This is a genomic window from Streptomyces sp. BBFR25 (assembly GCF_044590125.1).
Taxonomy (GTDB): Bacteria; Actinomycetota; Actinomycetes; order Streptomycetales; family Streptomycetaceae; genus Streptomyces; species Streptomyces canus_D.
This window is the reverse complement of sequence record NZ_CP172447.1, coordinates 5,500,351-5,557,267: the sequence shown is the minus strand read 5'-3', so window position 1 is coordinate 5,557,267 and position 56,917 is coordinate 5,500,351. Positions and strand designations below refer to the sequence as shown.

Genomic DNA, 56,917 nt, shown 5'->3' with positions numbered 1-56,917 from the left:
GACGGCTTCGCGACCGAATCCCGAAGACGCAGGAAGACGCAGGAAGACGCAGGAAGACAAAGAAGTACACGGCAAGACAGACGGGGGACCTGGCATGCATCCGATGGTGAAGCCCGCGCTCAGGCGCGGCTGGCGCGATCTGAACACCGTGCAGTTCGGCATGACACCGGCGCACGCGCTGACGCTGGCACCGGTGGACACGGCGACGGGCAGTTTCCTCGAACTGCTCAACGGCACCCGTGGTCCGGCGCTCCTGCGTGAGGCGGGGAAGGGCATGGACCTGCCGGACGGGCATGTCGACCGGGTCGTGGAGCGACTGGCGCGGGCCGGTCTCCTCGACGACTCCCGGGGCGGCGGGCCGGCCGCCGACGCCCTGCGGAAGAAGAAGGAGGTCCTCGACCGGCTCCGCCCCGACCTGGCCTCACTGTCCCTGACCACGTCGGAACCGGGCGACGCGATCAGACACCTGGCCGCCCGACGCGCCCAGCGGGTGGGTGTGCGGGGTGCGGGACGGGTGGGCGCGGTGCTGGCGGGGCTGCTGTCGGGCGCGGGCGTCGGGGAGATCGACGTGCGCGACGGCGGACGCGTCGAGCCGTGGGACGTCGCTCCGGGCGGCCTGCCCGCCGAGTCCGTCGGCGACCGCCGGGACGAGACGGCCCGCCGCGTGGTCCGCCGGGCCGCCCCCGACCGACCACCGCGCCGAGGCCCGACGACACCGCCCGAGGACGACGCCCCGGGGTTCTGCCTGGTGGTCGTCGCCCCGCGCGACGATGTCGCGGTGCACACACCCGACCCGGCCGCCGCGGAATCCCTGATGGCTTCCGGCACGCCCCACCTGTACGCCGGTGTCGTGGAGGGCACGGGCGTCGTCGGCCCCCTCGTCCTGCCCGGTGAGACGGGGTGCGCCGGATGTCTGCACGCCGACCGCACCGACCGGGACCCGGCCTGGCCGCGGCTCGTGGCGCAGTGGCGCTCGGGCCGGCAGCGCCGGGTACCGCCCTGCGACCTCACCCTCGCGACGACCGTCGCCGGGTTCGCGGCGGCTCACGCGCTCGCCTTCCTGGACGGCCGGACGCCGTCGAGCACCGGCGCGCGCTGGGAGGTCGCGCTGCCCGGTCTGCGGTGGCAGGTGCGGCCGGTCCGGCCACACCCCGGGTGCCCCTGCGGAGCGGCCGGGAAAGGTAAGCAGGAACACATCCCCGAGGACGGGGGGCGGCGCGCGACAATGGCTGGGCAAGGGCCGTCGGCGGACCTGCGCCACGAGGTGCAACCGACACGGCCGGCTGGGACTTGGAGGGCGCATGTCTGATCTTCCGCGCAAGGCGGTCACCCGGACCGCCAAGCTCGCCGCGCTTCCGCTCGGCTTCGCCGGGCGGGCCACCTGGGGGCTGGGCAAGCGAATCGTGGGCGAGTCCGCGGAGATCGTCGGCCAGCAACTGCAGCAGCGCACCGCGGACCAGCTGTTCAAGGTGCTGGGCGAGCTCAAGGGCGGGGCGATGAAGTTCGGGCAGGCCCTGTCCGTCTTCGAGTCGGCGCTGCCCGAGGAGGTCGCCGGTCCCTACCGGGCCGCGCTGACCAAGTTGCAGGAGGCGGCACCGCCGATGCCGACGCGCACCGTGCACTCCGTGCTCGCGGAGCGGCTCGGTGAGGACTGGCAGGACCTGTTCCTGGAGTTCGAGGACAAGCCCGCCGCGGCCGCCTCCATCGGCCAGGTGCACCGGGGGGTGTGGCACGACGGCCGGGAGGTGGCGGTCAAGGTGCAGTACCCGGGCGCCGGTGAGGCCCTGCTGTCCGACCTGAACCAGCTCAGCCGCTTCGCCCGCCTGCTCGGGCCGCTGGTCCCCGGCATGGACATCAAGCCGTTGATCACGGAGCTGAAGGACCGGGTCTCGGAGGAGCTGGACTACGGCCTGGAGGCGCAGGCCCAGCGGACGCACGCCGAGGTCTTCGAGGACGACCCGGACATCGTGGTACCGGACGTCGTCCACCAGTCCGAGCAGGTGCTGATCACCGAGTGGATCGACGGCATCCCGATGTCGGAGATCATCTCGAACGGTACGCAGGAGCAGCGCGACCGGGCCGGCCAGTTGCTGGCCCACTTCCTGTTCTCCGGTCCCGCGCGCACCGGGCTCCTGCACGCCGACCCGCACCCCGGCAATTTCCGGCTGCTGCCCGGCGGGCCTGAGGGCGAGGACGACTGGCGCCTGGGCGTCCTGGACTTCGGCACGGTCGACCGCCTGCCGGGCGGCCTGCCCGAGCCCATCGGCGAGGCCCTGCGCATGACGCTGGACGGCGAGGCGGAGGCCGTCTACGAGATGCTCTGCGCGGAGGGCTTCGTCAAGGAGTCGATAGAGCTGGACCCCGACGCCGTTCTCGACTACCTCCTGCCGATCATCGAGCCGGCCCGGGTCGACGCGTTCACGTTCACCCGCGGCTGGATGCGGAGCCAGGCCGCCCGCATCGGTGACCCCCGCTCCCCCGCGTACCAGTTGGCCAAGCAGCTCAACCTGCCGCCGGCGTACCTGCTGATCCACCGCGTGACCCTGAGCACCATCGGTGTGCTGTGCCAGCTGGGGGCCACCGTCCGCCTCCGCGACGAGCTGGAGGAGTGGCTGGTCGGTTTCCTCGCCGAGGACGAGGCAGAAGAAGCGGACGAGGACGTAGCCGAGGAGGGCGAGGACGTGTACGAGGTGGAGGAGACGGCCGCGGAGGCCTGATCCACCGGTTCCGCACACGCCCCGGGGGCCGGTCCGTTCGGACGGACCGGCCCCCGGGGGCGGAGCTTCATCTCCCGCTGGGAGACCACCGCTTCAGGTGTGTCGGTTACTGCATGACCGCCATGGCCAGCGCACGCCGGGCACGCAGCGAGGCGCGCTCCGCCCGGCGCTGCATCCGGCGAGCGGTCACCAGGCGCAGCGCCCGGCGTTCCTGCTCGGCCTCATGCAGGCGATCGTGCATATGCGCACGTGCCAGGGCTTCTGGGATGAGTTGCATTTCACGGGTCCTGTTCTGACGCGAGTCCTTCGCGTCACTGGTGGTGAAGTCTTCAGGCGCGGTGCCTGCGATGTCGTGGGTGGACGGCTTCATCGGGGCCTGCTTCTGGGGGTCGTACGTGAGGGGGCGGTCGATCGTTCCTGCGGTGTTCATGCCGAAACCGGGTTCTTGCGCGGGCGGCCACGGGGCCGCTTCCGGGCGACGACGACACCCTGGACGAACAGCTCTCCACCCCAGACACCCCAGGGCTCACGCCGCTCCTTGGCACCGGCGAGGCAGGCCTCGATCAGCGGGCAGGTGCGGCAGAGGGACTTGGCGTACTCCACGTCCGCCGGCGACTCGGCGAAGAAGACCTCCGGGTCGTAGGAGCGGCAGGGGACGGGCACGCCGAGGTTCTCGATGGCGTCGTCGAGCGCGGTGAGCGCGGTGAGCGGGGTCAAGGTGGAGTCCTCCGTGGAACAGGGCTTGGGGATCGTGTCGGAAGGCGGTACGGACGGGGCGTGCGCTTCGAGTTGCACGGGTGGTCTTCCTCGTCTGTTCGTTCCGGCCGGTTGACCGGGTGGCGGCTTGGTACCGGGTTCTTTTCTTGTCCCGAGGCTCCTTCGTGCTGTCGCCCCCGTTCGGGGACAAACAGAAGGGCCGCGGATCCCGGGTGGGGTTCCGCGGCCCTGAAGGCGCCGGCCTGATCGGCGATCAGGCTGGATCACTCCAGGGTTCTGGCCCACGGAAGGCCCACATCAGGTGGTGCTGCGTCGTCTGCTTCCGGAATCCGGCACCGGTCGCGGTAAAGGCATAGGCCTGCGCCTGTGCCGTTACTGCTGCTTCCAGTGCCTTGGTCGGTCGCTCATTGCGCTCGCGGACGGGGAGGCCCGCGGGGGCAGCGACGGCGGCCGGACGCACGGCAGGAATGCCGGACAGACCGGTGCCCGAGTGAGAAGCGCCGAGAGTGCACAGGGAGACGGCCGAGCGATCGGTCATTTTGGCGGTGAAGCTGACGACGAAGCTGCTGTTGATGCTGATCACTGGGCTCGCCTCCTCTCGGCGTCTCGGGGGACTGGGACGAACCAGTCCGCGGATATGCAAGTACAACACGGATTCAGGGCCTCCGGGAAGGCCGCTGCTCCCGTGACCAAGAACCTATGGGGATTCCCGGGGCATGCGCAAACTATTTTTTCGACGAGTTTGTATCAGTCGTCCTCGTCAAGCCCCACACCGTCCTGGCCTGCGCAGATGGCCAGGACGTCGGCCCCGTAGCGGTTGAGCTTGCGCGCCCCGACCCCTGGGATCCGGGCCAGCTCCCGCTCGTCCTCCGGGACGGACTCCGCGATCGCCATCAGCGTCTTGTCGGTGAAGACGCAGAACGCGGGCTGCCCGCTGCGTCCCGCCTGCAGCGCCCGCCACTCGCGCAGCCGCTCGTAGACGCCCTCGTCCATGTCGGACGGGCAGCCCTCGCAGCGCATCAGCTTCATCTCACCGGCGTCGGTGAGGGTGCGCCCGCAGACCCGGCAGCGGGCCGGCGTCCGCTGGGTCCGTCTCGGCGCGGGGGCGACGGTACCGCCACCGCCGCCCCGGAACCCGCGCTCCACGCCTCCCGGGCCCCCGGCGGCTGCTCGCCCGCCCGCCGTGCCCGAACCGGGGCGCAGTCCCTTCAGGAAGCGGCTGGGCCTGCGGCTCGGCCGGCCGCCGGGCGACCGGGCCAGTGACCAGGACAGGTGCAGGCGTTCACGCGCGCGGGTGACACCGACGTAGAGGAGGCGGCGTTCCTCCTCGATCTGCTCGTCGGTCTTTGCGTAGGTGATCGGCATCATGCCCTCGGCGACGCCGACCAGGAACACGACGTCCCACTCCAGGCCCTTGGCCGAATGCAGGGAGGCGAGGGTGACGCCCTGCACCGTCGGGGCGTGCTGGGCGCTCGCCCGCTCGTCGAGTTCCACGACCAGGTCGCTCAGGCTGGCCCCCGCTCTGGCGGCGGCGAAGTCCTGGGCCAGGCCGACCAGGGCGGCCAGCGACTCCCACCGCTCCCGCACGGCACCCGACCCGGCCGGGGGTTCGGTCGTCCAACCCTCCCCCGACAGCACCGCGCGCACCTGCGAGGGCAGGTCGACGACGTCGTCGAGGAGCGAGTCGTTGCCGCCGAAGCGCGCCGCGGCCCGCAGGGCACTGCCGGCCTTGCGCACCTCCGGCCGGTCGAAGAAGCGCTCCGCGCCCCGCAGCTGGTACGGCACCCCAGCGTCGGCGAGCGCCTGCTCGTAGGTCTCGGACTGGGAGTTGGTACGGAACAGGACGGCGATCTCGGCGGCCGGAACCCCCGCGTCGATGAGCTCGCGGATGCGGCGGGCCGCTCCCTCGGCCTCGGCCGGCTCGTCGGCGTACTCGGTGTAGACGGGCTCGGGGCCCGCGGGGCGCTGGGAGACGAGTTCCAGGCGGTGGTCGGCGGCTCGCCCCCGGGCCTGGGCGAGCAGGCCGTTGGCGAGGTGGACGACCTGCGGGGTGGACCGGTAGTCGCGGACCAGCTTGACGACGGTGGCTCCGGGGTGGCGGCCGCGGAAGTCGAGCAGATGGTCGGGGGTTGCTCCCGTGAACGAATAGATCGTCTGGCTGGCGTCGCCGACCACGCACAGGTCGTCGCGGTCCCCGAGCCACAGCTCCAGCAGCCGCTGCTGGAGGGGGCTGACGTCCTGGTACTCGTCGACCACGAAGTGCTGGTACTGGGCGCGGACCTGCTCGGCGACGTCGCGCCGGTCCTGGAGGACGGCCACCGTCAGCAGCAGCACGTCCTCGAAGTCGATGACGGAGCGGGCGCGCTTGAGGTCCTCGTAGGCGGCGTACAGCTGCGCGATCTCCGCCGGGTCGCGGGGTGCCTCACGGCCGGCCTTGGCCGCCGCCGGGGCGTAGTCGGCGGGGACGGTCTGGGTCACCTTGGACCACTCGATCTCCGCGGTGACGTCGCGCAGCTCGCCCCGGTCGAGGCGGATGCGGCAGGCGGCGGCCGCGTCGGCGACGAGCTGGATCTTGCGGTCGACGAGCCTGGGCAGGGAGCCGCCGATCGCTTTCGGCCAGAAGTACTGGAGCTGCCGCAGTGCCGCCGAGTGGAAGGTGCGGGCCTGCACCCCGGCGGCGCCGAGCTGGCGCAGCCGACCGCGCATCTCACCGGCCGCACGGTTGGTGAAGGTGACGGCGAGCACGCTGGAGGGCTGGAGGATCCCGGCCCGCACCCCGTAGGCGATGCGGTGGGTGATCGCCCGGGTCTTGCCCGTACCGGCTCCCGCCAGCACACACACCGGGCCGCGCAGGGCGGTCGCCACCTCGCGCTGCTCGGGGTCGAGCCCTTCGAGCACCGCGTCGGCCGAGTCCGGTACCTGCGGGAAGAGGGTGGAGTGCGTTGCTGCTGTCACACCGCCATGCTGCCAGGTCTCGCGAGACGGGTGAGTCGGTTGTCCACAGGCACGCACCGATAGTCGTACCGATGCGACAGGCATCACGCCACAGGCGTCCCGTGCGGGGAATGCGCGACGGGAATGGTCGCGCCGTCGCGGGCGTTCCCCTCCTGCGACCTCACCCCCGAGACGCCGCTTTCCCGAGTCGCCGAAGGAGCACGAGAGACATGCCGGGCACTGTGACGATGTACAGCACCACGTGGTGCGGCTACTGCCGTCGGCTGAAGAGCCAGATGGACCGCGAGGGCATCGCGTACACCGAGGTCAACATCGAGCAGGACCCGGAGTCCGCCGCGTTCGTGGAGAAGGCGAACGGCGGAAACCAGACGGTGCCGACCGTGCTCTTCCCCGACGGTTCGACGCTGACGAACCCGTCGCTGGCGCAGGTGAAGCAGAAGATCGGCGCGTAGTCGGCAGGCCAGGACGCGGTCAGTCGCAGAAGTCGACAAGGGCGGCCCACTCCCGTCGCGGGAGTGGGCCGCCCCTCTTGTGCCCTCGGGCTCAGAAAGCGCCGCGCGTCGGCAACGGCCTGCCGTACCAGAGCTCGATGAGGCGGGCGGCGATCGAGATGCCGTAGGGCGGCAGCACCTCGCCGGAGTCGAAGGCGGCGCCCAGTTCCTCGCGGGAGAACCAGCGGGCCTCGTGGATCTCGTCGCCGTCGACGTTGATCTCGGTCGACGTGGCGTGGGCCATGAAGCCGAGCATCAGGCTGGACGGGAAGGGCCACGGCTGGCTCGCGACGTACTCGACCGGGCCGACGGTGACGCCGACCTCCTCCTGGACCTCGCGGCGCACCGACTGCTCGATGGACTCCCCGGGCTCCACGAAACCGGCGAGGGTCGAGAAGCGGCCCTCGGGCCAGTGCACCTGGCGGCCGAGCAGGATGCGGTCCTCCTCGTCCGTGACCGCCATGATCACCGCCGGGTCGGTGCGCGGGTAGTGCTCGGCGCCACAGGCGGGGCAACGGCGGATGTGTCCTGCCGCGGCGATGACGGTGCGCTCGCCGCAGCGGGAGCAGAACCGGTGCAGACGCTGCCAGTTCTCCAGGGCGACCGCGTGGGCCATCAGCCCGGCGTCCCGGGGCGACAGGAGCAGGCCGGCCTCGCGCAGGCCCGCGGGGCGGGCGGACTGGTCCATGCGGCCGGGCAGCGAGTCCTTCTGGAGGGCGAAGTAGCTGGTCCCCTCCTCGTCGGTGCCCAGGAAGTAGCGGTGCGCCTCGGTGAGCGGGGCCTCGAAGGAGGGGGTCATGACGAGTTCGGTGGCCCCGTCGGGCGTCTCGTCGATCAGGACCTGGCCGCCGGAGACCACGAAGCAGCGCGTCGAGGGGTGGCTCCACGCCGCCGCGAGCCAGGCCTCGTCGAGGCGGTGGTGGGCGGCCCGGTCGATGCCGCTGGGAGCGGTGAGCGAGATGGGACGGTCGGCGGTGTGGTCGGTCCAGGTGGTCACGGGTGCTTCCAACTCCCCCGGTGAGCGGTTCGGTTCGGCAGGCGGGTTCAGCGGTTCGTACGGCGGGCGGTGACCGGGTCCGGGAGGGCTCGGCGGGGCGGGGCGGCCTTTCCAGTGTGCCGCGCGCGACGCCGGTCGGGTCCCGGACCGTGCGCGGCGATCAGGGCACGGGACGCCAGTGCTCCGCCAGGTCGCCCCAGAGGTGGGCGGAGGTTTCGACGCCCTTGAGGAGCAGGTCCAGTTCCACCTTCTCGTCGGGGGCGTGCCAGCCGTCGGACGGGACGGAGATGCCGAGGAAGAGCACCGGCGCTCCGAGGACCTCCTGCAGGTCGGCGGCCGGCCCTGAGCCCCCCTCACGCGTGAAGCGGACCGGTTTCCCGAAGGCCCGGCCCATCGCGCGGACCACGGACCGCAGCGCCGGGTGGTCCAGCGGCGTCAGGCACGGGCGGGTGGCGGAGCTGAAGGCGATCTCGCAGCGGATGCCCGGCGGGACCTGGTCGTCGGCCCAGGCGCGGACGGCCTTCTCCACGTGGCCCGGGTCCTGACCCGCGACGAGGCGGAAGGAGAGCTTCACCATGGCGGACGACGGGATGATCGTCTTGCTGCCCGGGCCCTGGTAGCCGCCGCCGATGCCGTTGACCTCGGCGGTGGGGCGGGCCCAGAGGCGCTCCAGGGTGGTGTGTCCGGCTTCGCCGTGGGCGGCGTACGACTTGGCCGTGCGCAGCCACTGCCGCTCGTCGAAGGGCAGCTCGGCGAAGAGCTCGCGTTCGCGGTCGGTGAGCTCCTCCACTCCGTCGTAGAAGCCGGGGATCGCCACGCGCGCGTGCTCGTCGTGCAGGGCGGCCACCAGGCGGGCGACGGCGGTGGCCGGGTTGGGGACCGCGCCGCCGAAGGAGCCCGAGTGGATGTCCTGGTCGGGTCCGTGCAGGTGGATCTCGCACTCGGCGAGGCCCCGCATGCCGGTGCAGACGGTGGGGGTGTCCTCGGACCACATGCCGGTGTCGGAGACGACCACCGCGTCGGCGGTGAGCCGCTCGGCGCGCTCCTCGACGAGGGCGCGGAAGTGCGGGGAGCCGGATTCCTCCTCGCCCTCGATCAACAGCTTGAGGTTGACCGCGGGGGCGGTGCGGCCGGTGGCGGCGAGATGGGCGCGGACACCGAGTGTGTGGAAGAACACCTGCCCCTTGTCGTCGGCCGCCCCGCGCGCGTAGAGACGGTTGTCACGGACGACGGGGTCGAAGGGGTCGCTGTGCCAGCCGTCCACGCGGGCGGCGGGCTGTACGTCGTGGTGGCCGTAGACGAGGACCGTCGGCGCCTGCGGGTCCCCGGAGGGCCACTCGGCGAAGACCGCGGGGGCGCCGGGGGTGGGCCAGACCTCGGCGGTCGGGAAGCCGGTCTCCTTCAGTTTGGCGGCGAGCCAGTCGGCGCTGCGGCGCACATCGGTCGCGTGGTCGGGCTGGGCCGACACGGACGGGATGAGCAGCCAGTCGACGAGGTCGTCGAGGAAGGCGGCGCGGTGCTGTTCGATGTACGTGCGGACAGCGCTGACAGCATTGTCAACGGGGTGGCTCATGCCTACGAGCCTATCGGCCCGCGCGGACACCCCGATCGTGCGGTTCGTCACCGACCGGCTCGGCCAGCAGCAGCTTCTCCAGCGCCGCCCGGTCCGGCAGACCCCGGGGCCGTACGACCTCGCCGGTGCGTACGTACAGGAAGGCGGCCGTCACCGAGGCGAGCGGCACGTGCTGTTGCTCGGCCCAGGCGATGCGGTAGAGCGCGAGCTGGAGCGGGTCGGCGGTGGCGGCGCGGTTCGTCTTCCAGTCGACGATCTCGTACGTCGCGGTGTCCGAGTCGCCCTCCTTGTACACGGCGTCTATACGGCCGCGTACGACCCGGCCGGCGAGCGAGAGCTGGAAGGGTGCCTCGACGCGGAAGGGTGTGCGGCGGGCGTACTCGGTGCGCTCGAAGGCGTCCTTCAGGAACTCCAGGTCCTGTTCGTCGGCGATCTCGGCGTCGCCGCCGGGCAGCTCCTCCGGCTCCATCAGGGGCAGCGTCAGGGGTTCGAACCGGGCCTCGACCCAGGCGTGGAACCGGGTGCCGCGGCGCGCGGCGGGCTGCGGCGGGCGGGGCATGGGCCGGGCCAACTCCTGGGCGAAGCCGTCCGGGTCGGCGGCCAGACTCAGCAGCTGGGAAGCGGTCAGCGACGCCGGAAGGTGCACTTCGGTGACGCTCTCGCGGGCGCGCAGGAGCTCGCCGGTGAGCGCGTCGAGGTCGCGGTCCCAGGAGGCGACGGTGCGGGCCTCCTCCGGCGTGAGGCGAGCGGGGACGGGCGCGGGTGCGGCGCCCGGTGGGGGTTCGTGGGGCGGCGGCGCCTGGTGCGGGACCGTGGGGCTCTCCCGCGGGGTGGTGGGGCGGTCCGCGGTCCAGGTGTCCCAGTCGTCGGGGTCTGCGGCCCCGTCGGGATCCGCTTCCTTCGGGAGTGGCTCGTCGTCCTCCGGGGGTGGCGGCCAGTCGGGGTCGTCGTAGGTGCCGGGGTCGTCGTACGTACCGGGGTCGGACGGGAGGCCGCCCTCCCCGGAGGCGAGGCCGTCCAGGTGGGCGAGGACCGTCTCGGCGGCGGCCCGGCGCCGGGCGAGTGCCTCCTCGTCCAGGGGCAGGGGCCAGACCTCGTCGACGGCCGCCCGGTGCAGTGCCGGGTTCTCCTCGCCCTCGGCCGGCTCGTCCGCCCAGGCCTCGATCTCGCCGTGTCCGGCGGCGCAGTGCTCGTACAGGGCGGTGAGGAAGTCGGACGGTCCGCGGGGCTTCTTCTGGCTGGGTCCCCACCAGTGTCCGGAGCCGAGGAGCAGGGAGCGGGGGCGGGTGAAGGTGACGTAGCCGAGGCGGAGCTCCTCGGTGTGCTGGTGGTCCTTCATGGCCTCGTGGAAGGCCTTCAGACCCCGGGAGTCCCAGGAGGCGACGTCCGGCAGGGTCTCGGCGTCGCCGCGCAGGCTGTGCGGCAGCACCTTGCCCTGGGCGGTCCACTTCTCGCGGCCCTGGCCGCTGGGGAAGGTGCCGGTCACGAGGCCGGGCACGGCGACGACGTCCCACTCCAGGCCCTTGGACTTGTGCGCGGTGAGCACCTTGACGGTGTTCTCGCCGCCCGGCAGCGCGTTGTCCAGGCCCTTCTCGTACTGCGCGGCCGTGCGCAGGAAGCCGAGGAAGGCGAGCAGGGTGGCCGCGCCGTCGCCCGCGGCGAAGGACGCGGCGACGTCGAGGAAGTTGGACAGGGTCTCGCGGCGGCGCGCCGCCAGGGCGTGCGGGGACGCCGACAGCTCGACCTCCAGGCCGGTGACGGCGAGGACGCGGTGCAGGACGTCCATGAGCGGGTCGGACAGGGCCCGGCGCAGCTCGCGCAGCTCGGTGGCCAGCCGGGCGAACCGCACGCGCGCGTCGGCCGAGAAGGGCAGCCCGTCGTCGTCCCCGGTGCCGTCCAGCGGCGTCTCCAGGAAGGTGTCCAGGGCGTCCGCCAGCGATATCACCTCGGACGGGTCGACTCCCTCGACGGCCTCGGCGAGCCTCCGGTCGGGGTCGTCGTCGCCCTCCACGCGCGCGTGGCTCACCAGCAGCCGGGCGCGACGGCCCAGGAGGGCCAGGTCGCGCGGGCCGATGCGCCAGCGCGGCCCGGAGAGCAAACGCACCAGGGAGGCGTTGGCGCCCGGGTCTTGGAGAACCTCGCAGACGGCGACCAGATCGGCCACCTCGGGAAGGTGCAGCAGTCCGGAGAGGCCGACGACCTCGACGGGGACGTCCCGGGCCACCAGCGCGCCCTGGATCTCGGCGAAGTCGGTCGCCGTGCGGCACAGGACGGCGATCTCACCGGGTGCCGTGCCGGTGCGCACGAGGTGGGCGACGGAGTCGGCGATCCAGGCGATCTCCTCGGCGTGGGTGCGCAGCAGAGCGCAGCGGACCATGCCGTCGCGTTCGGCGCCCGGGGCCGGTCGCAGGGCCTCCACGCCCGCGTGCATGGCGCGCAGGGGCTCGGCGAGGCCGTTGGCGAGGTCGAGGAGGCGGCCGCCGCTGCGGCGGTTCTCGCTGAGCGCCTGACGGGCCGCGGGCCGTCCGTCCGCGTGGGCGAAGTGCTCGGGGAAGTCGTCGAGGTTGGCGACGGAGGCGCCGCGCCAGCCGTAGATGGCCTGGCATGGGTCGCCCACGGCGGTCACGGGATGGCCGGTGCCGCCGCCGAACAGGCCCGCCAGGAGGATGCGCTGGGCCACGGAGGTGTCCTGGTACTCGTCGAGCAGCACGACCCGGTACTCGTCGCGCAGCACGCGGCCCACCTCGGGGAGTCCGGCGAGCCGCGCGGACAGGGCGATCTGGTCGCCGAAGTCGAGCAGGTCCCGCTCGCGTTTGGCGGCCCGGTAGCGGAGCACCAGGTCGGCCAGTTCGCGGCGGGCGGCGGCGGCCTCGGGGACCTTGCGCAGATCGGCGTTGCCGAGCCGGACGCCCTCCAGGGTGTCCAGGAGACCGGCGTCCCAGGTGCGCAGGTCTTCGGGGCGTACGAGGTGCTCGGCGAGTTCGGCGTCGAGGGCGAGGAGGTCGCTGACCAGGTCGGCGAAGGACCGGGTGAGCGCCGGATAGGGCCCGGGGGCCTCGCGCAGGACCCGCGCGGCGAGCTGGTAGCGGGTGGCGTCGGCGAGCAGGCGGGAGGTCGGTTCGAGACCGAGGCGCAGGCCGTGGTCGGTCAGGAGACGGCCCGCGAAGGCGTGGTACGTCGAGATCGCGGGCTCGCCCGGCGGGTGGTCCGGGTCGATCACGTCCGGGTCGGTCACGCCCGCCCGGATCAGGGCCTTGCGGACGCGTTCGGCGAGTTCACCGGCCGCCTTGTTGGTGAAGGTGAGGCCGAGGACCTGTTCCGGGGCGACCTGGCCGGTGCCGACCAGCCACACCACGCGGGCCGCCATCACCGTCGTCTTGCCCGACCCGGCTCCGGCCACGATCACCTGCGGTGCGGGCGGCGCGACGATGCAGGCCGTCTGCTCCGGGGTGAAGGGGATGCCGAGGAGCTCCTTGAGCTGCTCGGGATCGGTGATGTGGGCGGGCACGTCTCAGAGGCTAGCGGCGCCCACTGACAGTGAGTGCCGGATGTCCCTCCCCGGGCCGGGGAAGCGCAGGTCAGCCCGTGTGGTGCGACGTGTCACACCGGCCGCCCGGCCTCAGCGGCCCGGGCCTGGTCCCAGTCTCCGATCCCCGGTCCCCGTCGTCGCTCACTCCACTACGTGCCGGCCCTCGGGCCGTGCGCTGCAGGACGCGCGGAAGGCGCAGTGGGTGCAGTGCTGGCCCGTGGTCGGGGTGAACCGTTCGTCGAGGACCTTGCCCGCGGCCGTGGCCAGCAGGTCGCCGACCCACTCGCCCTCCGGCCCCTGCTGCGACTCCTGCGTCTGCACCTTGGGCAGGGTCTCGCCGCCGTCCCGCCGGGGCGCGCCCTGGCGCAGGTGGACGAGTTCGGCGCCGCCCGGTTCGGGGCGCACGCCGTCGAAGGCCTCGTCGACGGCGCCTTCGCGGACGGCGAGCTGGTAGACGGCGAGCTGGGGGTGGCGGGCCACCTCCGAGGACGTGGGCGCCTGTTTGCCGGTCTTGAAGTCGACGACGTAGGCGCGGCCGTCGCCGTCGGTCTCCACGCGGTCCATCTGGCCCCGGATGCGCACCTCGTAGTCGCCCGCCTCCAGGGTCACGTCGAAGTCGTGCTCGCTCGCCACCGGGGTGCGCCCGGCGCGGTCCATGACGTGCCACTTCAGGAAGCGTTCGAGCGCCACGCGCGCGTTGGCCTTCTCCTGGGCCGACTTCCAGGGCGCGTCGAAGGCGAGCGCGTTCCACACGGAGTCCAGGCGTTCCATGAGGACGGCGAGGTCGGCCGGGGTGTGTCCGGAGGCCACCTCGTCGGCGAGGACGTGCACCACGTTGCCGAAGCCCTGGGCGGTGGTCGCGGGCGCGTCGGCCTTCACCTCACGGCCCAGGAACCACTGCAGGGCGCAGGTGTTGGCCAACTGGTCCAGGGCGCTTCCGGAGAGGGTGACGGGCTGGTCGCGGTCGCGCAGGGGCACCTTGCTCTCGGTCGGGTCCCACATGCCCCACCAGCGGTAGGGATGGGCGGACGGCACCAGGGGGCGGCCGTCCTCGTCGGTCAGCGCGGCGAGGCGGGCCAGACGGCGTGCGGCGGCCTCCCTCAGGGGCGCGGAGACGCGGGGGTCGACGGTGGTGGCCCGCAGTTCGGCGACGAGCGCCGCGACGGCCAGGGGGCGGCGCGGGCGGCCGGTGACGTCGGCGGGTTCGACGCCCAGTTCGGTCAGGAACCGGGAGGGCTGGTCCCCGTCGTCGGCCGGTGCCTTCACCGCGGTGACGACGAGTCGTTCACGCGCGCGTGTGGCGGCCACGTAGAACAGGCGGCGCTCCTCGGCGAGCAGGGCTCCGGGGGTGAGCGGTTCGGCGAGCCCGTCGCGGCCGATCCGGTCGGCCTCCAGGAGGGAGCCGCGGCGGCGCAGGTCCGGCCACAGACCCTCCTGGACACCGGCGACGACGACCAGCCGCCACTCCAGCCCCTTGGAGCGGTGCGCGGTCATCAGGCGGACGGCGTCGGGGCGTACGGCACGCCGTGCGAGGGTGTCGGCCGCGATGTCCTCGGCGTCGATCTGCTCCAGGAAGTTCAGGGCGCCCCGGCCACCGGTGCGCTCCTCCGCGCGGGCGGCCGTCGCGAACAGCGCGCACACGGCGTCCAGGTCGCGGTCGGCGTTGCGCCCGGCCGCGCCGCCGCGCCGGGCGGAGCGCTCCAGGCGGGTGGGCCACGGGGTGCCGTCCCACAGGTCCCACAGCGCCTCCTCGGCGCTGCCGCCTCCCGCCAGGCGCTCACGTGCCTTGCGCAGCAGCGCGCCGAGCCGCTGGGCACCGCGCGCGTACGCGGGGTCGTGCACGGCGAGCCGCTCCGGCTCGGCCAGCGCCCGCGCGAGCAGTTCGTCCGAGGGCGGCGGCAGTGGGTTGCCGGCGGCGCGCTGCTCGTCGCGCAGGGCACGGCCGAGGCGGCGCAGGTCCGCGGCGTCCATACCGGCGAGGGGCGAGGTGAGGAGGGTGAGGGCGGTCTCGGTGGGCAGCCAGCACGGATCCTCCGCGCGGTGCGCGCGTTCACCGCGCGTGGGCCGCGCCTCGGCGTCGGCGTCGGCGTCGGCGGTTGTGTCGGCGGCGGTGCCGGTGTCGGCCGGGGGCTCGGGCACCGGTGCGTCGTTCGACGCCGCCTCGGACACGGCCTGCTCGGCCGCGCCGGTCCCGGACCGCTCCCCCGCCCCGGCTCCGGCCTCCGCCTCCGCCACGGCTCGCAGCGCTGTCAGCAGGGGCGCCACCGCGGGCTCGTGGCGCAGCGGGAGGTCGTCGCCGTCGATGTCCAGGGGGACGCCGGCCGCGCTGAGGACACGGCGGAGGGTGGGGATGGCGCGCGCACCGGCGCGTACCAGGACGGCCATCTCCCCCCACGGGACGCCGTCCTCCAGGTGCGCCCGGCGCAGGATGTCGGCGATGTTGTCCAGCTCGGTGCCGGAGGTCGGGTACGTGTACACCTCGACCCGCCCGCCGTCCCGCTCCGGGGACAGCTCACGGTGGGCGCGGACCTTGTCGGCGGGGAGGCGGGTCAGCGGCATGCGCCGCGTCAGCAGCCGGGTGGCGGCCAGCAGGGCGGCCCCGGACCGGCGTGAGGTCCGCAGCACCTCGACCGGCGCCGGACGGCCGTCCGCGCACGGGAAGGCGGTCGGGAAGTCCAGGATGCCGTTGACGTCCGCGCCCCGGAAGGCGTAGATCGACTGGTCGGGGTCGCCGAAGGCGACGAGGGTGCGTCCGCCGTCCGCCAGGGCGTGCAGCAGCCGTACCTGGGCAGGGTCGGTGTCCTGGTACTCGTCGACGTACACCGCGTCGTACTGGGCGGTCAGGTGCGCGGTGACCTCGGGGCGGCGGGCGAGGAGCACCGCGCGGTGGACCAGTTCGGCGTAGTCGAGCACGCCCTGGAGGTCGAGCACGTCGAGGTACTCGGCGAGGAAGAGGGCGGCGGCACGCCAGTCGGGGCGGCCGATGCGCCGGGCGAAGGCGCCGAGCGCGTCCGGGCCGAGTCCCAGTTCGCGGCTGCGGGCGAGCACCGCGCGGACCTCGTCCGCGAAGCCGCGTGTCGTCAGGCAGGCCCGCAGCTCGTCGGGCCAGCGCACATGGGCGAGCCCGAGCCGTTCCAGGTCCACCTGGCCGGCGAGCAGTTCGCGCACCGTCACGTCCTGCTCCGGGCCGGACAGCAGCCGCAGGGGTTCCACGAACAGATCGCTGTCCTGGTGGGCGCGGACCAGGGCGTAACCGAAGGAGTGAAAGGTCGTGGCCCGGGGGGCGCGTGCGGCGCCGATGCGCAGCGCCATCCGGTCGCGCAGCTCGACGGCCGCCTTGCGGCTGAAGGTCAGCACCAGGATGCGCTCGGGGTCGCCGCCCTCGGCGATCCGGTCCGCCACCGACTCGACCAGCGTGGTGGTCTTGCCGGTGCCCGGCCCCGCCAGGACGAGCAGCGGTCCGGCCCGGTGGTCAACCACGGCGCGCTGTGCGGCGTCCAGACGAGGGGGGTCCACGCGTGCCGGCGGGGTACGCACCAGTCGGTAGGCGCCACGGCTCCCCCGTCGCACCTGGGGGTGCGACGGGTGTCCGGTGGAGGAAGAGGAGCTCACGTGGTTCGCCGGTCCTGGTGGGTGTGCTGGTGGGCCGTCCGCGCCGCGGGCGGGGCGGTGGCCGCGGGATGAGGGGGACGCGTGCGGCCGACGCTACGCCGACGGAAAAGGCGGAAGTAGCGCTTCCTCTTCTTCCCTCGGGTCACTCGTGGCACGAGCGCCCCCTGCCCCACGAACGTACGTCATGCCACGGACATGCCCGAAGCGCCCCGTTTACCTCTTACGGATCACATGTCACACATCGGCCCGTCGAATGGCGGAAGCTGTCAGGTGTGACCCTGTGCGCGTCCGTCGTGCTCCTGCGAGCGTCCACCGCCGTCCCACCGCGCCCGCTTCAGGTCGAGGCGCGGCAGGTGCCCCTCGGCGGCTCTGCTCGCCTCCCTCAAGGGCGTGCCCTCCTCCCGGTAGCGGTCGAGGGCCTCCAGTTCGTGCCCAGCGAGCAGGACGCCGTCCGCGCGGACGACACGCCACCAGGGGACGCCTCCCCCGTAGAGGGACATCACCCGGCCGACCTGGCGGGGTCCCCCCTCCTCCAGATACTCGGCCACGTCCCCGTACGTCATGACGCGGCCCGGCGGGATCACCTCGGTCACGTCGAGGACCCGCTCGGCGTACTCGGGCAGCGCGTCCGCGTTCTCCGGACGGTCGCCGTCCGGAAGGCTCTGCTCGCTCATCCGACCCATCCTGCCGCACCCCGCCGACAACGCGACGCACACCCGAAGGCCCGCGTCCCTCGCCCGCGGGCGTCGCTTCGGGCAGACTGTGCGGCCCGCACGGGCACCCTGATGCCTGCCGAGTCCGACGCGGCATGCCACCATCGTGCGGGCGGTGACCAGTGATACGAGAGCAAGAAGAGGCGATGAAGCAGCAGGGTGTGCACCCCGACGACGCCGAGGGCACCTCTGACGCCTCCTCGCGCGCGGACACCGCGGACGCGGGCGACACGGAGACCGGCGAGCGGCCGGCCGAGGGCCCCTCGGCGACGGCCGCCGACCCCGACGACGTGGCCCACATCGACGAGGTCGAGGGCGACGAACCGCTGCTCCCCGCGCGCGTGCACCGGCCCTCCGACCTGGTGCGCCTCCTGGTGGGCGTGCTCGCCGTCGCCGTACTCCTGGCCATCGCCGCCTTCGCGCACGGCACCACCTCGGGCCTCGAACAGGACATCAACAAGGGCACCGGCCAGGCTCCCGACCTGCTCATCAAGATCGCGGGACTGGCCTCCAGCATCGCGATCCTCCTGGTGCCCGTCGCGTTCGCGATCGAGCGGCTGATCAAACGGGACGGGCTGCGGATCGCCGACGGCGTACTGGCGGCGGTCCTCGCGCACGGGGTGACGCTCGCCACCGACCTGTGGGTCGCCAAGGCCGCTCCCGGCTCCATCCAGGAGGCGCTCACCCAGCCGTCCCCGGGTGACATCCACGCGCTGACCGACCCCGTGCACGGCTACCTCGCCCCAGTCATCGCGTACATGACGGCCGTCGGTATGTCCCGCAGACCCCGCTGGCGCGCGGTGCTGTGGATCGTGCTGCTCCTCGACGCCTTCTCGATGCTGGTCACCGGTTACACGACGCCGTTCTCGATCATCCTGACCGTCCTCATCGGCTGGACCGTCGCCTACGGCACCCTGTACGCCGTCGGCTCCCCCAACGTCCGGCCCACCGGCCGGACGCTGATGGCGGGCCTGCGGCACGTCGGCTTCCGGCCGGTGACCGCCGCCCGGCAGGAAGCGCCGTCCGACAGCGTCGAGACCGGGGACCGCGGGCGCCGCTACTTCGTCACGCTGGAGGACGGCCGGCCGCTCGACGTGACGGTGGTGGACCGCGAGCAGCAGGCGCAGGGCTTCTTCTACCGCGCGTGGCGCAACCTCACGCTGCGCGGCTTCGCCACCCGCAGCAGCCTGCCCTCCCTGCGCCAGGCGCTGGAGCAGGAGGCGCTGCTCGCCTACGCGGCGATCGCGGCCGGTGCCAACGCCCCCAAGCTGATCGCCACGTCCGAGCTGGGACCCGACGCCGTCATGCTCGTCTACGAGCACACCGGCGGACGCTCGCTGGACTCGCTGGCGGACGAGGAGATCACCGACGACCTGCTGCGCGGGACCTGGGAGCAGGTGCGGGCGCTGCAGTCCCGGCGCATCGCGCACCGCAGGCTGGTGGGCGACGCGATCCTGGTGGATCGTTCCGGCACGGTGATCCTCACCGACCTGCGCATCGGTGAGATCGCCGCCGGTGACCTGCTGCTGCGCATGGACATCTCCCAGCTCCTGGTGACGCTCGGCCTGCGGGTCGGTGCCGAACGCGCGGTCGCGTCGGCGGTGGGTGTCCTCGGCCCCGACGCGGTGGCGGACTGCCTGCCCATGCTCCAGCCCATCGCGCTGAGCCGCTCCACGCGCGCGACCCTGCGCCGACTGGCGCGGGAACGGGCGCAGCGCGAGCGCGAGGCGGTACTGGAGTCGTCCCGGCAGGCCAAGCTGGCCCGCGCGGAGGCGGCCGGTCACGACACCACGAGCCACGCGCCGGAGCAGACCGACCCGTCCACCCCCGCAGACAAACCGGACAAGAAGGCGGTGCGTGCCGAGCAGCGGGCCGAGAAACGGGCCGTGGACGAGGCCATCGAGGAGGCGCGCGAGGAGGACCTGCTCACCCAGATCCGCCACGCGGTGCTGCGCATCAGGCCGCAGGCCCCCGTCGAGCCGGCCCGGCTGGAGCGGGTGCGGCCGCGCACGCTGATCAGCTTCATCGCCGGCGCGATCGGCGCCTACTTCCTGCTGACCCAGCTCACCCACATCGAGTTCGGACCCCTGATCTCGAACGCCCAGTGGGGCTGGGTGGCGGCGGCCGTGCTGTTCTCGGCGGCGAGCTACGTCGCCGCGGCGATGTCCCTGCTGGGCTTCGTGCCCGAGAAGGTGCCGTTCCTGCGGACCGTGGCCGCGCAGGTCGCCGGATCGTTCGTGAAGATCGTCGCCCCTGCCGCGGTCGGCGGCGTCGCCCTGAACACCCGCTTCCTGCAACGCGCGGGCGTGCGCCCGGGGCTCGCGGTGGCGAGTGTCGGCGCGTCCCAGTTGTTCGGGCTCGGCTGCCACATCCTGATGCTGCTGTCCTTCGGCTATCTGACCGGCACCGAGAAGACGCCGTCGCTGTCGCCGTCCCGGACGGTGATCGCCGGGCTGCTGACCGTGGCGGTCCTGGTGCTCGTGGTGACGTCGGTGCCGTTCCTGCGCAAATTCGTCGTCACGCGCGTGCGGTCGCTCTTCGCCGGGGTGGTGCCGCGCATGCTGGACGTGCTGCAGCGGCCGCAGAAGCTGATCACCGGCATCGGCGGCATGCTGCTGCTCACGGCCTGCTTCGTGATGTGCCTGGACGCCTCGATCCGCGCCTTCGGCGACGACTCGACGTCGATCAGTCTGGCGAGCGTCGCGGTCGTCTTCCTCGCGGGCAACGCCCTGGGGTCCGCCGCGCCGACACCGGGCGGTGTGGGCGCGGTGGAGGCGACGCTGACGGTCGGTCTGATCGCCGTCGGCCTTCCCAAGGAGGTCGCAGCGCCCGCGGTGCTGCTGTACCGGCTGCTCACCCTGTGGCTGCCGGTACTGCCGGGCTGGCTGGTCTTCAACCACCTCACGCGCAAAGAGGCGCTGTAACCGGACGCGGGAACGGTGCTCCGTACCCCATAGCCCGTAGCCCGTACGGCCCTGGCCCCGAGCACGCACTCCCGCGCGACCGCACGATGGACGCATGCCGAATCCCTCCCGGCTGCGCGCCGCCGCCCTGACCGCCACCGCCCTCGTGCTGTCCGCCCTGCTGGCGGGCTGCGGCGGCGGGTCGCAGGAGGACGACGAGAACCTGACGGGCCAGAAGCTGGACTGGAAGGACTGCCCGTCACCGTCCGAGGCCGAGGGTGGCGGCGCCGCCCCCTCCCCGCTGCCGGACGGCGACGCGTGGCAGTGCGCCACCATGAGGGCCCCACTCGACTGGGACGACCCCGAGGGCGACACGATCGGCCTCGCGCTGATCCGCGCCGAGGCCAGCGGCGCGGCGGACCGGCGGATCGGCTCGCTCGTCTTCAACTTCGGCGGTCCTGGCGGGTCGGGCGTCACCACACTGCCCGCGTTCGGCCAGGACTACGCGAAGCTGCGCACCCGCTACGACCTGGTCAGCTTCGATCCGCGCGGCGTCGGCCGCAGCGATCCCGTGGAGTGCCTGGACGACAAACAGCTCGACGCCTACTTCCAGCAGGACGCCACCCCCGACGACCGGGCCGAGCGAACCGAGTTCGTGAACAACACGGAGGAGTTCAACGCGGCCTGCGAGAAGAACTCGAAGAAGATCCTTCCGCAGGTGCGCACGACCGACGCCGCCCGCGACATGGACCTGATGCGCCAGGTGCTCGGCGACGAGAAGCTGCACTACTTCGGCATCTCCTACGGCACCGAACTCGGCGGCGTCTACGCCCACCTCTTCCCCCGGCACGTGGGCCGTGCCGTCTTCGACGCGGTCGTCGACCCGACGCAGACGGCGGAACAGAGCTCACTGGGCCAGGCGAAGGGATTCCAGCTGGCGCTCGACAACTTCGCCGAGGACTGTGTGTCGAAGACCGAGGACTGTCCCATCGGGGACACCGCCGAGGACGTCAAGGCGCGCATCGCCCGGCTGCTGAAGGACCTCGACCGCGATCCGATCCCCGGCGTCTTCCCCCGCGAACTCACCGAGACCGCCGCGACCGGCGGCATCGCACAGGCGCTGTACTCGAAGGACTTCTGGGAGTACCTCACCGAGGGCCTGGAGCAGGCGTACGACGGGGACGGGCGGGTCCTCATGGTGCTGTCGGACGCGTTGAACGGGCGCAACGAGGACGGCCAGTACAGCAACATCACCGCCGCGAACGTCGCCATCAACTGCGCCGACGACAAACCCCGGTACGACTCCGCGTACGTGGAGGGCAGGCTGCCCGAGTTCCGGGACGCCTCCCCGTTGTTCGGCGACTACCTCGCCTGGTCCATGCTCAGCTGCACCGACTGGCCGGTCGCCGGTACCGCCGACCATCCGGACGTCAGCGCCCCGGGCGCACCGCCGATCCTGGTGATCGGCAACACCGGCGACCCCGCGACTCCCTACGAGGGCGCCGGGAGGATGGTGGACGCGCTCGGCAAGGGCGTCGGCGTGGAACTGACCTACAAGGGCCAGGGGCACGGTGCCTACGACAGCAAGAACAGGTGCGTGCAGGACGCGGTGCACGGCTATCTGCTCGACGGCAGGGTGCCGGCGGCCAAAACCGTCTGCTCCTGACCGAGGACGGCGCCACAGATCGGGCAAAGCAGCAGGTCGGAGCGTTATCCACAGGCGTCGGCGGGCTCTGCCCGCTCCACCTACCATGGCAGCAACGCCATCCGCCGCACGGTGCGGACGGCTTGCCAGGGGGGAGAGGACATGGCGCGTCTCGTCCGGTGGACGGCTCTGACGGCCGCCGCCGCACTGCTGACGGCGGGCTGCAGCGGCGGCTCGTCCGACGAGGACAAGGACGACGGGGGCAGGAGCAGCGCGGCACCTTCGGCGGCGGCCCCGTCCGGGGTGCCGAAAGCGCTGGCGTCCCAGACTTTGGACTGGGCCCGGTGCAAGGGCACCGACGAGGCCCCGGCTCCGGACGGCGACTGGCAGTGCGCCACGCTCCGGGCGCCGCTGGACTGGTCCGACCCGGACGGCGAGACGATCGATCTCGCACTGATCCGGTCCAGGGCGAGCGGGGACGACCGCATAGGCTCCCTGCTGTTCAACTTCGGCGGCCCCGGAGGTTCCGGCGTCTCCATGATGCCGTCCTACGGCGACACCGTCTCCTCCCTCCACCAGCGGTACGACCTGGTGAGCTGGGACCCGCGCGGGGTGGCCACCAGCGAGGGCGTCCGCTGCCGCACCGACGAGGCGATCGAGGCCGCCGAGTCGGTGGACTCCACGCCGGACACCGCGGCCGAGGAGCGGGCCTACCTGAAGGACGCCGCCGACTTCGGCAAGGGCTGTGAGAAGGCCGCCGGCAAGCTCATGAAGCACGTCTCGACCACGGACACCGCTCGCGACCTGGACCTGATGCGCCATGTACTGGGCGACGAGAAGCTGCACTACTTCGGCATCTCCTACGGCACCGAACTCGGCGGCGTCTACGCCCACCTGTTCCCCGAGCGCGTGGGGCGTGTGATCCTCGACGCCGTGGTCGACCCGGGCGCCGACACGATGGGCCACGCGGAGAACCAGGCCAGGGGCTTCCAGCGCGCACTGGACGACTACCTGGAGTCGACCGGGCAGGAACCCGGACAAGGGTCCCGGAAGATCGCCGGCCTGCTGGAGCGCCTGGACGCGGAGCCGCTGCCGACCTCCTCGCCGGGCCGGAAGCTGACGCAGACGCTCGCGCTCACCGGGATCGTGCTGCCGCTGTACAGCGAGAGCGGCTGGCCGGCCCTGACCAGTGCGCTGGAGGCGGCCGAGAAGGGCGACGGCTCCGAGTTGCTGGCGCTCGCCGACGGTTACAACGAGCGTGATCCCTCGGGGCGCTACGGCACGACGACCCACTCGCAACGAGTCATATCGTGCCTGGACGACAAGCAGCGGCCGACCGTGGAGGAGACGAAGAAGCTGCTGCCGACGTTCGAGAAGGTGTCGCCCGTCTTCGGCGCCTTCCTCGGCTGGGACACCGCCGGATGGTGCCACGACTGGCCGGTGGCCGGTCAGCACGAGACGCCGGAGGTGAGCGCACCCGGAGCGGCCCCGATCCTGGTCGTCGGCAACACGGGCGACCCGGCCACGCCCTACGAGGGCGCCCGGAGGATGGCGGACGAACTGGGCAAGGACGTCGGCGTGGTGCTGACCTGGAAGGGCGAGGGACACGGCGCGTACGGGAGCGGGAGCGACTGTGTCGACTCCGCGGTGGACGCCTACCTGTTGAAGGGGACGGTGCCGAAGGACGGCAAGGTCTGCTCATGACGGCGGCGGGGGCTTCGGGCACCCGCGGTGCGCGAAACCCCCGCCGTCCGGGAAGCGGGTCCGGGAGCCGGTCAGTAGACGGGCTTCGCCGGTTCGATCTGGTTGACCCAGCCGATCACGCCGCCGCCGACGTGGACGGCGTCCGAGAAGCCGGCGGACTTGAGGACCGCGAGGACTTCCGCACTGCGGACACCCGTCTTGCAGTTCAAGACGATCTTCTTGTCCTGCGGGAGGCTCTCCAGGGCGGAGCCCATGAGGAACTCGTTCTTCGGGATCAGCCGGGCGCCCGGGATGGAGACGATCTCGAACTCGTTCGGCTCACGGACGTCGATGAGCTCGATGTTCTCGCCGTCGTCGATCCACTCCTTGAGCTGCTTGGGAGTGATCGTCGAGTCGGCGGCGGCCGCCTGGGCCTCCTCGGACACGACGCCGCAGAAGGCCTCGTAGTCGATGAGCTCGGTGACGGTCGGGTTCTCGCCGCAGACCGCGCAGTCGGGGTCCTTGCGGACCTTGACCTGGCGGTAGGTCATCTCCAGGGCGTCGTAGATCATCAGGCGGCCGACCAGCGGCTCGCCGATGCCCTGGAGGAGCTTGATGGCCTCGTTGGTCTGGATGGAGCCGATGGACGCGCACAGCACGCCCAGCACACCGCCCTCGGCGCAGGAGGGGACCATGCCGGGGGGCGGGGGCTCCGGGTAGAGGCAGCGGTAGCAGGGGCCGTGCTCGGACCAGAAGACGGAGGCCTGGCCGTCGAAGCGGTAGATCGAACCCCAGACGTAGGGCTTGTTCAGCAGCACGCAGGCGTCGTTGACCAGGTAGCGGGTCGCGAAGTTGTCCGTGCCGTCGACGATCAGGTCGTACTGGCTGAAGATGTCCATCACGTTGTCGGCCTCAAGCCGCTCCTGGTGAAGGATCACGTCCACGTACGGGTTGATGCCCTTGATGGTGTCACGGGCGGACTCGGCCTTGGGCCGGCCGATGTCGGCCTGGCTGTGGATGACCTGCCGCTGCAGGTTCGACTCGTCGACCTCGTCGAACTCGATGATGCCGAGCGTGCCGACACCGGCTGCCGCCAGGTACATCAGAGTCGGCGAGCCGAGGCCGCCCGCGCCCACGGCGAGCACCTTGGCGTTCTTCAGCCGCTTCTGCCCGTCCATCCCCACGTCGGGGATGATCAGGTGGCGGGAGTACCTGCGGACCTCGTCTACGGTGAGCTCGGCGGCCGGCTCGACCAGGGGTGGCAGCGACACGGGGACTCCGTTGGTCGGTCAGTAATTACGGTTGTTCTTCCGGTAACACTGCCACGCCCTTTTTCATTCCGAGACACCCGTCCCGACTCGCGAGACGATTTCGTCCCAGTAGCCGGGCATCGTCTCCCAGGGGTCGGCCCGGCCGCCGCGGTCCGTGCGGTCGGTGAAGTAGATCGTGGCCGCTCCCTGCCAACGGGCGATGCGCAGCGCTTCCTCCAGGTGCCCGCGCGGCAGGCCGTGCACGAAGTGGCAGAAGCGCTCGGGCGGATAGTCGGCGCTCCACTCGGCCGCCTGGGACCAGCGGTAGTCGGCCCAGGTGCCCGCGAAGGTGACGAGCTGGTCGGCGTTCTCGGCATAGCCGGGACAGGGGTGGGTGCCGTGGCCGAGGACGATGTGGGCATCGTCACGGATCGTCCGCAGGGTGGTGACCGTACGGCGGACCTCGGGAAGGGCGGTCCGGTCGGACGGGCAGTGGGCGAGGAGGAATCCGTCGACCTGGTACCAGTCGAGGTACCGGTGGGCGTCGGAGATCTGTTCGCCGAGGCTGCGGGTCCCGTAGGCGGCGTCGAGATGGCCGAGGACGCGGACGCCCGCGTTGCGCAGGCGACCGGCGGCCTCCAGGCACCGCGGGTCGGGGTGCGCCCCGGGCCCGTTGGCGATGTTGAGGACGACCCAGTGCAGCGGGATGCAGGGGCTGGTGAGGCCGGCCCACTCGTCGGGGGCGACGAGGGGGTGGGCCAGCCCCGGGACACCGAGCCCGGTTCGGACACCGGTGCTCGCGGTGCCGGTCCTGGTACTGGTCAGATACGGCATGCCGCCTCCATCCAGATATCGGCGAGGGACTCTTCGAGGGCGATGCGGGGCCGCCAGCCGAGCCGGTCGCGTGCGGTGCGCACATCGGCCTGCTGCCAGCTGCCGCAGCCGTCGGGGTACGGGTGGGGGGCCGGTGCCGCGTGCTCGGGGTCCGTGCGCTCGCCGCGGCTTCCGAGGGGGTCCGGGCGGTGGTGGCCGAGGACCTCTGTCCGGTGGTGGCCGAGGGCGTCGACGCGGTGGCCGACGGACTCGGTACGGGGATGGCCGATGGTGGGCCGCAGCGCGCCCGGAGGGCCGTCGAGTTCGTGCAGGGCGCCGCCGTAGCCGGCGACCCGGGCGAGGGTGGCGGCGGCGTCGCGCAGGCGGACGGCGCGGCCGGAGCCGATGTTGATGACGCCCTGGGCGGCGGAGAGCGAGGCCGCGTGCACCGCGCGGGCGACGTCGCGGACGTCGATGAAGTCCCGCTGGGCGCCGAGGCCACCGAGCCGCAGCTCACCGTCGCCGGACTGCATCGCGCGCCGCATCGCCTCGGCGAGCCGCCCCAGCGGCGAGCCGGCGGGCGTGCCGGGCCCCGCGGGCGAGAAGACCCGCAGGACGACGGCGTCCAGGCCGGAGCCGAGGACGAGTTCGGTCGCGGCGAGTTTGCTGACGCCGTAGGGGCCGCCGGGGCGGGGCACGGCGTCCTCCGCGGTCGAGGAGCCCGGCTGGCTGGGGCCGTACTCGGCGCTGCAGCCGACCTGCACCAGACGGGCGCCGCAGCCGCTGCGGCGCAGGGCCTCGCAGACGGTGGCGACGGCGACGGTGTTGTGCCGGGTGAGTTCGCGGGCACCGCCCCGGGTGGTGCCCGCGCAGTTGACGACCACGCCGGGATGGACCGCGTCGAGGAAGCGGGTGAGGGCGCCGGGGCTTCCGGTGGCGAGGTCGAAGCGGACGTCCGCGTCGTCACCCCGGCCGAGGGCGGTGAGCTGGACGGCCGGGTCGGCGAGCAGACGGTCGGCGACGAAGCGGCCGAGGTAGCCGTTGGCTCCGATCAGCAGAACTCTCATCGGGCGGCTCCCGGTGCCGAGGCGTCGGGTCGGGAGGTGGTCATCTGGGGGCTCCTTCAGGGGGTGTTACGAGGGTGTTGGAGGCGTGTGAAGGGCTGTTTGGGCGCGCGCTCACCGTGTTCGCTCCGTCGTCGCGTGGGCCGACGCCCTGGTCAGGCGACGGCACGCGTGGACCAGGAGGGTCAGGGCGCCGACGCCGCAGACGGCCGTCGGGACACCGGCCGGGCCGCACGCGGCGACCAGTGCCTCCACGGGGACGGTCAGGAAGCCGCAGCCGGGGAGGCGGCCGGCGAAGAGCGTGGCCAGGGCGACGGCCTCCGCGGCGGCCGCGACGGTGAGGACGAGGGTGGGGGCGTATGCGTGACCGTGCACCGTGAGCAGCCGGGCGAGCAGCAGCAGGGCGCCCAGGCTGAGGCCCTGGGGAAGGCCGCCGGGCTCGCCGAGCACGGCGCCGGTCAGCACCAGCAGACCCGTGAGGACGCCCATGTACAGCGCGAACGTGCCGAGCAGCAGAGGGCGTACGGAGGCGGAGAAGTCGGCCAGGCCCCGGCTGGACCTCAGTTTGCCGCGGGCGCCCGCGGCGAAGAGGCGGGCGCATCCGGCCGCGGGGGCGTAGGACAGCGCGAGCGCCAGGACGGGAGCGACGGTGACGGGCCACGGACCGTCGGCGGTGCCGTCCGGGAGACCGTCGGGGCCGCCGCTGACAGCGGTCCGCAGGAGTCCGTCGCCGAGGACGGCGTAGCCGACGAGCCAGCAGGTCCAGGTGCTGGTGGTGCGCGTGGCGCCGCTCAGCGGCCCGCGACGCAGTGCGGCCCCCAGGGCCAGGGACACCGCGAGGATGCCGACGACGGCCACGATCAGGCGCGGCCGGCCTTCGGCCAGGCGCAGTCCGGCCACGGCGACGGCGCACAGCGCACCGGGCAGCAGGGCGAGGACGACCCCGGCGGTGCGTGGCCCGCGTGGCCGGGGTGTCGGCGCGTCCTCGGGGCTCGCGGGGGTGTCGCGGTCGCGCGGGACACGGGCGTACATCTCTTCCGCGAGGGAGAAGACGTCACGGTGACGGAAGCGTGCGGCGGTGCGGTCGGTGACGCCGTGCGCTTCCAGGCCCGCCGCGATCTCCAGTGGGTCCACGGCGCGTTCGCACAGTTCGCGGTGCCGGTGCAGCAACCCCTTCACGGGGTCCGCGGCGGAACGGCGTGCGGCGGCTCCGGACGGCGACTTCCTGCTGCCGTCGCGACCGGCACCGTCCCGAGGCCCCACGCCCGTCTGCGCGCCGAGGGCCGGGGCCGTGTCGGTCTCGTGTGTCCCGCGGGCCCCGTCGGCCCCATCGGTTCCGTCGGCCAGGGACGTCCGTGAACGTTCGTCCCAGGCGCCCGGGCTGCGCGGGGTCTCGGGCCGGTCCAGTTCGCCGAGGCCGCTCATCGGGCCGCTCCCTCACTCGCCGAGACCGATGAGACCGGTGAGACCGGTGAGACCGGTGAGACCGGCGTGGTCGCCCGGACCGGATCGGCCTCGGTCGCCCAGCCGGGGCCGCCCCGGGCCACCACTCGGGCCGTGGGGTCACTCCAGCGACCGGGGACGTGGGCCTCGGCGGGGACGCCGAAGAGCAAGGGCTCGCCGGTGTCGTCGAGTAGGACGCGGCGTGCCGGTGTGCGCGAGAGGATCTCCAGGTAAATGCCGTGAAATGCCGCGATGTTCTGCTCGACAGTGAACAGCTCCAGTGCGCGGGCGCGCGCGGCGGCGCCCAGCCGGTCCCGGCGCTCGGGGTCGCGCAACAGCGCGATGCACGCCTCGGCGAGCGCCCGCGGATTGCGCGGGGGCACGACGAGTCCGGTGCCGCCGATGGCCTCCACCACCGCGCCGACATCGGTGGACACCGTCGCACGGCCGCAGAACATGGCCTCGACGAGCCCGGCCGGGAACCCCTCGACCACGCTGGAGAGCACGACCAGGGCGCCCGAGGCGTACGCGTCGACGCGGAAGGGCAGTTCGGGCCCGCCGGTCTCCTCGAAGGAGACCGGGTTGCGGCCCACGGCGTGCGGACCGTCGGCCTCGTCGGGGAACAGCTGCGCGGCCAGCGCCTTGCAGTGGACCAGGTACGCGGCGCCCTCGGGGCCCGAGGGGGCGCCGACGATCCTCAGTCGCGAGCCGGGCTCCGCCCTGCGGATCTCCGCGAAGGCGTGCAGCAGCGAGACCAGGTCCTTGGCCGGCTCGACACGGCCGACCCAGACGAGGGTCTGCGGGTCGGCGCACTCCGGGGACTCCCCCACGCCCGCGAACGGGGCCGCGTCCATGCCGGGGTGGACCGTGCGCAGCTTGGCGCGGTCGGCGCCACAGCGCTCCTGCCAGCGCCGGGCGTGCGCGTTGCCGGGGGTGATCACGGCCGCGCGCCGGTAGGTCTCGGCGGCCAGCCGACCGTGGAAGGCGGCGAGCAGCGACCGTATCGCGGGCGAGGAGTCGGGCTCCGTCAGATAGTGCGTCCGCAGCCGCACGCCGTACTCGGTCACCAGCAGGGGCACGTCGCAGAAGTGCCGGGCGAGCAGGCCCGGAAGGGCCGCCGTACCGCCGGAGGTCGCGTGGCACAGGTCCACCGAACCGAGGTCGTCGTCCTCGTACCAGTCGAGGGACAGAGGGCGCAGCGCGCGTTCGAGGCGCGCGGCGACGGTCAGCAGATCGGGAACGCGAGCCTCGCGCGCCGAACGGTGGGCGCCGGGCGCGCGACAGGCGCGTTCCAGGGCGCGTACGGCGGTCTCCGAGCGGAGCGCGGTGGACAGGCCGCCCTCGTCGTGGGCGAGTTCGGCGAGGCCGTACAGCGCGCTGGCGAAACGGTCCGCCTCAAGGGCCGACTGCCCTTGAGGCTCTCCCTCCGGCCCCCCGGACGGATTCCCGGGGCCCGCCGTGCACAGGGCCGTGGCCAACTCGCCGTAGCACTCGGCGAAGCGCCGACGCGCGCGCCGTCCGTGGACGATTCCGTCGTCCACGGTTTCCCACAGCGGGGCGGTGCGCACCCGGCCGACCTGCGGCGGCAGCGGGACCCAGCCCTCGGCCTCCTCGTGCTCGCTCCGGCTGAGCGCGTAGACGTCGAACTCGTGCTGCTCCAGGCCGCGCACGAGCCGGTCGCACCAGAGCCCGGCCTCACCGCTCACATACGGATAGCCACCCTCCGTAAGCAGTCCGATGCGCACGCGCGCACCCCCGATCTCCCGTTTGGGGAGCCGCCGTTGGCCCGGCGGCTCGCAGCGGGACGAACGTATGCGGACAAGGCGGTGGCGCGATGGACGGTTGTCCATCGCGCCACCAAAAGGGGTGAACGGTCGTAACTTTCCCGTACGAGGCGCGTTCGGTCGCGCTAAGAGATCAAACAGTCACCGCACGTGAGGCCCTCGCCTCCGGTCAGCTGTTCGGGTAGGCCCAGGCGTTGGGGCGGCAGTCGATTCCGTCGTGGTCGATGAATTTCGTCTGCTGCTGCATGACCGGGGCGAGTTCGCCGTCCTTGTCGCAGGTGACGTGGTTGTAGCCGATGCGGTGACCGACTTCGTGGTTGATCAGCATCTGCCGGTACGCGTGGATCGCGTCACCGTACGGCGCGGCGCCCTGGGCCCAGCGGTAGGCGTTGATCATCACGCGCTGGGTGGCGGCCGAGTCGCAGGACACGTTGTCCTGGGTGGTGTCCAGACCGGATTTGGCACACCACTCGGCGGTCGTGCCGGGGCTGGCCAGCGTGATGACGAAGTCGGGCTGGCCCGACTCGATGCGCTCGAAGCTGCGGGCGCCGTTGTGGGCCCAGCTCCGGTCGTCGTTGAGGGTCTTCTGCACGGCGTCGGCGAAGAGCGCGCCGTCGAGACCGAGTCCCTGCTCGATGTCCACGCGGTAGGTGTACTTCTCCCCCCGCCCGGGCCCCTTGGCGATGCCCGGGACCGCGTCGAACTTCCCCGAGGCCTTGAGGGTGGCGCCGAGCGGGTAGGTCTTGCCCATCTTCTGCTCGTACGTGAGCGGTTTCGGGGCCGCGGGCGCGGAGGGCGTAGGGCGCTCGTCGTTCCGTGACGGGTCGTGGGCGCCCCGGGCCTGGTCGGTGGTGGACTGTGCGCGCATGTCGCCCCCGTCCGCCCCGTCGGCGACCTGACCGGCCACGACGACGGCCAGCACGGTGGTGACGGCGGCCGCCGCGATACCGGTGAAGGTCCGGCCCTTGGCGCCCTTGACCGGTGCGGGTTCGCCCGTGGGCGGTCGGTCGTCGGCGTCCGCACCCGCGTCGCCGGGAACACCCCCGCTCCCGGCGCCGCCCCCGTCGACGGCACTCCAGTCGGTGACGGAGGCGTACGGGTCGGCGGGCCCCGACGCACCGGGGGCGCGCCGCCGGGTTCGGGCCGAGAAGACGTCGTCGTTCTCCCCGAAGGCGTCCAGGTAGTCCTGCCGCGGCCCCTCCGCGGGCGCCTGCCGCTGCCTGGGAAAGGGCGGGGACGGCCGCCCGGACGGACCGGACGGCGACGACGGCGCGAAGGACGCGGGAGCCCCGGCGCCCGGTCCCGCCGACGATCCGTGCCCGGCACCGGTCCGCCCGCCCAACGCGCCCCAGCCTCCGCCGGGCTCGCGCTGCTCGGGGTGACCGCCCCGGACCCGCGGCACACCGTGCGCCGGGGTGCCGTCGGGATACCTGGGCGCACCGTGCGCCGGCGTGCCCTCGGGGAGCCTCGGAACGCCTCGCGCGGGCGTCCCGTCCGTCATCCGGGGGAAGCCGTGGGCCGGTGTCCCGTCCGGGAACCGGGCGCCCGGACCGCGCCCCGGGCCGGGGCCCGCGTGCCCCTGACGGACGCCCGAGACGTCGCCCGGCGCCGCACCGCGGAACGTCCCGTCGCCCCCCTGCGGTTCCTGCGAAGGCCCGTTCGCCGGGCGCGGGTCGGGCCGCCCCGGCGGGTTTTCGCGTGTGGCGGCGGTGTCCGCGGCGTCTGCCTTGGGGGCGGGCCCGCGGCGGCTGTGGCGTCCCACGTTGCGCCTCAGCCTCCTGTGGTCTGGTTGGCGGGCTCGCTGTCCACGGCCCCGTCGGTCCTGTCGCCACCCGCCGGCTTCCCGGTGCCCACCGCGTCCGCGGCGGCAGCCGTGTCCGCGGTGTCCGCGAGGAATTCACGGAAGGCCGTGGCCACGGTCTCCGGATACTCCATCATCGCCACGTGTCCCGCGTCCGGCAGGGTCACCAGCCGGGAGTCACGGAAGGCGCGGGCAGCCCGCTGGGCCATGCGGTAGCCGACGAGTTGGTCCCGTCCACCGTAGACCAGGAGCGTGGGTGCGAGAACCCGCTCGGCCTGTCGCCACAGCGCGTGCTGGCCGCCGAGCGTGTACGCGTTGACGATTCCCCGCGCGGAGCGCGCCATCGCGTCCCAGAAGTACGGCAGTCGCAGCCGCCGCTCCATCTCCTCGACGGCGTTGCGGAAGCCCTCCTCGCTCACTCTCCCGGGGTCGCCGTAGCAGAGCGCCGTCACGCCACGGACCCGCTGCTCCGCCGTCCACTCGCGGGTGAGCCGGTTGAACAGCCGCACCACCCCCGGCAGCGCCAGCAGTCCCGTCGGCAGGGCGGTGCGCTGCACGCGGATCTCCGGCAGCGCGGGCGACACGAGGGTCAACGTCCGCACCAGATCGGGCCGCGCCGCGGCCACGCGGGTGACGACGGCGCCGCCGAGCGAGTTCCCGAACAGGTGCACCGGACCACGCCCGGACGCGTCGAGGTAACGGACGACCGCGCGCGCGTGGCCGGTGATCGAGTAGTCGCCGTCGTCCGGCGGCGGGGAGTCGCCGAAGCCGGGCAGGTCGACGGCCTCGCTGTGGACGACGCCGTCCAGCAGCGGCATGAGCGCCGACCAGTTCTGCGAGGAGCCGCCGAGGCCGTGGACGTAGAGGGCGGGCGGCAGTCCCTCGCGGGCGGGCCGCCTCGACCGCACCGTCAGGGTGGTGCCGGGGAGGTGGACCGACCTGAGCCGCTCGCCGTCCGCGACCTTGACGGCCGCGACCTTCGGCAGCACGTTGGCGGGCGGCACGGACGGCGGCTCGGTCGAAGACATGCGGCAATATTACGAGATGATCACACTATGGTTCATGTGTTCGCAGTCACAAGCGGTGCTGCGGCGGCGCGTCGGCGGGGTACGGATGCCGTCGACGCCCGCCGTCAGCGCCGGGACCGTATACGCGGGACCGAGCACGCGAGACCGGCCGCGGCGACGCATGGCGTCCGGATCGGGTGTCTCCTAGGCTCGTGAAGTGGGCACCCGCGTGTGACCCCTGCACCCCGGGGACGTCCGTAGGAAGGGAGCCCAGCATGACCGTCGACCCGACCGACCCCGAGACCTTCGACGACGAGGCCCAGGCACCGGACCCGGAGGACCGCGACGTGGAGGCGCCCGACGCCGACGCCGCCGAGCAGCGCGCGGACCTCGCACCGGACCGCGACGAACCGCTCACCGACGTCGAGCCCGACCGCGCCAACGAGGCCGACCTGGCCGAGCAGGCCCGGGTCGTCTCGCACGACGAGGACGACTACCGCTGAACGGCGGGGACGCCACGCGCCACGAGGTGGCGGAGCGGCTCCCCCGCCCGGACGGGAGGCCGATCTTTGCCCGGTCTGGACACTTTTGAAACCTGTTGTGCGGCTTTCGCCACCGTCCGGTCCGTGAAATTCTGCGCTCGCAGCACCCACACCACGGTTACCGAAAAGTACGATGTCGACGCGGCGCACACCGCACGAGGACGACTATGGGAGGCGGCGTGACAGCCATCGAGCAGACAGAGGCGGTACGCCCGCGGGGCACACGCCTTCCCCGCCGAGCCCGACGCAACCAGCTGCTGGGCGCCGCACAGGAAGTGTTCGTCGCCCAGGGCTACCACGCGGCCGCGATGGACGACATCGCCGAGCGCGCCGGCGTCAGCAAGCCGGTGCTCTACCAGCACTTTCCCGGCAAGCTCGACCTCTACCTCGCCCTGCTGGACCAGCACTGCGAGGCGCTGATCCAGTCCGTGCGCAGCGCGCTCGCGTCGACCTCCGACAACAAGCAGCGCGTCCGGGCGACGATGGACGCCTACTTCGCCTACGTCGAGGACGACGGCGGCGCCTTCCGCCTGGTCTTCGAGTCGGACCTGACCAACGAGCCCGCCGTGCGCGAGCGCGTGGACAAGGTGACGAACGAGTGCGCCGAGGCGATCTGCGACGTGATCGCCGAGGACACCGGCCTCTCGCGCGCGGAGTCGATGCTGCTGGCCTCGGGGCTGGGCGGTCTCGCGCAGGTGGTGGCGCGCTCCTGGCTGCACAGCGACCGCAGCGTGCCCCGCGACCAGGCGGTCCAGCTGCTGACCTCGCTGGCCTGGCGGGGCATCGCCGGCTTCCCGCTGCACGGCACCGAGCAGCACTGACCGGCACGGCGCGGTTCTGTTCCCGTCGGCTGTTCGCTCCTGGCGTTCTCCGACGCAGCGTGTACGTCCCCTCACCGGGCTAATGTGTGCTGGTACGGCGCGGAAGATCGCGCACTTACTGACCGTCGGAGGGACATAGCCGTGGAGGTCAAGATCGGCGTGCAGCACGCGCCCCGCGAGATCGTTCTGGAGAGCGGTCAGAGCGCCGAGGAGGTCGAGCGCGTGGTGGGCGAGGCACTGGCCGGCAAGTCGCAGCTGCTGAGCCTCGTGGACGAACACGGCCGCAAGGTCCTGGTGCCGGCCGACCGGCTCGCCTACGTCGAGATCGGTGAGCCGGCCCCGCGCAAGGTGGGCTTCGGCGCGCTGTAGCCGCCGGACGCGGGACGACGAACGAAGTACGGGTGGGGCCCGGCGGTGACACACCGCCGGGCCCCACCGTCTTCCCGTTCCGGCTCCCCTCGCCGTTCACGGGCGGAGCACGGTTCACCCTCGGCGGAGCACAGTTCACCCACAGAGGGAGGATTGCATTCCGCAGGTCAGGGGTAAGTCGGCTGTGACCGTTTGGGGCAGGCCGGCCATGTGGGAGGGACCCCGACATGATCTTGGAAGCGCTCAGCGCCGCACTCCTCGGCCTCGCCCTGGCATGGGCCGCCGCACACCGTCTGCCCCACCGCCTGCCCGCCCCGCTCCTGGTCCTGCCGACCGGCGTCGCCGGGGCCCTCTTCGGGGCGTTCGTCACGCACACGGCGCTGGGCGCCGGAGGGTTCGTGCTCGTGCTGCTGGGCTCGGCGACGCTCTCCGCGGCCTCGCTGTCGCTGCTGCTGCGCCCCGCTGGACGGCTCCGGCGCAGCTCGGCGGCCGCCTGAGGGACGGCCGCGGTTCCGCGCCGGGCCCGCGTCGACAGAGGTCAGACGGAGAGGTCAGAGGGAGAGGTCAGGCGGCCAGTCCCAGGGCCGCCATCCGCTTGGTGTGCGCCTCGGTGATCCGGGAGAACATCTTGCCGACCTCGGCCAGGTCGAAGCCGTCCGCGACCCCGCCCACGAGCATCGTCGACAGCGCGTCCCGGTCGGCCACCACCCGCTGGGACTGCGAGAGCGCCTCCCCCATCAGCCGCCGCGCCCACAGGGCGAGCCGCCCGCCCACGCGCGGGTCGGCGTCGATCGCCGCCCGCACCTTCTCCACGGCGAAGCCCGCGTGCCCGGTGTCGTCGAGCACGGCGAGGACCAGCTCGCGGGTGTCCGTGTCCAGGCGGGCGGCGACCTCGCGGTAGAAGTCACTGGCGATGGAGTCGCCGACGTAGGCCTTGACGAGGCCCTCCAGCCAGTCCGAGGGGTCCGTCTGCTTGTGGAAGCCGTCGTAGGCGGCCACGAACGGCTCCATGGCGCCCGTCGGCTCCTCGCCGATCTCGGCCAGCCGGTCGCGCAGCCGCTCGAAGTGGTGGAACTCCGCCGACGCCATCTTCGCCAGCTCCGCCTTGTCCGCCAGCGTGGGCGCCAGCTTGGCGTCCTCCGCGAGCCGCTCGAACGCCGCCAGCTCGCCGTACGCGAGCGCGCCGAGCAGGTCCACGACCGCGGCGCGGTACTGCGGGTCGGACGCGGCCGTCGCCCAGTCGCGGGCGGCGACCGGCGTGGCTCCGGCGGTACCGGTGGTTCCGGCGGTCTCGGCGGGGGCGTCTGCGGCGGTACCAGGCTTGTCAGAGCTCGTCATGCAGCGCACAATAGCCCGCTCTTCGACGGTGGTAAGTCCCTGGTCAGTCAGTGTGACGACGACTACGTGAGCAAATCGGCCATCGCGTGTGCGCGAATCCGGGGTATGGTGGTAATGCGCCTGCCGAGTATGTGACGTACGGGTACGTGACATCGTCGTCGGGCCGCACGCATGAGGATGCCCGGTCGGTGGCCCGATCGGCTCCGACCCGACAGCCCTCCCGCCGTACGCGACAGTGCGTACGGAATCCGGAGGGGGACCCTCAGTGGTACGAGCGCTGGAGCGTCGACAGAGGTCCCGTGTCCTACGGCTCACCCGTAAGGCAGCCGACGTCCCCGACACGGTCCGGCACGACCCGCGCGCTCGCCTCGCACCACGCACACAGAAGAGGCAGCACCCTGACTACGACGTTCCGATCCCTCGGGATCCTCCCCGAGACCGCCGAAGCCCTCGAAGCCGTCGGCATCACCACTCCCTTCCCCATCCAGGAGATGACGCTCCCCGTAGCCCTTTCGGGCAAGGACGTCATCGGCCAGGCCAAGACCGGCACGGGCAAGACGCTGGGCTTCGGCCTCCCGCTCCTCGAGCGGGTGACCGTCCCCGCCGACGTCGAGGGCGGCCGCGCCGCTCCCGAGGCCCTGACCGACGCCCCGCAGGCCCTCGTCGTCGTCCCGACGCGCGAGCTGTGCCAGCAGGTCACCAACGACCTCCTGACCGCGGGCAAGGTGCGCAACGTGCGCGTCCTCGCGATCTACGGCGGCCGGGCGTACGAGCCGCAGGTGGAGGCCCTCAAGAAGGGCGTCGACGTGATCGTCGGCACCCCGGGCCGTCTGCTGGACCTCGCGGGCCAGAAGAAGCTGAGCCTGAAGCACATCAAGAGCCTGGTCCTCGACGAGGCCGACGAGATGCTCGACCTGGGCTTCCTGCCCGACGTCGAGAAGATCATCAACATGCTGCCGGCCAGGCGTCAGACGATGCTGTTCTCGGCCACCATGCCGGGCGCCGTCATCGGACTGGCCCGCCGTTACATGTCGCAGCCGACGCACATCTCCGCCACCTCGCCGGACGACGCGGGCGCGACGGTCGCGAACACCAAGCAGTTCGTCTACCGCGCGCACAACATGGACAAGCCCGAGATGGTGGCCCGGATACTGCAGGCCGACGGCCGCGGTCTGGCCATGGTCTTCTGCCGCACCAAGCGCACCGCCGCCGACCTGGCCGACCAGCTCAAGCAGCGCGGCTTCGCCTCCGGCGCGGTCCACGGCGACCTCGGCCAGGGCGCCCGCGAGCAGGCCCTGCGCGCCTTCCGCAACGGCAAGGTGGACGTGCTCGTCTGCACCGACGTGGCCGCCCGCGGCATCGACGTCGAGGGCGTGACGCACGTCATCAACTACCAGTCGCCGGAAGAGGAGAAGACGTACCTGCACCGCATCGGCCGCACCGGCCGCGCGGGCGCCAAGGGTACGGCGATCACGCTGGTCGACTGGGACGACATCCCGCGCTGGCAGCTGATCAACAAGGCGCTGGACCTGGGCTTCAGCGACCCGCCGGAGACGTACTCCACCTCCCCGCACTTCTACACCGACCTCGGCATTCCCGAGGGCACCAAGGGCGTTCTGCCGCGCTCGGAGCGCACGCGCGCCGGGCTCGACGCGGAGGAGGTCGAGGACCTGGGCGAGACGGGCGGCCGCGGTGGCCGCGGGCGCGGCGACCGGGGAGACCGCGGTGGCCGTGGTGGCCGCGACGACGCGCGCTCCGGCGACCGCGACCGTTCCTCCCGTACGACGCCGCGCCGCCGCCGTCGGATGCGCGGCGGTGCGCCGGTGGACGCGGAGCACACCGCCACCACCGAGACGACCGCGACGGAGGCCGTGACCGGCGGTGCCGACAGCGCCGCCGACGCGGGCACCGACGCCGCGCAGGGTCCCCGCACGCTGCGCCGCCGGCGCCGTACGCGCAATGGTGAGCCCTCGCGCCGCCCGGAGGCCGCCGCGACGGTCGACACCCCGGTGACACGGGCCGTCGAGGACACCGCGCTCGCGCCTTCCGAGGCCGCGGTCGTGGAAACGGCGGAGGCCACGGAGGTCGTGGAGGCCCCGGCCAAGCCGCGCCGCCGCCGCACCCGCAAGTCCGCTGAGACCCCGCTGGAAACCGCTGCGACGGCGACCCCCGAGGCGGCGGTCGTGGAGAGCCCCGCGGCCGTGGCGGCCCCGACGGTCGTCGAGGGCCCCGCTGCCGAGGCGCCCGCCGAGAAGCCGCGTCGCCGCACCCGCAAGGCCACGGCCGCCGAGGCCGCGCTCGACACGGCCGAGGCAGTGACCGAGTCCGCGTCCGAACCGGCCGAGACCAAGCCGCGCCGCCGTACGCGCAAGGCGGCCGTCGCCGACACCGAGACCGCGCAGGCTGCGGAGACCGAGGCAACGCCCGAGACCAAGCCCCGACGCACCCGGAAGACGGCCACCGCCAAGGCGGAAGCCGCCGCCGACACCGCCGAGGCCACGGAAGCGAAGCCCAAGACCCGCCGCACCCGCAAGGCCGCCGAACCGGCCGCGCAGGCCCCGGAGGACACCGAGGCAACCGCCGAGACCAAGCCCCGACGCACCCGGAAGACGGCCACCGCCAAGGCGGAAGCCGCCGCCGACACCGCCGAGGCCACGGAAGCGAAGCCCAAGACCCGCCGCACCCGCAAGGCCGCCGAACCGGCCGCGCAGGCCCCGGAGGACACCGAGGCAACCGCCGAGACCAAGCCCCGACGCACCCGGAAGACGGCCACCGCCAAGGCAGAGGCCGCCGCCGACACCGCCGAGGCCACAGAGGCGAAGCCCAAGACCCGCCGCACCCGGAAGACGGCCGCGGCCCCCGAGGTCGCCGCCGAGATCCCGGCCCAGGCCTCGCAGGAGCCGGAGGCCGCGCCGCGGCGCCGGACCCGAAAGGCAGCGGCCGCCGTCGAGGCGCCCGCAGCGGACGCCGACACGGCGGAGGCGAAGCCCAGGGCGCGCCGCACCCGCAAGACGGCCGCCGCCACCGCGGAGGCCGGCGAGAGCTGATCCGCGCCGCTCGTCCCAGACCGTCGGCCCGGTCCCGCGATCCACGCGGGGCCGGGCCGACGGCGTTGTCACGCCCGTGTCCGCGCCCGTCCGTCCCCGCCCGATAACCTCTGCCCGTGAGCAGGAACGCCGCCTTCAGCCCGCCCCCGCGCGCCCGTGCGTACCGGCTGCGTACCGCCCGCGGCGAGTTCGCCGTCGTCGACTCGCCCGTGGCCGACGGGGTCGCGCCGAGGGGCGTGGTGATGATGCTGCCCGGGTTCACGGGGAGCAAGGAGGACTTCACGCTGCTGCACCGGCCGCTCGGGGCGCGCGGCTACCGCACGGTCGCCGTGGACGGACGCGGGCAGTACGAGTCGGACGGGCCGGAGCACGACGAGGCCGCCTACGCCCGGCCCGAGCTGGCCCGGGACGTGCTCGCGCAGGCCACCGCCCTCGGGACGCGCGTGCATCTCCTCGGGCACTCTCTCGGCGGCCAGATCGCGCGGGCCGCCGTCCTGCTCGACCCCGCCCCGTTCCTGTCGCTCACGCTGATGTCCTCCGGTCCGGCGCGGATCTCCGAGTCGCAACGGCAGCGGGTGAAGCTGCTGCGGGACGCGCTGGACACCATGACGATGGCGGAGGTCTGGAAGGTGATGCAGGCCATGGGGCCGCCGGAGGAGGCCGGCGCCCCGGCCCCCGCCCACGGCCCGGAGGAGCCGGAACGGCTGCGCGACCGCTGGCTGGGCACCAGGCCGGCGCAACTGCTCGCCACGGGACGCCAGTTGTGCACCGAGCCGGACCGTGTCGCCGAACTGGCCGCCGTGCCGCTCCCCTTCCACGTGCTGTCGGGCGCCTACGACGACACCTGGCCGGTGCCCCTCCTGGACGAGATGGCCCTCCAGCTCAACGCGCGCCGGACGGTCGTCGCGGGCGCCGAGCACTCCCCCAACACCGACCAGCCCCTGCCGACGGCCCGCGCCCTGGCCGACTTCTGGGACGACCACCCCGTGCCGCCCCGGCCGTACGTGCGCTGAGCGCCGTCCGGCCCTGGTACGGGGCGGCTAGTACTGCGCCCGCAGGTGCTCCCAGAAGCCGTCCCGCAGCGCCCGTCGCAGGTCGGGCTGGGCGCGCAGCGAGTACTGGAGCAGCCCCTCGGCCTCCACCAGCAGGTCCTGGTCCACGGAGCCGGGGAGGTAGGGGTGACCGGGGAGCAGCTCCACCAGTGACTCGCGGCCCCGGGACGCCAGCCACTTCGCCGCGATCTGCGCGCCGACGAAGCGGACGTCCTCGCGCCCGGGGCGCAGGGTGCCCGGCACCTCGCCGGAGTGGGTCGCGCGCCGGGAGACGTACGGCTTGAAGAAGTCGAGGTCGAGGGTGCGCTGGCTGTCGACCTCCCAGAGCAGCGGCTCGGCCTGGTTGCGGCCCTCGGGGGCCTCGATGCCCCACAGGTGGACCCGGGCGCCGTACCCCTGGGCGGCCTCGACCGCGGACACGAGGTCCTCGTCGCCGCCGAGCAGGGCCGCGTCGCTGATGGCGCGGTGCCGGGCGAGGGACTCCAGGTCGGTGCGGATGAGGGAGTCGACGCCCTTCTGCTGGTTGTTGGCGTTGAGGTTGCCCAGGCGGACCTTGACGTCCGGCAGCTCGGCGATGGACTGCTGCTCGGCGGTGTGAATGCGGCGGCGGGCGCCGTCGTACCAGTAGACGCGCAGCAGACGGCTGTCCGCGAAGACGGTGCGGGCCCTGTCGATGAACGCCTCGATCAGGCCCTCGGCGTCCAGGTCGAAGGCCCGGCGGTCCTCGGTCCCGGCCACCAGTCGCCCCGCCGCCGCGTACAGATATCCGGCGTCGACGAAGATCGCGTGGGTCGAGGGGGTCTTGGCCACCTCGGCGAGCATGCGCTGGAGCAGCTCGTTCGTGCGATCGATACGAGCGTTCAGGGGCGCGAGGTCGTCGTTCATCGCCTCCATTGTCCCGGCGGTCACGCTACGAACACAACCGGTCCCGGTCGGTTTTGCGGCGCACACCTTTCACATGTTCCGCCCCCTGCGGGGGCACGCCGCCCCGCCACCTCGTAACAAGCGGCTTACTTGTCAGTAATTAGTCGTGCGAAAAATTTCCTTAGCGTAGGGAATGTTTGCAGAGGGCATGCCGTTGACCACTACGGAAGCCCGGGCACCGACGACCCAGGAGCCACACCAGTAGTTCTCCGCAGGAGGATGACCAGATCAAGGGAGAGGCCATGCGCTTTGAAGTCATGCGACTCGACGACGTCGACGGGACCCCCGTGGACACGACTGTCGTGGACGCAGCCTCCGTGAACCGCATCGTTCAGCAGGCCGCCGCCATCGGGCAGCGCCTGTGGATCCGCCCCGCCGACACCTCGGCCTTGTAGCGCGGACCCTTCGCACACGAGAACAGGGCCCCGCACGGAACTCCGTGCGGGGCCCTGTTCTCGTGCTCACGCGCCCTGGATCACCTGGGTGACCCCGTTGATGATCTGCTGCACGGCGATCGCGGAGAGCATCATGCCGGCGAGGCGGGTCACCAGGACCACGCCGCCGTCCTTGATCACCCGGATGATCAGCAGCGAGTAGCGCATCACCAGCCACAGCACCACGTGGATGGCGAGGATCGCCGCCCACACCGAGACCTGCGTGGTCACGCTGTCCGCCTTCTGCACGGCCAGGATGACCGACACGATCGCCCCGGGCCCGGCGAGCAGCGGCATGCCCAGCGGTACGAGGGCGACGTTGACGTCCTTGGTCTGCTTCGGTTCGTCCGTCTTGCCGGTGAGCAGGTCGAGGGCGATCAGCAGGAGCAGCAGCCCGCCCGCGATCATCAGGGCGGGCACGGACACGTGCAGGTAGTCGAGGATCTGATGCCCGAGCAGACCGAACACCGTGATCACGCCACCGGCGACGCAGACGGCCTGGAGGGCCATCCGCTTCTGCACCTTGGCGGGGCGGCCGGAGGTCAGCGCGAGGAAGATCGGGGTGATCCCGGGGGGATCCATGATGACGAAAAGGGTCAGGAAGAGGGAGCCGAAGACGGCGACGTCGAACATGGGTGGGCTACTGGCCTTGCGGAGGAGTGGAAAGGTGGACGCGCGGGGGTGCGGCTCAGACCCCGCCGGCCCCGGGCACGGGGAACGCCCCGAACGCCCGTCGCGTGATCTCCCCGTACACCTCGGGGTCGGTCGTGTACTCGCCGAGCACACAGGTCTTCCGGCTGCCGTGGTAGTCGCTGGAGCCGGTCACCAGGAGCCCCAGCTCCTTCGCCGTCCCGCGCAGCCGGGCCCGCGTGTCCGCGTCGTGGTCCATGTGGTCGACCTCGATGCCGTCGAGCCCGGCGGCCGCCAGGTCGGCGATCGCGGCCTCGGACACGGTGCGCCCCCGCTTGGCGGCGGCCGGGTGCGCGAACACGGCGACCCCGCCCGCGCCCTTGATCAGCCGGAGCGCCTCGAAGGGGTCGGTCTCGTGCTTCGCCACGTGGGCCCGGCCGCCGTCGGCCAGCCAGTCCTGGGTGAAGGCGTCGTTCACCGTCGGGACCACGCCCAGTTCCACGAGGGCGGTGGCCACGTGCGGGCGGCCGACCGAGCCGTCCCCGGCGATCCGGGCGACCTGCTCCCAGGTGACGGGCACGCCCAGTTCGTTGAGCCTGGCGACCATGCCCCGGGCCCGCGGCACCCGGTCGTCCCGGACCAGCTCGCGCTCGGCGAGCAGGGCGGGTTCCTCGGGGTCGAAGAGGTAGGCCAGCATGTGCATGCTGATGCCGTCGAGGCGGCAGGAGAGTTCGGCGCCGGTGACGAGGGTGAGCCCCTCGGGCAGCGCGGCGACGGCCTCGGCGTGGCCGCGGGTGGTGTCGTGGTCGGTCAGCGCGACGACGTCCAGACCGGCCGCGGCGGCCTTGCGCACCAGCTGGGCCGGGGTGTCCGTGCCGTCGGACGCAGTGGAGTGGGTGTGCAGATCGATGCGCACGACGCTGACTCCAAGCGGTGACGGGACGGAAGGGGACGCTCAAGGATAACCGGAACTCAGCCTCCCGCCGTCACACCCGCAGCGCCCCTGCGCCCCCTACTCGCCCCTGTTGGCCGCCGCGCCCGCCCGCGCCGCGCTACGGCGCCGTCGGCTCGATCAGCCGCGGCGACAGCGCCCCGCACGGCACCAGGTCCACCTCGGCACCCGCGTCCCGCAGGTCGGTCAGCACCAGTTCCTCGTACATCAGCAGCCCCGACCGCTCGGGCCACACGACGGCCCACAGCCACATGCCGAGGGCCTCCCCGGCGAAGACGGCACGGTCGACCGGGCCGCCGGAGACGTGCCAGAGGGGGGTGGGGCGGCCCGCGGCCAGGACCTTGGCCTGGGGCGGCTTCTCGACGTCCAGGTACGGCCCCGGGTCGGGGGCGTCGAGCCCCGCGTACCGGGCGCCGAGACCGACGCCGAGTTCCTCGGCGACCAGGATCAGCTCACCGATGCCCCCGAGCGGGCCGGGTCCGGAGCAGGCGACGGCACTCGCCCTGCCCCCGCTGCGGTCGTCGCCCGCACAGGCCACGCCGGTGAACAGCCAGCCGACCGGCAGCGGCCAGGGCATCCACACCGGCACCTGTGTGCGGTGCACCACGACGCCGAGCGCCTCGACGCTGGGCGGGAGTACGGGCTGGACCGGGTGCACGGTGCCGTGCAGGTCGCACTGCCAGGAATCGGCGAAGAGGCCGGGAGCCCTGACCCGGCCACCACACTTCGGGCAACTGGGTTCGCCCCTCATAGAGCCCCACGGTCCTACCCTCACTCCCCCACGTCAAGGACGATCACCCATCCGGACGGAAGGGCGTGGACCAGGCAGACCCCCGAACAACTAGGTGTACGTTGCATTAATTAGCCGGACTAACTTACTATGTGTATACACCAACCATTCGGCATCGATCTCTCGGCATTGGAGAGCAAGCATGGACCCCTTCGACGCGGGTGCGGGCGGCATCCTGCGGCAGCCCAAGGCCGTGTGGGCGACCGCGGGCGCCTCCGTGGTGGCCTTCATGGGCATCGGGCTCGTCGACCCGATCCTTCCGTCCATCGCCAAGGGCCTGGACGCGAGCGCCGGTCAGGTCTCCCTCCTGTTCACCTCGTACTTCCTCATCACCGCCCTGGCGATGCTGGTCACCGGCTTCGTCTCCAGCCGCATCGGCGGCCGCAAGACCCTGCTGCTCGGCCTGGCCTTCGTCGTGGTCTTCGCGGGCCTCGCCGGCACCTCCGACACCGTCGGCCAGCTCGTCGGCTACCGGGCGGGCTGGGGCCTGGGCAACGCGCTGTTCGTCTCGACGGCCCTCGCGGTGATCGTCGGCGCGGCGGCCGGCGGGAGCGCCGCGGCGATCCTGCTCTACGAGTCCGCCCTCGGCCTCGGCATGGCCTGCGGCCCGCTGCTGGGCGCGCTGCTCGGCGACGCCAGCTGGCGCTACCCGTTCTTCGGCACCGCGTTCCTGATGGCGATCGGCTTCCTGTGCATCACGGTGTTCCTGAAGGAGCAGCCGAAGCCGGCCCGCAAGACCTCGCTGCTCGACCCGATCAAGGCGCTGGGCCACGGCGGCCTCGCCTCCGCCGCGGTCTCGGCGTTCTTCTACAACTACACGTTCTTCACCGTGCTGGCCTTCACCCCGTTCGTGCTGAACATGACGCCGTACAAGTCGGGTGCCGTGTTCTTCGCCTGGGGTGTGCTGCTCGCCGTCTTCTCGGTGCTGGTGGCGCCGCGCATGCAGCGGCGGTTCGGCTCGCTCAAGGTGCTCGGCGGCTCGCTGGTGCTGCTCGCGGCCGACGTCCTGGTCCTCGGCTACGGCAACCACACCGCGGCGATCGTCTGCACGATCCTGTCCGGCGCGTTCATCGGCGTGAACAACACCGTCTACACCGAGCTGGCCCTCGGGGTCTCCGACGCGCCGCGTCCGGTGGCGAGCGCGGGCTACAACTTCGTGCGCTGGTTCGCCGCGGCGGCCGCCCCCTACTTCGCGCCGAAGATCGAGGAGTGGACCGACGTCCACATCCCGTTCGTGGTGGCCGCGGTGACCGCCCTGCTCGGCGCGGTCGTGGTCGTCGTACGGCGGCGTGCCCTCACCCATGACGCCGAGGAGCTGGAGCCGAAGCACGCGAGTGAGGACTCGGTCACGGTCTTCGCCAACTGACGAGACGGAACCGGTGAGTTACGTCACTCGGCCGGGTCAGTCCAGGGGCACGGACCTGCGCGACGGATCGCGCAGGTCCGTTCCGTGGTTCAGCCAGCGCTCCTGGAGGGCGGGCGCGCCGCGCACACGCTTCCAGGCGGCCTCGTTCGGCGTCATCGGCAGCAGCGGCAGGAACCGTACGGGGTCCAGCGGGGCGTCCAGCTCCAGGTCCTCCACCAGACCGCCCGACTCGGCGACCAGCACCGAGGTGAACGGCGCCCCGGGCCACAGCGGCTCGCCGACGTCGAGTGACGCACCGGGCGCCACGATCACGCCCTCGACCTGCGGGGAGGCGGCCAGCACGGCGAGCGGGCGCAGCACCTTGTCGGTGTCGGCCGCCCCGGCCCGCACGGAGAGCACCAGCTCGGCGCGGGGGCCCTTGACCGGGTCGGCGAGCGCGGCCGTGGGGTCCGCCATGGGCTGGGCCGACATGCCGAGGGTGGCGTAGCGGACGACGTCGCCCTCCTGGCCCGAGGCGGAGAAACGCAGCACCTCGATGCGGTCGGTGCCGAGGAAGGTGACCGCCGCGCGCGCGTCCGGTTCGCCCAGCGCGCTGTGCAACCGGGCCTCGACCAGAGGAAGAACATCAGCCATGCGGCGAGCATAGAACTCGTCGTGAAGAGGCAAAGCGGCGCCTTGACACGTCGCGCGGCTGGTACTGTGGGCCAGCGGTTCGGGGCAGCACGCAGAGCGTCGCGATCAAGCCCCCGACGCTGTGAACTCTCCCCTACGGGGAACCCCTCCAAACAAGGGGAATGGATCGTCCCTCACGAGGGACCGGCCGGAGGAGGTGGGCGGCATGGACCGAAGTCGACCGTGCAGTACCACTCGCTCTTCCCGCCGCTGACGCTGCCGCTCCGGCCTTCCTGCCGCAGCCTCATGTGCGCGCCTTCTCACGGAAGAGCACTTCGTCTCGTTTTGCCTGATCCGATTCGTCGACGCGCTGTCCGTCGATCCGTATCAGCAGCTCAATCAGCAGCGAAGTCGGCCACCGCGACGGTGCGGTGCCCCCCGCTTTGTGGACGCGCCGAGCACGCGTAGTCAGGACGTCCCCATTCCGGGCGGTTCCACCCGTCACCGGCCTCGTTCGCTGCCCGCCGCGAAGGAGCCTGCCATGTCGATGATCCGTGACCTGCGCGCCGCTGTCCGCCCGTCCCGCGTGTCCCTGCGCAAGGACAGCGGCTCCTACGACACCACCCGCGACCCGGCGACCGCCTCCGCCGTCGTCGACTGCGCCGTCTACCGCGACGGCACCCGCGTCGAGACCGACGTGCCGCTGACCCCGCACACGGCCATGCGCCAGGTGCGCCGCGACGGCGGGTTCGTGTGGATCGGGCTGCACGAGCCCACCGAGGACGAGTTCGCCGGTATCGCCCGGGAGTTCGGGCTGCACCCGCTGGCCGTGGAGGACGCGGTCCAGGCCCACCAGCGGCCCAAGCTGGAGCGCTACGACGACTCCCTGTTCACGGTCTTCAAGACCGTCCACTACGTCGACCACGACCAGCTCACCGCCAACAGCGAGGTCGTCGAGACCGGCGAGGTCATGTGCTTCACCGGGCGGGACTTTTTCATCACCGTCCGGCACGGCGGGCAGGGCTCGCTGCGCGCGCTGCGCCGCCGCCTCCAGGAGGACCCCGAGCTGCTGCTCAAGGGCCCCTCCGCGGTGCTGCACGCCATCGCCGACCACGTCGTCGACGGCTACATCGCGGTCGCCGACGCGGTGCAGGACGACATCGACGAGGTCGAGACGGAGGTGTTCTCGCCGGGCCGCAAGGGCAGCCCGCGCGGCACCGACGCCGGGCGGATCTACCAGCTCAAGCGCGAAGTGCTGGAGTTCAAGCGGGCGGTGGCGCCGCTGCTGCGCCCCATGCAGCTGCTCAGCGAGCGGCCGATGCGGCTGATCGACCCGGAGATCCAGAAGTACTTCCGGGACGTCGCCGACCACGTGGCGCGGGTGCAGGAGCAGGTCATCGGCTTCGACGAACTGCTGAACTCCATCCTCCAGGCCAACCTGGCCCAGGCGTCCGTCGCGCAGAACGAGGACATGCGCAAGATCACCTCGTGGGCCGCGATCATCGCCGTGCCGACGATGGTGTGCGGCGTGTACGGCATGAACTTCGACTACATGCCGGAGACCCACTGGAAGTTCGGCTACCCGCTGGTGCTGTCGATCACGGTCGGCCTCTGTCTGGGCATCCACCGCACGCTCAAGCGCAACGGCTGGCTCTGAACGCGTCCCCGGGCCCCTGGATAGGCTGAGCGCATGACAAGCGAGCTGCTCGAGAAGGCCCTCGTCGAGGAGGCCACCAAGAAGTCCGGCCTCGTCTGGGTCAAGGGCCCCGGGGTGCCCGCCCGGGCGCTGTGGCACGTCTGGCACGAGGGCGCGGCCTGCGTCGTCGGCGACGGGCCGGGCGAGCAGCCGCTGCCGGGGCTGACCGACGGGGCGGCGGCCGAGGTGACGGTGCGCAGCAAGGACAAGGGCGGCCGGCTGGTCTCCTGGGCCGCGCGGGTCGTGGAGCTGCCGTCCGGTTCCGAGGCGTGGCAGGCGGCCGTCGGCGACCTCAAGGGCAAGCGGCTTAACGCCCCGGACGGCGAGGCCATGACCGAGCGCTGGGCCCGGGAGTGCCGGGTGCTGCGCCTGGAGCCGACGGGGAGCACGGCACCGCTGCCCGACGCCTCGCTGGCCGAGGCACCGCTGCCGAGCCCGGCGACGACCCGGCAGCCGGCGCCGGCGGGGCTGCCGCGCCTGCTCCTGAAGCGCCGCAAACGGCGCTGACGGCCGCGGGAGACCTGCCACGGGAGGTCTCAGGAGGACGGGAGCTGCTTGCCGTAGTCCAGGGTGTCGTCCTTCTCCGGCTCCTCCAGCGCGAAGTCCTTGTTCCAGTCCGAGAAGCCGATCGTGCCCGCGCTGCCCGCCCGCACCAGGCGCAGCGGGTACGGCGTGCCCTCCAGGGAGACGTCCAGCGAGCCGCCGGCTCCGTCGTCGCCGGTGATCCGGATGGTGCGCACGCCCCCCTGCTCGTGGCGGCCGTCCGTCTTGACCGTGCCGTGCAGGGTCAGCAGTCCGCCGAGGAGGACGTCCTTGTCCGTGAAACCGCTGAACTTCTTGTACACGGGGTCGCTCTGCGGCACCTTCACGTACTTGCCCGCGAGCTTGTCGGCCGCCTTCGCGTCCCCGCCGTCGTGGCTCCAGAACCCGGCGTCGGCCTTGAGGAAGAGCTGCTCGCCGACGCGCAGCAGTCCGAACGTCGTCCCCTCCGCCGCGACCGACCCGGTCCCTCCGTCGGCCTTGAGCCGCATGTCGAGGGTGTACCTGTTGCCGCCGGCTTCCACCGTGCCGTGCAGGCGGACCGTGTCGGCGGCCTGCGCGGCCGTACCGGCCTTCGCCTGGATCTTGTCCGCCGGGAGCTTCCCGACGCCGTTGGTGCCCGCGTCGGGGTCCTCACCGCTGCATCCCGCCAGCCCCGTCACGGCCAGGGCGCACACCGCGCCCAGCCAGGCGGCCCTGCGGATTCGGCGCCGGGGAGTCACAGACACAGGGGGGACTGCCTTTCTGACAGGGCGGACACGAGGCCGACGGACGTCGGCGGCGAACCGACCGGGCCAGGGCGCAGCGTACCGGGGCCGTGCGGGGCGAACGGAGCCAGACCGTCCGGACCGGCCGCCAGGGCGAGGCCGATCGGGACGGGCTAGCCTGAAGCGCGTCCGAGCGGGCAATTCGGAAAAGAGACACCGTACGAATCAGCCTTCACGCACTCCCACTCGACTTCCATGCACTCCCGCCCGGCTCCGGGCAGCGTGAGGAAAGGAGGCCGCGGCCATGGCAGCGGGCGCCCCCCGGATCTTCGTCTCCCATCTCTCCGGCATCGCCGTCTTCGACCCGGCCGGCGACCAGGTGGGACGCGTCCGCGATCTGGTCGTCATGCTCCGCGTGGCCCGCAAACCCCCGCGGGTGCTCGGCCTGGTCGTCGAACTCACCACCCGCCGCCGCATCTTCCTCCCCATGACCCGGGTCACGGGCATCGAGTCCGGCCAGGTCATCACCACCGGCGTCCTCAACGTCCGGCGCTTCGAGCAGCGGCCCACCGAGCGCCTCGTCTTCGGCGAGCTGCTCGACCGGCGGGTCACCCTCACCGAGACGGGTGAGGAGGTCACGGTGCTCGACCTGTCGGTGCAGCAGCTGCCCGCCCGCCGGGACTGGGAGATCGACAAGGTCTTCGTCCGCAAGGGCAGGAAGGGCGGCGCCTTCCGCCGCAACAAGGGCGAGACGCTCACCGTGGAGTGGTCCGGCGTCACCGGCTTCTCCGTCGAGGAGCAGGGGCAGGGTGCCGAGAACCTGCTGGCCACCTTCGAGCAGCTGCGTCCCGCCGACCTCGCCAACGTCCTGCACCACCTGTCCGCCAAGCGCCGCGCCGAGGTCGCCGCCGCGCTCGACGACGACCGCCTGGCCGACGTGCTGGAGGAGCTGCCCGAGGACGACCAGATCGAGATCCTCGGCAAGCTGAAGGAGGAGCGCGCCGCGGACGTCCTGGAGGCGATGGACCCCGACGACGCGGCCGACCTGCTCGGCGAGCTGCCCGAGGCGGACAAGGAACGGCTGCTGAGCCTGATGCAGCCCGACGACGCGGCCGACATGCGGCGCCTGATGGCGTACGAGGAGCACACGGCCGGCGGTCTGATGACGACCGAGCCGATCGTGCTGCGGCCCGACGCGACCGTCGCCGACGCCCTGGCCCGCATCCGCAATCCCGACCTGTCCCCGGCGCACGCCGCCCAGATCTACGTCTGCCGGCCGCCCGAGGAGACGCCGACCGGCAAGTACCTGGGCACGGTCCACTTCCAGCGCCTGCTGCGCGACCCCCCGTACACGCTGGTCGGCTCGATCCTCGACGACGACCTGCAGCCCCTGGAGCCGGACGCCGCGCTGCCCGTGGTCGCCGGGTTCTTCGCCGCGTACGACATGGTCGCGGCGCCCGTCGTGGACGACTCGGGGGCACTGCTCGGCGCGGTCACCGTGGACGACGTACTGGACCACATGCTGCCCGACGACTGGCGGGAGACCGAGTACCACCTGGACGAGACGACGGGGGAGGTGGGCGCCGATGGTGCCTGAGCGCGAGACGACGACCCGGGAACGCGCCACGTCGGGGGCCACCGCGTCCTCCCGTGCCCGGGCCCGCCTCGACCAGCCCCGCGCGCCGCGCCGCAGGCTGCTGCCCGAGTGGGACCCGGAGTCCTTCGGCCGGCTCTCGGAGCGCGTGGCGCGCTTCCTGGGCACCGGGCGGTTCATCGTCTGGATGACGGTCGTCATCATCCTGTGGGTGGTGTGGAACGTGTCGGCGCCGAGCGGGCTGCGCTTCGACGAGTACCCGTTCATCTTCCTGACGCTGATGCTCTCGCTCCAGGCCTCCTACGCCGCCCCGCTGATCCTGCTCGCGCAGAACCGGCAGGACGACCGGGACCGGGTCAACCTGGAGCAGGACCGCAAGCAGAACGAGCGGTCGATCGCCGACACCGAGTACCTGACCCGGGAGATCGCCGCCCTGCGCATCGGGCTCGGCGAGGTCGCGACGCGGGACTGGATCCGCTCCGAGTTGCAGGACCTCGTCAGGGACCTGGAGGAGCGGCAGAACGGCCATCACGGCGACCGCGGGGTATTCCCGGCGGACCGGTCCGCGGGGCGTGACGTACACGACCGCTGACGGGGCTTTCCGTGCCCCGTGGGCGGCGCCGTACCATCGACCCTATGGCTACGGAAGACGCGGTGCGCGAAGCACTGGCGACGGTGAACGACCCCGAGATCAACCGGCCCATCACCGAGCTGGGGATGGTCAAGTCGGTGGAGATCGGCGCGGACGGAGCGGTCGCGGTCGCCGTGTACCTGACGGTCTCCGGCTGCCCCATGCGGGACACCATCACGCAGCGCGTGACCGACGCGGTCTCGCGGGTCGAGGGCGTCACCCGCGTCGACGTCGAGCTGGACGTGATGAGCGACGAGCAGCGCAAGGAGCTGGCCACCGCCCTGCGCGGCGGACAGACCGAGCGCGAGGTGCCCTTCGCCAAGCCGGGCAGCCTGACCCGGGTGTACGCGGTGGCGTCCGGCAAGGGCGGCGTCGGCAAGTCCTCGGTGACGGTGAACCTGGCGGCCTCGATGGCGGCCGACGGCCTGAAGGTCGGTGTCGTGGACGCCGACATCTACGGCCACTCCGTGCCGCGCATGCTGGGCGCCGACGGGCGTCCCACCCAGGTCGAGAACATGATCATGCCGCCTTCGGCCCACGGGGTGAAGGTCATCTCGATCGGCATGTTCACCCCGGGCAACGCGCCGGTGGTCTGGCGCGGCCCGATGCTGCACCGCGCGCTCCAGCAGTTCCTGGCGGACGTGTACTGGGGCGACCTGGACGTCCTGCTGCTCGACCTGCCGCCCGGCACCGGCGACATCGCCATCTCGGTGGCGCAGCTGGTGCCGAACGCGGAGATCCTGGTCGTGACGACCCCTCAGCAGGCCGCCGCCGAGGTGGCGGAGCGGGCCGGGGCCATCGCCGTGCAGACCCACCAGAAGATCGTCGGCGTGGTGGAGAACATGTCCGGGCTGCCCTGCCCGCACTGCGGCGAGATGGTCGACGTCTTCGGCACCGGCGGCGGGCAGACGGTGGCCGACGGCCTGACCCGCACGACCGGTGCGTCGGTGCCGGTCCTCGGCGCCATCCCGATCGACGTCCGGCTGCGCGAGGGCGGCGACGAGGGCAAGCCCGTCGTCCTGTCCGACCCGGACTCCCCGGCGGGCGCGGCGCTGCGCTCGATCGCGGGCAAGCTCGGCGGCCGTCAGCGCGGCCTCTCCGGACTGTCGCTGGGGATCACGCCGAAGAACAAGTTCTGACGGCCCGTACGGCACACGCGTACGGCAAGCAGGGGCGCTGTCCGGCGGGACGGCGCCCCTCGTCGTACGCGCGACCGGTCGGCTAGGCGTACGCCGCGATGTCCTTGACGACGGCGAAGGCCAGCCCGTACGCGCTCATGCCGCGCCCGTACGCGCCGAGGTGCACGCCCTGCCCGGTCGACCCGGCCAGCACCCAGCCGAACTCGGACTCCCGGTAGTGGAAGGGCGTCGGCACGCCGTCCACCGGCAGGGACAGCGTCGTCCAGTCCTCGCCGTCGAGGTCGTCCGCGAGGACCCACGCGGTCTCCGTCTGCTGCTCCAGCCAGTCGTCGCGCAGCGAGTGGTCCATCTGGCCGGGCCAGGTGAAGGACAGCAGCCCCACTCCGGCGAGCCAGGCCGCCGAGGACACCGAGGTGGCCTCCAGCAGGCCGGTGCCGTCGGCGCTGCGCCGGTCGGGGTTGGCCGCGACGGTCACGACCACCGCGAACTTCTCCTTGGCGTCCTGCTCGTCGCCCGCCACGTGCTCGTTGCGCACCGACGGTTCGTCGCCGTGCCCGATCGAGCCGTGCTCCACGGCCCCGTCGGCCGCCGTACCGACCTGCATCAGCCAGCGCCGTCCCGTGAAGGCCTCGTCGAGGCCGTACCACGGGAAGGGCGCACGCAGGTAGCCGTCGACCGTACGCCGGCCGGAGGGGGACTGTGGTCCGCCCTCCGCGGCCGGCGTCTGCGCGACTGCCCGACTCGTCGTCTCCATCTGCCCGGACGCCTCCTCGCTCTCGTCGGACCGGAACGGCCCGCCCCCCTTCGGGCGCACTCGTCCGGTCCGCACAACAACTCGGGCAGCATAGCCACCCCGGTGGCGGCAGCCGGGAAATCGCCCGGCGCGTGGGCCGCGCGGGCGTCGCCTTCGGGTCCTGTGCGCCCCGTCCGGAGTATGAGACACGTCACGTTCGCGGCCCGCGGGCCGGACGCGGACGGGGTGGGATCAGGTGGCGTCCATGTCGAAGGGCGGACGGTCGTCGCCGGGCTTGTCGGTCTTCGCCGGCGTCTCGGGCTTCTTCGACATGTCGATCCGGCCTCCGCCGGAACCGGAGGACGACGATCCGGAGGACGAGGGCTCCGCGTCACGGCCGTGGACCGCGTCGGTGACCTCGGCCATCTCCTTCTTCAGGTCGAAGCCGTTGCGGATCTCCTTGAGCCCCAGCTCGTCGTTGTCCAGCTGCTTGCGGAGGAACGTCTTGGGGTTGAGGTCCTCGAACTCGAAGTCCTTGAACTCGGGGCCCAGCTCCTGGCGGATGTCCTGCTTGGCGCTGTCCGAGAACTCCCGGATCTTCCGGATGGTGCGGGTCACGTCCTGGATGACCTTGGGGAGCTTGTCCGGACCGAAGACGAGCACGGCGAGGACGACGAGCGTCACCAGCTCTAGTGCGCCTATGTCATTGAACACCTGAAGCTCCTTGGGATGTCCGGGCCGCCACCACGGTACCCGCCGACCCCGTCCGACCGGTACCGTCCCGTGAGCCCCGAGTGGGTGTACGTGAGCGCTTTCCGAATTGTTTGCCTTCCTGGCGCCTTGTCGGGACCTTCCCCGGGGTCAGTCACCGCCGGAGGAGCCGAGCACCAGTGAGACCTTCGTCTCCTTGCCGTCGCGTTCCAGGGTCAGTTCGAGTCGGTCGCCGGGGCGGTGGGCGCGGGTCTTGACGATGAGTTCCTCGCCGGAGTGCACGCGCTGCCCGTCGACCGCGGTGATCACGTCCCCCGGCTTGATGCCGGCCTTCGCGCCGGGGCCGCCGCTGGTGACCGCGGGTCCGCCGTCGCTGTCCTTGGCGCCCACGCGGGCGCCGTCGCCCGAGTAGTTCATGTCGAGGGTGATGCCGATGACCGGGTGGGTGGCCTTGCCGGTGTTGATCAGTTCCTCGGCGACGCGCTTGCCCTGATTGATGGGGATGGCGAAGCCGAGACCTATCGAACCGGCCTGGCCGCCGTCCGACTCGGCGCTGCCGCTGTCGGCGGAGCGGATGGCGGAGTTGATGCCGATGGCCCGGCCCCGCGCGTCCAGAAGGGGTCCGCCGGAGTTGCCGGGGTTGATGGGCGCGTCGGTCTGCAGGGCGTCGACGTACGAGACGTCGCTGCCGTCGCCCTCCTCGCCGCCCGCGGTGATGGGCCGCTGCTTGGCGCTGATGATGCCGGAGGTGACCGTGCCGGCCAGGTCGAAGGGGGCGCCGATGGCGACGACGGGGTCGCCGACGCGCACGTTCTCGGAGTTGCCGAGGGGCATCGGGGTGAGGCCGGTGACGCCCTTGACCTTCACCACGGCGAGGTCGTACCCGCTGTCCCGGCCGACGACGGTGGCCTCGGCGGTGTCGCCGCCGTTGAAGGTCACGGTGATCTCGCCGCCGGAGCCCGCGGGCTCCACGACGTGGTTGTTGGTCAGGATGTGGCCGCGGTCGTCGAGGACGAACCCGGTCCCGGTGCCTGCCGCCTCGCTGCCGCTCACGTGCAGGGTCACCACGCTGGGCAGGGCGCGCGCGGCGATGCCGGCGACGCTGTCCGGGTCCCGCTCGGCCGCCTCGGGCCCGGCCTGGGGCAGCTCGACGGTGCCCACGCCGCCGTTGCGCTCCAGGTGGGCGCCCACGGCGCCGCCGATGCCGCCGGAGACCAGGGCGATGAGCAGCGCCCCGCCGACGAGCGCCTTCGCGGCGGGCCGACGTCGCCGTCTCGGCGCGCGGTCGGCCGCGTCGTGGAGCTGGGCGGAGGCGGCCCAGGGGTCGTAGCGCCCCCACGGGTCGGCGGCGGGTTCGGCGCCCTGGGACGCCGTGTCGTACGCCGGGGCTCCGGGCGGCGCCGGGTGCTGATCCTGGCCCGCTCGCGGCACCGGGGGCGGGGCGTCCGCGAACGCCGGGTCGGGCACCGCACCCGGAGGCGGAGCCACCGACGACGCGCCGACGGGCGGCACCGGAGCGTGCGGTACGGGCGGGTGCGGGGCCGCCGCCGTCGCCGTGCCGTGCGCGGGTGTGGCCGCCGGGTGCTGGACCGGCGGAGCGGGGGCCCAGGGGCCCGGCTCACCGTAGGGCGGGGTGCTGTACGGGTCGGGTTCGTGCAGCGGCTTGGGACGCTCGGCGGCGGGCGCGGCGTCGGTGGGAGCGGCGTCGGCGTCCGTGTGGGACCGCGACCTCACGTCCTCCGCCGGGGCGGCGTGGCGGTCCCCCTGCCGGGGCAGACCGGCGTCCACCGGTTCGGCGCGCCCGGGCCGGGGGCGGTCCAGCTCGTAGTCGCCCTCGTCTCTCGCGTGGGGCGTCGCCGGGCGGGCCAGCTCGAAGTCGCCTCCGTCGGCGGCCGTGTCCGTACCCGCGGTGGGGGTCGGGCGGGGGCGTTCCAGTTCGAAGTCGCCGTCGAGCGCGTCTTCGGACGAGCGGGGACGACTCCACCACTTCGCCTTCGTGGGCTTCCCCTCGTTCATCTTCTCCCCCGCAGCTGGCCGCAGATCGTCGGCTCCAAGGGCTCTGGCGCCACCCCGGATTCAATCAGGTTCGCGGACCGGCGCGCAGATCCCGTCAGCGAACCGGAGGGTAGGAGGCGGCCGGGGAAGGCTTGGGGTAGGGGGACGGAGCCGGGTCGGGGGCGGTGAGCAGGCCGGGCGGCCTGACCTCGGGCGCCGCCGACCAGGAGCTGAGGGAGAGCGGCGGAACGGCTTCCAGCGGACGTATCAGCGGGGACATGACGGCGGCACCGGCCGTCACCGGGGTGGTCAGCGCCCGGACGGCCTGCTGCCGTGCGTCGCTCCCGGCGGGGGCCGGCATCCCGGGCAGCAAGGGCGCGGAGGCCGTGGTGGGCGCGACGGGGGTGTCGCCCAGTGCGCGCTGGCCCTGCCCGAGCAGCGGACCGCCCGTGCGGCGGCGCTGGCTCTCGGAGCCGGTGGCCGCGGCCGCGCCCGGGGTGCGCAGCGGCGTCACGTTGCTGCCGCTGCCGGAGCCGCGGGCCTCGGTGGTGGTGTCCGGGGTGCCGAGGGTGACGCCGCCCAGCGCGATGGCGGCCAGCGACACCGCTCCGGCGGCGGCGAATGCGAACCGCAGGCCGCGCGAGGCCGACCGGTCGGACTCGTGCCGGTGCACGTCGTGGATCCGGAAGCCGCGCCCCGACGAGGAGGGCGGCAGCACCGAGGCGTGCGGCCGGGCGGGGACGTAGTCGAACTCGAACCGCTCGCCCCGCCGCGGGCCGAGGACTCCGGGGCTCGCGGACGTGCCGAAGCCTCCGGCCAGCTGGGCGAGCGGCGAGCCGCCACCGTCCGTGTCCCCGCCGCCGGGGAGGCCCTGGAGGCGGGCCAGGAAGCTCTCGGAGGGGGCCGGCGGGGCCGCCTTCGCGAACACGTTCTTCAACCGGCGCTGGGCGTCGACCTCCGCCTTGCACTTCGGGCAGGTCGCCACGTGCGCCAGCACGCGCTCACGCGCGTCATGACCGAGCTCTCCGTCCACCAGGGCGGAGAGTCGGTCTCCCAGGTGCTGCTCTGCGAGGTGTCCCTCGGTCTCAGGCCGTGATCCGCTCACGCGCTCGTGCCCCCTCCTCCCAGTGCGGGAACACCGGCCGCGAACGAGCGACGCTCGGCGCGCGCCTCGGGGGAACGGTGCGCGAGCGCCTTGCGCAGCTGGGAACGGCCGCGGTGGATGCGGGAGCGGACCGTGCCGAGCTTGACGCCGAGGGTCGCGGCGATCTCCTCGTACGACAGCCCCTCGATGTCGCACAGGACGACCGCGGCACGGAACTCGGGCGCGAGGGTGTCCAGCGCCTGCTGGACGTCCGCGTCGAAGTGGGCGTCGTGGAAGAGCTGCTGCGGGGTGGGCTCCCTGCTGGGCAGGCGCTCGGCCGCGTCGTCGCCGAGCGCGTCGAACCGGATGCGCTGCTTGCGGCGGACCATGTCCAGGAAGAGGTTGGTGGTGATGCGGTGGAGCCAGCCCTCGAAGGTGCCCGGCGTGTAGGTCGACAGGGACCGGAAGACGCGGACGAAGACCTCTTGGGTGAGGTCCTCGGCGTCGTGCTGG

General features: G+C 72.7%; 47 protein-coding genes (1 of these 47 cut by a window edge). 19 read left to right on the top strand and 28 right to left on the bottom strand.

Annotation, left to right across the window (positions count from 1 at the left end; genetic code table 11):
- Positions 1-94: 94 nt before the first annotated feature.
- Both ACGH52_RS25455 and ACGH52_RS25450 read left to right on the top strand, forming a co-directional pair.
- A complete protein-coding gene (locus ACGH52_RS25455; RefSeq protein WP_121701354.1) occupies positions 95-1,309 on the top strand; it encodes a TOMM precursor leader peptide-binding protein in 1,215 nt (404 codons plus the stop codon).
- The gene (locus tag ACGH52_RS25450; protein WP_121701355.1) at positions 1,302-2,717 is read left to right on the top strand and encodes an AarF/ABC1/UbiB kinase family protein; all 1,416 of its coding nucleotides are present in this window, start codon (positions 1,302-1,304) and stop codon (positions 2,715-2,717) included. Before ACGH52_RS25455 ends, ACGH52_RS25450 begins: the two co-directional genes overlap by 8 nt.
- Before the next feature lie 106 nt (positions 2,718-2,823).
- On the opposite strand, the gene ACGH52_RS25445 is transcribed toward ACGH52_RS25450, so the two are convergent.
- From ACGH52_RS25445 to ACGH52_RS25430, 4 genes are all read right to left on the bottom strand, one after another.
- Positions 2,824-3,147, bottom strand: coding sequence for a hypothetical protein (locus ACGH52_RS25445; RefSeq protein WP_076976178.1), 324 nt, complete (start codon positions 3,145-3,147; stop codon positions 2,824-2,826).
- On the bottom strand, positions 3,144-3,512 hold the full coding sequence (locus tag ACGH52_RS25440) for a WhiB family transcriptional regulator (protein ID WP_003973786.1): 369 nt from the start codon (positions 3,510-3,512) through the stop codon (positions 3,144-3,146). The genes ACGH52_RS25445 and ACGH52_RS25440 overlap by 4 nt, the downstream gene beginning before the upstream one ends.
- 175 nt (positions 3,513-3,687) lie before the next feature.
- Entirely contained in the window at positions 3,688-4,017 is a 330-nt protein-coding gene (locus tag ACGH52_RS25435; RefSeq protein ID WP_193777505.1) for a hypothetical protein, read from the bottom strand.
- Between the two features lie 164 nt (positions 4,018-4,181).
- Entirely contained in the window at positions 4,182-6,389 is a 2,208-nt protein-coding gene (locus ACGH52_RS25430) for an ATP-dependent DNA helicase UvrD2 (protein WP_399942619.1), read from the bottom strand.
- A gap of 209 nt (positions 6,390-6,598) precedes the next feature.
- Between ACGH52_RS25430 and ACGH52_RS25425 the strand changes: the two genes are divergently transcribed.
- Positions 6,599-6,841, top strand: a complete 243-nt coding sequence (locus ACGH52_RS25425; RefSeq protein WP_030400692.1) for a mycoredoxin — start codon at positions 6,599-6,601, stop codon at positions 6,839-6,841.
- A gap of 91 nt (positions 6,842-6,932) precedes the next feature.
- Here the strand turns inward: ACGH52_RS25425 and nudC are convergent, their stop codons facing one another.
- From nudC to ACGH52_RS25400, 5 genes are all read right to left on the bottom strand, one after another.
- The gene (gene nudC / locus ACGH52_RS25420) at positions 6,933-7,877 is read right to left on the bottom strand and encodes an NAD(+) diphosphatase (protein ID WP_059300691.1); all 945 of its coding nucleotides are present in this window, start codon (positions 7,875-7,877) and stop codon (positions 6,933-6,935) included.
- Positions 7,878-8,037: 160 nt separating this feature from the next.
- Positions 8,038-9,450 carry a dipeptidase gene (locus tag ACGH52_RS25415; protein ID WP_399942615.1) on the bottom strand — a complete coding sequence of 471 codons (1,413 nt, stop codon included), beginning with the start codon at positions 9,448-9,450 and terminating at the stop codon, positions 8,038-8,040.
- A 10-nt stretch (positions 9,451-9,460) separates the two neighbouring features.
- Positions 9,461-12,958 carry a UvrD-helicase domain-containing protein gene (locus tag ACGH52_RS25410; RefSeq protein WP_399942612.1) on the bottom strand — a complete coding sequence of 1,166 codons (3,498 nt, stop codon included), beginning with the start codon at positions 12,956-12,958 and terminating at the stop codon, positions 9,461-9,463.
- A 162-nt stretch (positions 12,959-13,120) separates the two neighbouring features.
- Complete coding sequence (locus ACGH52_RS25405; protein ID WP_399942609.1) at positions 13,121-16,591, bottom strand: ATP-dependent helicase; 3,471 nt, start codon at positions 16,589-16,591, stop codon at positions 13,121-13,123.
- A gap of 266 nt (positions 16,592-16,857) precedes the next feature.
- On the bottom strand, positions 16,858-17,265 hold the full coding sequence (locus tag ACGH52_RS25400) for an MGMT family protein (RefSeq protein ID WP_059300694.1): 408 nt from the start codon (positions 17,263-17,265) through the stop codon (positions 16,858-16,860).
- A gap of 185 nt (positions 17,266-17,450) precedes the next feature.
- Here ACGH52_RS25400 and ACGH52_RS25395 point away from each other — a divergent pair, with 185 nt between their 5' ends.
- The 3 genes from ACGH52_RS25395 (at position 17,451) to ACGH52_RS25385 (ending at position 23,556) form a co-directional block, all read left to right on the top strand.
- Entirely contained in the window at positions 17,451-20,228 is a 2,778-nt protein-coding gene (locus ACGH52_RS25395) for a lysylphosphatidylglycerol synthase transmembrane domain-containing protein (RefSeq protein ID WP_121701853.1), read from the top strand.
- Positions 20,229-20,322: 94 nt separating this feature from the next.
- A complete protein-coding gene (locus ACGH52_RS25390) occupies positions 20,323-21,873 on the top strand; it encodes an alpha/beta hydrolase (protein ID WP_121701854.1) in 1,551 nt (516 codons plus the stop codon).
- A gap of 141 nt (positions 21,874-22,014) precedes the next feature.
- The gene (locus ACGH52_RS25385) at positions 22,015-23,556 is read left to right on the top strand and encodes an alpha/beta hydrolase (protein WP_399942604.1); all 1,542 of its coding nucleotides are present in this window, start codon (positions 22,015-22,017) and stop codon (positions 23,554-23,556) included.
- A gap of 71 nt (positions 23,557-23,627) precedes the next feature.
- Here the strand turns inward: ACGH52_RS25385 and moeZ are convergent, their stop codons facing one another.
- From moeZ to ACGH52_RS25350, 7 genes are all read right to left on the bottom strand, one after another.
- The gene (gene moeZ, locus ACGH52_RS25380) at positions 23,628-24,806 is read right to left on the bottom strand and encodes an adenylyltransferase/sulfurtransferase MoeZ (RefSeq protein ID WP_059300698.1); all 1,179 of its coding nucleotides are present in this window, start codon (positions 24,804-24,806) and stop codon (positions 23,628-23,630) included.
- Between the two features lie 63 nt (positions 24,807-24,869).
- Entirely contained in the window at positions 24,870-25,619 is a 750-nt protein-coding gene (locus ACGH52_RS25375; protein ID WP_399942601.1) for a spherulation-specific family 4 protein, read from the bottom strand.
- Positions 25,607-26,665, bottom strand: a complete 1,059-nt coding sequence (locus tag ACGH52_RS25370) for an NAD-dependent epimerase/dehydratase family protein (protein WP_399942598.1) — start codon at positions 26,663-26,665, stop codon at positions 25,607-25,609. The genes ACGH52_RS25375 and ACGH52_RS25370 overlap by 13 nt, the downstream gene beginning before the upstream one ends.
- A gap of 111 nt (positions 26,666-26,776) precedes the next feature.
- Positions 26,777-28,087 carry a hypothetical protein gene (locus ACGH52_RS25365; RefSeq protein ID WP_399942595.1) on the bottom strand — a complete coding sequence of 437 codons (1,311 nt, stop codon included), beginning with the start codon at positions 28,085-28,087 and terminating at the stop codon, positions 26,777-26,779.
- The gene (locus tag ACGH52_RS25360; RefSeq protein ID WP_399942592.1) at positions 28,084-29,850 is read right to left on the bottom strand and encodes a DUF3492 domain-containing protein; all 1,767 of its coding nucleotides are present in this window, start codon (positions 29,848-29,850) and stop codon (positions 28,084-28,086) included. The genes ACGH52_RS25365 and ACGH52_RS25360 overlap by 4 nt, the downstream gene beginning before the upstream one ends.
- Before the next feature lie 208 nt (positions 29,851-30,058).
- The gene (locus tag ACGH52_RS25355) at positions 30,059-31,651 is read right to left on the bottom strand and encodes a DUF3152 domain-containing protein (protein ID WP_399942589.1); all 1,593 of its coding nucleotides are present in this window, start codon (positions 31,649-31,651) and stop codon (positions 30,059-30,061) included.
- 8 nt (positions 31,652-31,659) lie between these two features.
- Positions 31,660-32,718, bottom strand: a complete 1,059-nt coding sequence (locus ACGH52_RS25350) for an alpha/beta fold hydrolase (RefSeq protein WP_399942586.1) — start codon at positions 32,716-32,718, stop codon at positions 31,660-31,662.
- A 254-nt stretch (positions 32,719-32,972) separates the two neighbouring features.
- Between ACGH52_RS25350 and ACGH52_RS25345 the strand changes: the two genes are divergently transcribed.
- The 4 genes from ACGH52_RS25345 (at position 32,973) to ACGH52_RS25330 (ending at position 34,926) form a co-directional block, all read left to right on the top strand.
- Complete coding sequence (locus ACGH52_RS25345; RefSeq protein WP_076976164.1) at positions 32,973-33,200, top strand: hypothetical protein; 228 nt, start codon at positions 32,973-32,975, stop codon at positions 33,198-33,200.
- A gap of 218 nt (positions 33,201-33,418) precedes the next feature.
- Entirely contained in the window at positions 33,419-34,060 is a 642-nt protein-coding gene (locus ACGH52_RS25340; protein ID WP_030400709.1) for a TetR/AcrR family transcriptional regulator, read from the top strand.
- Positions 34,061-34,201: 141 nt separating this feature from the next.
- Entirely contained in the window at positions 34,202-34,429 is a 228-nt protein-coding gene (locus ACGH52_RS25335; protein ID WP_007444428.1) for a DUF3107 domain-containing protein, read from the top strand.
- Positions 34,430-34,656: 227 nt separating this feature from the next.
- Positions 34,657-34,926, top strand: coding sequence for a hypothetical protein (locus ACGH52_RS25330; protein WP_059300706.1), 270 nt, complete (start codon positions 34,657-34,659; stop codon positions 34,924-34,926).
- Between the two features lie 67 nt (positions 34,927-34,993).
- Here the strand turns inward: ACGH52_RS25330 and ACGH52_RS25325 are convergent, their stop codons facing one another.
- The gene (locus ACGH52_RS25325; protein ID WP_059300707.1) at positions 34,994-35,767 is read right to left on the bottom strand and encodes a ferritin-like domain-containing protein; all 774 of its coding nucleotides are present in this window, start codon (positions 35,765-35,767) and stop codon (positions 34,994-34,996) included.
- Positions 35,768-36,258: 491 nt separating this feature from the next.
- On the opposite strand from ACGH52_RS25325, the gene ACGH52_RS25320 reads away from it, so the two are divergent.
- The gene (locus tag ACGH52_RS25320) at positions 36,259-38,814 is read left to right on the top strand and encodes a DEAD/DEAH box helicase (RefSeq protein ID WP_399942582.1); all 2,556 of its coding nucleotides are present in this window, start codon (positions 36,259-36,261) and stop codon (positions 38,812-38,814) included.
- A 116-nt stretch (positions 38,815-38,930) separates the two neighbouring features.
- The gene (locus ACGH52_RS25315; protein WP_399942579.1) at positions 38,931-39,827 is read left to right on the top strand and encodes an alpha/beta fold hydrolase; all 897 of its coding nucleotides are present in this window, start codon (positions 38,931-38,933) and stop codon (positions 39,825-39,827) included.
- 27 nt (positions 39,828-39,854) lie between these two features.
- Here ACGH52_RS25315 and ACGH52_RS25310 read toward each other — a convergent pair whose 3' ends face one another.
- The gene (locus tag ACGH52_RS25310; protein WP_059300764.1) at positions 39,855-40,751 is read right to left on the bottom strand and encodes an NYN domain-containing protein; all 897 of its coding nucleotides are present in this window, start codon (positions 40,749-40,751) and stop codon (positions 39,855-39,857) included.
- A gap of 281 nt (positions 40,752-41,032) precedes the next feature.
- Here ACGH52_RS25310 and ACGH52_RS25305 point away from each other — a divergent pair, with 281 nt between their 5' ends.
- A complete protein-coding gene (locus tag ACGH52_RS25305; protein WP_007444413.1) occupies positions 41,033-41,185 on the top strand; it encodes a hypothetical protein in 153 nt (50 codons plus the stop codon).
- Between the two features lie 66 nt (positions 41,186-41,251).
- Here ACGH52_RS25305 and ACGH52_RS25300 read toward each other — a convergent pair whose 3' ends face one another.
- The 3 genes from ACGH52_RS25300 to ACGH52_RS25290 all read right to left on the bottom strand — a co-directional run bounded on the left by ACGH52_RS25300 (position 41,252) and on the right by ACGH52_RS25290 (position 43,557).
- Entirely contained in the window at positions 41,252-41,857 is a 606-nt protein-coding gene (locus tag ACGH52_RS25300; RefSeq protein ID WP_076976158.1) for a MarC family protein, read from the bottom strand.
- Between the two features lie 55 nt (positions 41,858-41,912).
- Positions 41,913-42,770, bottom strand: a complete 858-nt coding sequence (locus tag ACGH52_RS25295) for a PHP domain-containing protein (protein ID WP_121701725.1) — start codon at positions 42,768-42,770, stop codon at positions 41,913-41,915.
- A gap of 136 nt (positions 42,771-42,906) precedes the next feature.
- A complete protein-coding gene (locus tag ACGH52_RS25290; protein WP_059300712.1) occupies positions 42,907-43,557 on the bottom strand; it encodes a DUF6758 family protein in 651 nt (216 codons plus the stop codon).
- A 181-nt stretch (positions 43,558-43,738) separates the two neighbouring features.
- Between ACGH52_RS25290 and ACGH52_RS25285 the strand changes: the two genes are divergently transcribed.
- The gene (locus tag ACGH52_RS25285; protein WP_399942574.1) at positions 43,739-44,962 is read left to right on the top strand and encodes an MFS transporter; all 1,224 of its coding nucleotides are present in this window, start codon (positions 43,739-43,741) and stop codon (positions 44,960-44,962) included.
- Between the two features lie 36 nt (positions 44,963-44,998).
- Here the strand turns inward: ACGH52_RS25285 and ACGH52_RS25280 are convergent, their stop codons facing one another.
- A complete protein-coding gene (locus ACGH52_RS25280; protein ID WP_399942571.1) occupies positions 44,999-45,595 on the bottom strand; it encodes a suppressor of fused domain protein in 597 nt (198 codons plus the stop codon).
- A 520-nt stretch (positions 45,596-46,115) separates the two neighbouring features.
- Here ACGH52_RS25280 and ACGH52_RS25275 point away from each other — a divergent pair.
- Positions 46,116-47,231 carry a magnesium and cobalt transport protein CorA gene (locus ACGH52_RS25275; RefSeq protein ID WP_210976817.1) on the top strand — a complete coding sequence of 372 codons (1,116 nt, stop codon included), beginning with the start codon at positions 46,116-46,118 and terminating at the stop codon, positions 47,229-47,231.
- A 33-nt stretch (positions 47,232-47,264) separates the two neighbouring features.
- A complete protein-coding gene (locus ACGH52_RS25270; RefSeq protein WP_076976152.1) occupies positions 47,265-47,777 on the top strand; it encodes a hypothetical protein in 513 nt (170 codons plus the stop codon).
- 29 nt (positions 47,778-47,806) lie between these two features.
- On the opposite strand, the gene ACGH52_RS25265 is transcribed toward ACGH52_RS25270, so the two are convergent.
- Entirely contained in the window at positions 47,807-48,538 is a 732-nt protein-coding gene (locus ACGH52_RS25265; RefSeq protein ID WP_193777560.1) for a hypothetical protein, read from the bottom strand.
- Between the two features lie 283 nt (positions 48,539-48,821).
- Between ACGH52_RS25265 and ACGH52_RS25260 the strand changes: the two genes are divergently transcribed.
- The 3 genes from ACGH52_RS25260 to ACGH52_RS25250 are packed head-to-tail and all read left to right on the top strand — an operon-like array spanning position 48,822 to position 51,881.
- The gene (locus ACGH52_RS25260) at positions 48,822-50,114 is read left to right on the top strand and encodes a magnesium transporter MgtE N-terminal domain-containing protein (RefSeq protein WP_059300718.1); all 1,293 of its coding nucleotides are present in this window, start codon (positions 48,822-48,824) and stop codon (positions 50,112-50,114) included.
- The gene (locus ACGH52_RS25255; protein WP_193777561.1) at positions 50,104-50,703 is read left to right on the top strand and encodes a DUF1003 domain-containing protein; all 600 of its coding nucleotides are present in this window, start codon (positions 50,104-50,106) and stop codon (positions 50,701-50,703) included. The genes ACGH52_RS25260 and ACGH52_RS25255 overlap by 11 nt, the downstream gene beginning before the upstream one ends.
- Before the next feature lie 44 nt (positions 50,704-50,747).
- Entirely contained in the window at positions 50,748-51,881 is a 1,134-nt protein-coding gene (locus ACGH52_RS25250; protein WP_052840833.1) for an Mrp/NBP35 family ATP-binding protein, read from the top strand.
- Between the two features lie 82 nt (positions 51,882-51,963).
- Here the strand turns inward: ACGH52_RS25250 and ACGH52_RS25245 are convergent, their stop codons facing one another.
- From ACGH52_RS25245 to sigE, 5 genes are all read right to left on the bottom strand, one after another.
- Positions 51,964-52,635, bottom strand: coding sequence for a hypothetical protein (locus ACGH52_RS25245; RefSeq protein ID WP_171987374.1), 672 nt, complete (start codon positions 52,633-52,635; stop codon positions 51,964-51,966).
- A 231-nt stretch (positions 52,636-52,866) separates the two neighbouring features.
- On the bottom strand, positions 52,867-53,328 hold the full coding sequence (locus ACGH52_RS25240; protein ID WP_076976149.1) for a sec-independent translocase: 462 nt from the start codon (positions 53,326-53,328) through the stop codon (positions 52,867-52,869).
- 147 nt (positions 53,329-53,475) lie between these two features.
- Positions 53,476-55,341 carry a trypsin-like peptidase domain-containing protein gene (locus tag ACGH52_RS25235; RefSeq protein ID WP_399942566.1) on the bottom strand — a complete coding sequence of 622 codons (1,866 nt, stop codon included), beginning with the start codon at positions 55,339-55,341 and terminating at the stop codon, positions 53,476-53,478.
- Between the two features lie 94 nt (positions 55,342-55,435).
- Positions 55,436-56,425, bottom strand: coding sequence for an anti-sigma factor (locus ACGH52_RS25230; RefSeq protein WP_210976815.1), 990 nt, complete (start codon positions 56,423-56,425; stop codon positions 55,436-55,438).
- Positions 56,422-56,917: the 3' portion of an RNA polymerase sigma factor SigE gene (gene sigE / locus ACGH52_RS25225; protein ID WP_059300724.1), read on the bottom strand. It continues 176 nt past the right edge of the window; only the last 496 of its 672 coding nucleotides appear in the window; its start codon lies off the right edge, out of view — the gene reads right to left on this strand; its stop codon occupies positions 56,422-56,424. Before sigE ends, ACGH52_RS25230 begins: the two co-directional genes overlap by 4 nt.

What these genes read in the sequence shown, in the direction of transcription:
- ACGH52_RS25455 (WP_121701354.1), top strand. Translation starts at nt 95, where the DNA reads ATGCATCCGATGGTGAAGCCCGCGCTCAGGCGCGGCTGGCGCGATCTG.
- ACGH52_RS25450 (WP_121701355.1), top strand. Translation starts at nt 1,302, where the DNA reads ATGTCTGATCTTCCGCGCAAGGCGGTCACCCGGACCGCCAAGCTCGCC.
- ACGH52_RS25445 (WP_076976178.1), bottom strand. Translation starts at nt 3,147, where the DNA reads ATGAACACCGCAGGAACGATCGACCGCCCCCTCACGTACGACCCCCAG.
- ACGH52_RS25425 (WP_030400692.1), top strand. Translation starts at nt 6,599, where the DNA reads ATGCCGGGCACTGTGACGATGTACAGCACCACGTGGTGCGGCTACTGC.
- ACGH52_RS25415 (WP_399942615.1), bottom strand. Translation starts at nt 9,450, where the DNA reads ATGAGCCACCCCGTTGACAATGCTGTCAGCGCTGTCCGCACGTACATC.
- ACGH52_RS25400 (WP_059300694.1), bottom strand. Translation starts at nt 17,265, where the DNA reads ATGAGCGAGCAGAGCCTTCCGGACGGCGACCGTCCGGAGAACGCGGAC.
- ACGH52_RS25395 (WP_121701853.1), top strand. Translation starts at nt 17,451, where the DNA reads ATGAAGCAGCAGGGTGTGCACCCCGACGACGCCGAGGGCACCTCTGAC.
- ACGH52_RS25390 (WP_121701854.1), top strand. Translation starts at nt 20,323, where the DNA reads ATGCCGAATCCCTCCCGGCTGCGCGCCGCCGCCCTGACCGCCACCGCC.
- ACGH52_RS25385 (WP_399942604.1), top strand. Translation starts at nt 22,015, where the DNA reads ATGGCGCGTCTCGTCCGGTGGACGGCTCTGACGGCCGCCGCCGCACTG.
- ACGH52_RS25375 (WP_399942601.1), bottom strand. Translation starts at nt 25,619, where the DNA reads ATGCCGTATCTGACCAGTACCAGGACCGGCACCGCGAGCACCGGTGTC.
- ACGH52_RS25370 (WP_399942598.1), bottom strand. Translation starts at nt 26,665, where the DNA reads ATGAGAGTTCTGCTGATCGGAGCCAACGGCTACCTCGGCCGCTTCGTC.
- ACGH52_RS25365 (WP_399942595.1), bottom strand. Translation starts at nt 28,087, where the DNA reads ATGAGCGGCCTCGGCGAACTGGACCGGCCCGAGACCCCGCGCAGCCCG.
- ACGH52_RS25350 (WP_399942586.1), bottom strand. Translation starts at nt 32,718, where the DNA reads ATGTCTTCGACCGAGCCGCCGTCCGTGCCGCCCGCCAACGTGCTGCCG.
- ACGH52_RS25345 (WP_076976164.1), top strand. Translation starts at nt 32,973, where the DNA reads ATGACCGTCGACCCGACCGACCCCGAGACCTTCGACGACGAGGCCCAG.
- ACGH52_RS25330 (WP_059300706.1), top strand. Translation starts at nt 34,657, where the DNA reads ATGATCTTGGAAGCGCTCAGCGCCGCACTCCTCGGCCTCGCCCTGGCA.
- ACGH52_RS25325 (WP_059300707.1), bottom strand. Translation starts at nt 35,767, where the DNA reads ATGACGAGCTCTGACAAGCCTGGTACCGCCGCAGACGCCCCCGCCGAG.
- ACGH52_RS25320 (WP_399942582.1), top strand. Translation starts at nt 36,259, where the DNA reads ATGACGCTCCCCGTAGCCCTTTCGGGCAAGGACGTCATCGGCCAGGCC.
- ACGH52_RS25310 (WP_059300764.1), bottom strand. Translation starts at nt 40,751, where the DNA reads ATGAACGACGACCTCGCGCCCCTGAACGCTCGTATCGATCGCACGAAC.
- ACGH52_RS25305 (WP_007444413.1), top strand. Translation starts at nt 41,033, where the DNA reads ATGCGCTTTGAAGTCATGCGACTCGACGACGTCGACGGGACCCCCGTG.
- ACGH52_RS25300 (WP_076976158.1), bottom strand. Translation starts at nt 41,857, where the DNA reads ATGTTCGACGTCGCCGTCTTCGGCTCCCTCTTCCTGACCCTTTTCGTC.
- ACGH52_RS25290 (WP_059300712.1), bottom strand. Translation starts at nt 43,557, where the DNA reads ATGAGGGGCGAACCCAGTTGCCCGAAGTGTGGTGGCCGGGTCAGGGCT.
- ACGH52_RS25285 (WP_399942574.1), top strand. Translation starts at nt 43,739, where the DNA reads ATGGACCCCTTCGACGCGGGTGCGGGCGGCATCCTGCGGCAGCCCAAG.
- ACGH52_RS25280 (WP_399942571.1), bottom strand. Translation starts at nt 45,595, where the DNA reads ATGGCTGATGTTCTTCCTCTGGTCGAGGCCCGGTTGCACAGCGCGCTG.
- ACGH52_RS25275 (WP_210976817.1), top strand. Translation starts at nt 46,116, where the DNA reads ATGTCGATGATCCGTGACCTGCGCGCCGCTGTCCGCCCGTCCCGCGTG.
- ACGH52_RS25270 (WP_076976152.1), top strand. Translation starts at nt 47,265, where the DNA reads ATGACAAGCGAGCTGCTCGAGAAGGCCCTCGTCGAGGAGGCCACCAAG.
- ACGH52_RS25260 (WP_059300718.1), top strand. Translation starts at nt 48,822, where the DNA reads ATGGCAGCGGGCGCCCCCCGGATCTTCGTCTCCCATCTCTCCGGCATC.
- ACGH52_RS25255 (WP_193777561.1), top strand. Translation starts at nt 50,104, where the DNA reads ATGGTGCCTGAGCGCGAGACGACGACCCGGGAACGCGCCACGTCGGGG.
- ACGH52_RS25250 (WP_052840833.1), top strand. Translation starts at nt 50,748, where the DNA reads ATGGCTACGGAAGACGCGGTGCGCGAAGCACTGGCGACGGTGAACGAC.
- ACGH52_RS25245 (WP_171987374.1), bottom strand. Translation starts at nt 52,635, where the DNA reads ATGGAGACGACGAGTCGGGCAGTCGCGCAGACGCCGGCCGCGGAGGGC.
- ACGH52_RS25235 (WP_399942566.1), bottom strand. Translation starts at nt 55,341, where the DNA reads ATGAACGAGGGGAAGCCCACGAAGGCGAAGTGGTGGAGTCGTCCCCGC.